This window comes from Streptomyces daghestanicus, assembly GCF_020521275.1.
Taxonomy (GTDB): domain Bacteria; phylum Actinomycetota; class Actinomycetes; order Streptomycetales; family Streptomycetaceae; genus Streptomyces; species Streptomyces griseoviridis.
On the sequence record NZ_BNDX01000018.1, the window covers coordinates 576,717 to 632,912 of the forward strand.

Annotated in this window: 51 protein-coding genes (2 of these 51 running past the window's edge); 26 read left to right on the forward strand and 25 right to left on the reverse strand. The window is 74.6% G+C overall.

From position 1 onward, the window contains the following. The 3 genes in view from Sdagh_RS35115 to Sdagh_RS35125 are tightly spaced (each overlapping or abutting the next) and all read left to right on the forward strand, a layout consistent with a single transcriptional unit that may run on beyond the window. Positions 1 to 827, forward strand: the 3' portion of a protein-coding gene (locus Sdagh_RS35115) for an ABC transporter substrate-binding protein (RefSeq protein WP_494485922.1). 220 nt of this gene lie to the left of the window's left edge; 827 of the gene's 1,047 nt are visible here — the last part of the coding sequence; its start codon lies beyond the left edge, outside the window; the stop codon is at positions 825 to 827. Continuing rightward, positions 824 to 1,840, forward strand: coding sequence for a FecCD family ABC transporter permease (locus Sdagh_RS35120; protein ID WP_190076512.1), 1,017 nt, complete (start codon positions 824 to 826; stop codon positions 1,838 to 1,840). The genes Sdagh_RS35115 and Sdagh_RS35120 overlap by 4 nt, the downstream gene beginning before the upstream one ends. After that, complete coding sequence (locus Sdagh_RS35125; protein ID WP_189414261.1) at positions 1,837 to 2,649, forward strand: ABC transporter ATP-binding protein; 813 nt, start codon at positions 1,837 to 1,839, stop codon at positions 2,647 to 2,649. Before Sdagh_RS35120 ends, Sdagh_RS35125 begins: the two co-directional genes overlap by 4 nt. 3 nt (positions 2,650 to 2,652) lie before the next feature. On the opposite strand, the gene Sdagh_RS35130 is transcribed toward Sdagh_RS35125, so the two are convergent. Beyond that, positions 2,653 to 3,276: a TetR/AcrR family transcriptional regulator gene (locus Sdagh_RS35130; RefSeq protein ID WP_190076513.1), complete on the reverse strand. Its 624-nt coding sequence runs from the start codon at positions 3,274 to 3,276 to the stop codon at positions 2,653 to 2,655. 127 nt (positions 3,277 to 3,403) lie between these two features. Between Sdagh_RS35130 and Sdagh_RS35135 the strand changes: the two genes are divergently transcribed. After that, the gene (locus Sdagh_RS35135; RefSeq protein ID WP_189414263.1) at positions 3,404 to 4,033 is read left to right on the forward strand and encodes an MSMEG_1061 family FMN-dependent PPOX-type flavoprotein; all 630 of its coding nucleotides are present in this window, start codon (positions 3,404 to 3,406) and stop codon (positions 4,031 to 4,033) included. A 37-nt stretch (positions 4,034 to 4,070) separates the two neighbouring features. Beyond that, positions 4,071 to 4,994: a PDR/VanB family oxidoreductase gene (locus Sdagh_RS35140; protein WP_189414264.1), complete on the forward strand. Its 924-nt coding sequence runs from the start codon at positions 4,071 to 4,073 to the stop codon at positions 4,992 to 4,994. Positions 4,995 to 5,088: 94 nt separating this feature from the next. Here the strand turns inward: Sdagh_RS35140 and Sdagh_RS35145 are convergent, their stop codons facing one another. Further along, positions 5,089 to 6,600, reverse strand: coding sequence for a glycoside hydrolase family 3 protein (locus tag Sdagh_RS35145; RefSeq protein WP_189414265.1), 1,512 nt, complete (start codon positions 6,598 to 6,600; stop codon positions 5,089 to 5,091). A gap of 359 nt (positions 6,601 to 6,959) precedes the next feature. Here Sdagh_RS35145 and Sdagh_RS35150 point away from each other — a divergent pair, with 359 nt between their 5' ends. Genes Sdagh_RS35150 through Sdagh_RS35170 form a run of 5 tightly spaced genes read left to right on the forward strand, consistent with a single transcriptional unit; the run spans position 6,960 to position 12,264 of the window. Then, the gene (locus Sdagh_RS35150; RefSeq protein ID WP_190076514.1) at positions 6,960 to 8,027 is read left to right on the forward strand and encodes a phytanoyl-CoA dioxygenase family protein; all 1,068 of its coding nucleotides are present in this window, start codon (positions 6,960 to 6,962) and stop codon (positions 8,025 to 8,027) included. Then, a complete protein-coding gene (locus tag Sdagh_RS35155; protein WP_190076515.1) occupies positions 8,009 to 9,328 on the forward strand; it encodes a DUF6271 family protein in 1,320 nt (439 codons plus the stop codon). The genes Sdagh_RS35150 and Sdagh_RS35155 overlap by 19 nt, the downstream gene beginning before the upstream one ends. After that, complete coding sequence (locus tag Sdagh_RS35160) at positions 9,325 to 10,530, forward strand: type III PLP-dependent enzyme domain-containing protein (RefSeq protein ID WP_226536187.1); 1,206 nt, start codon at positions 9,325 to 9,327, stop codon at positions 10,528 to 10,530. Before Sdagh_RS35155 ends, Sdagh_RS35160 begins: the two co-directional genes overlap by 4 nt. Next, entirely contained in the window at positions 10,523 to 11,053 is a 531-nt protein-coding gene (locus Sdagh_RS35165) for a GNAT family N-acetyltransferase (RefSeq protein WP_189414268.1), read from the forward strand. Before Sdagh_RS35160 ends, Sdagh_RS35165 begins: the two co-directional genes overlap by 8 nt. Before the next feature lie 5 nt (positions 11,054 to 11,058). Next, a complete protein-coding gene (locus tag Sdagh_RS35170) occupies positions 11,059 to 12,264 on the forward strand; it encodes an MFS transporter (protein WP_190076516.1) in 1,206 nt (401 codons plus the stop codon). On the opposite strand, the gene Sdagh_RS35175 is transcribed toward Sdagh_RS35170, so the two are convergent. After that, positions 12,233 to 12,967 (reverse strand): L,D-transpeptidase family protein, encoded by a 735-nt coding sequence (locus tag Sdagh_RS35175; protein ID WP_190076517.1) that lies wholly within the window; start codon positions 12,965 to 12,967, stop codon positions 12,233 to 12,235. The genes Sdagh_RS35170 and Sdagh_RS35175 overlap by 32 nt on opposite strands. A gap of 257 nt (positions 12,968 to 13,224) precedes the next feature. Here Sdagh_RS35175 and Sdagh_RS35180 point away from each other — a divergent pair, with 257 nt between their 5' ends. Further along, complete coding sequence (locus tag Sdagh_RS35180) at positions 13,225 to 14,511, forward strand: flavin-containing monooxygenase (RefSeq protein ID WP_504967641.1); 1,287 nt, start codon at positions 13,225 to 13,227, stop codon at positions 14,509 to 14,511. 66 nt (positions 14,512 to 14,577) lie between these two features. On the opposite strand, the gene Sdagh_RS35185 is transcribed toward Sdagh_RS35180, so the two are convergent. The 12 genes from Sdagh_RS35185 to Sdagh_RS35240 all read right to left on the reverse strand — a co-directional run bounded on the left by Sdagh_RS35185 (position 14,578) and on the right by Sdagh_RS35240 (position 27,342). After that, positions 14,578 to 15,705: a tryptophan dimethylallyltransferase family protein gene (locus Sdagh_RS35185; protein ID WP_190076518.1), complete on the reverse strand. Its 1,128-nt coding sequence runs from the start codon at positions 15,703 to 15,705 to the stop codon at positions 14,578 to 14,580. A 220-nt stretch (positions 15,706 to 15,925) separates the two neighbouring features. Next, the gene (locus Sdagh_RS35190) at positions 15,926 to 17,314 is read right to left on the reverse strand and encodes a cytochrome P450 (RefSeq protein WP_189414272.1); all 1,389 of its coding nucleotides are present in this window, start codon (positions 17,312 to 17,314) and stop codon (positions 15,926 to 15,928) included. Between the two features lie 225 nt (positions 17,315 to 17,539). After that, positions 17,540 to 18,097, reverse strand: coding sequence for an NADPH-dependent FMN reductase (gene ssuE / locus Sdagh_RS35195; protein ID WP_189414273.1), 558 nt, complete (start codon positions 18,095 to 18,097; stop codon positions 17,540 to 17,542). Between the two features lie 48 nt (positions 18,098 to 18,145). Further along, entirely contained in the window at positions 18,146 to 18,919 is a 774-nt protein-coding gene (locus Sdagh_RS35200) for an alpha/beta hydrolase (RefSeq protein WP_189414274.1), read from the reverse strand. A gap of 36 nt (positions 18,920 to 18,955) precedes the next feature. Next, complete coding sequence (locus Sdagh_RS35205; protein ID WP_189414275.1) at positions 18,956 to 20,296, reverse strand: NtaA/DmoA family FMN-dependent monooxygenase; 1,341 nt, start codon at positions 20,294 to 20,296, stop codon at positions 18,956 to 18,958. Positions 20,297 to 20,372: 76 nt separating this feature from the next. Further along, positions 20,373 to 21,215 (reverse strand): ABC transporter ATP-binding protein, encoded by an 843-nt coding sequence (locus Sdagh_RS35210; RefSeq protein ID WP_190010843.1) that lies wholly within the window; start codon positions 21,213 to 21,215, stop codon positions 20,373 to 20,375. Beyond that, positions 21,212 to 22,147: an ABC transporter ATP-binding protein gene (locus Sdagh_RS35215; protein ID WP_190076519.1), complete on the reverse strand. Its 936-nt coding sequence runs from the start codon at positions 22,145 to 22,147 to the stop codon at positions 21,212 to 21,214. Before Sdagh_RS35215 ends, Sdagh_RS35210 begins: the two co-directional genes overlap by 4 nt. Then, positions 22,144 to 23,043: an ABC transporter permease gene (locus tag Sdagh_RS35220; protein ID WP_189414278.1), complete on the reverse strand. Its 900-nt coding sequence runs from the start codon at positions 23,041 to 23,043 to the stop codon at positions 22,144 to 22,146. Before Sdagh_RS35220 ends, Sdagh_RS35215 begins: the two co-directional genes overlap by 4 nt. A 1-nt stretch (position 23,044) precedes the next feature. Continuing rightward, positions 23,045 to 24,016: an ABC transporter permease gene (locus Sdagh_RS35225; protein ID WP_226536189.1), complete on the reverse strand. Its 972-nt coding sequence runs from the start codon at positions 24,014 to 24,016 to the stop codon at positions 23,045 to 23,047. Further along, entirely contained in the window at positions 24,013 to 25,551 is a 1,539-nt protein-coding gene (locus Sdagh_RS35230; RefSeq protein ID WP_190076520.1) for an ABC transporter substrate-binding protein, read from the reverse strand. The genes Sdagh_RS35225 and Sdagh_RS35230 overlap by 4 nt, the downstream gene beginning before the upstream one ends. Positions 25,552 to 25,999: 448 nt before the next feature. After that, a complete protein-coding gene (locus Sdagh_RS35235; protein ID WP_190076521.1) occupies positions 26,000 to 26,911 on the reverse strand; it encodes a DsbA family oxidoreductase in 912 nt (303 codons plus the stop codon). Next, entirely contained in the window at positions 26,908 to 27,342 is a 435-nt protein-coding gene (locus tag Sdagh_RS35240) for an RrF2 family transcriptional regulator (RefSeq protein ID WP_189414281.1), read from the reverse strand. Before Sdagh_RS35240 ends, Sdagh_RS35235 begins: the two co-directional genes overlap by 4 nt. Positions 27,343 to 27,481: 139 nt before the next feature. Here Sdagh_RS35240 and Sdagh_RS35245 point away from each other — a divergent pair, with 139 nt between their 5' ends. Then, positions 27,482 to 27,988, forward strand: a complete 507-nt coding sequence (locus Sdagh_RS35245; protein ID WP_189414282.1) for a cupin domain-containing protein — start codon at positions 27,482 to 27,484, stop codon at positions 27,986 to 27,988. 7 nt (positions 27,989 to 27,995) lie between these two features. On the opposite strand, the gene Sdagh_RS35250 is transcribed toward Sdagh_RS35245, so the two are convergent. After that, a complete protein-coding gene (locus tag Sdagh_RS35250) occupies positions 27,996 to 28,784 on the reverse strand; it encodes an SDR family NAD(P)-dependent oxidoreductase (RefSeq protein WP_190076522.1) in 789 nt (262 codons plus the stop codon). 133 nt (positions 28,785 to 28,917) lie between these two features. Continuing rightward, positions 28,918 to 30,264 carry a phenylacetate--CoA ligase PaaK gene (paaK, locus tag Sdagh_RS35255; protein ID WP_189414284.1) on the reverse strand — a complete coding sequence of 449 codons (1,347 nt, stop codon included), beginning with the start codon at positions 30,262 to 30,264 and terminating at the stop codon, positions 28,918 to 28,920. 287 nt (positions 30,265 to 30,551) lie between these two features. Here paaK and paaA point away from each other — a divergent pair, with 287 nt between their 5' ends. From paaA to paaE, 5 genes are read left to right on the forward strand one after another with little or no spacing between them, the layout of a single operon-like run. Then, complete coding sequence (gene paaA, locus Sdagh_RS35260; protein WP_190076523.1) at positions 30,552 to 31,535, forward strand: 1,2-phenylacetyl-CoA epoxidase subunit PaaA; 984 nt, start codon at positions 30,552 to 30,554, stop codon at positions 31,533 to 31,535. Next, on the forward strand, positions 31,532 to 31,828 hold the full coding sequence (gene paaB, locus Sdagh_RS35265; protein ID WP_189414286.1) for a 1,2-phenylacetyl-CoA epoxidase subunit PaaB: 297 nt from the start codon (positions 31,532 to 31,534) through the stop codon (positions 31,826 to 31,828). The genes paaA and paaB overlap by 4 nt, the downstream gene beginning before the upstream one ends. A 9-nt stretch (positions 31,829 to 31,837) precedes the next feature. Beyond that, positions 31,838 to 32,665 carry a 1,2-phenylacetyl-CoA epoxidase subunit PaaC gene (gene paaC / locus Sdagh_RS35270; RefSeq protein WP_189414287.1) on the forward strand — a complete coding sequence of 276 codons (828 nt, stop codon included), beginning with the start codon at positions 31,838 to 31,840 and terminating at the stop codon, positions 32,663 to 32,665. Further along, positions 32,659 to 33,174, forward strand: a complete 516-nt coding sequence (gene paaD, locus Sdagh_RS35275) for a 1,2-phenylacetyl-CoA epoxidase subunit PaaD (protein ID WP_189414288.1) — start codon at positions 32,659 to 32,661, stop codon at positions 33,172 to 33,174. The genes paaC and paaD overlap by 7 nt, the downstream gene beginning before the upstream one ends. Beyond that, positions 33,174 to 34,274: a 1,2-phenylacetyl-CoA epoxidase subunit PaaE gene (paaE, locus tag Sdagh_RS35280; protein ID WP_189414289.1), complete on the forward strand. Its 1,101-nt coding sequence runs from the start codon at positions 33,174 to 33,176 to the stop codon at positions 34,272 to 34,274. The genes paaD and paaE overlap by 1 nt, the downstream gene beginning before the upstream one ends. 13 nt (positions 34,275 to 34,287) lie before the next feature. Here paaE and Sdagh_RS35285 read toward each other — a convergent pair whose 3' ends face one another. Next, positions 34,288 to 34,893 carry a flavodoxin family protein gene (locus Sdagh_RS35285; RefSeq protein WP_189414290.1) on the reverse strand — a complete coding sequence of 202 codons (606 nt, stop codon included), beginning with the start codon at positions 34,891 to 34,893 and terminating at the stop codon, positions 34,288 to 34,290. 144 nt (positions 34,894 to 35,037) lie between these two features. Here Sdagh_RS35285 and Sdagh_RS35290 point away from each other — a divergent pair, with 144 nt between their 5' ends. Then, complete coding sequence (locus Sdagh_RS35290) at positions 35,038 to 38,412, forward strand: pyruvate carboxylase (RefSeq protein ID WP_190076524.1); 3,375 nt, start codon at positions 35,038 to 35,040, stop codon at positions 38,410 to 38,412. Positions 38,413 to 39,322: 910 nt separating this feature from the next. Here the strand turns inward: Sdagh_RS35290 and Sdagh_RS36610 are convergent. Beyond that, positions 39,323 to 39,457: a hypothetical protein gene (locus Sdagh_RS36610; RefSeq protein WP_264201209.1), complete on the reverse strand. Its 135-nt coding sequence runs from the start codon at positions 39,455 to 39,457 to the stop codon at positions 39,323 to 39,325. A gap of 1,340 nt (positions 39,458 to 40,797) precedes the next feature. On the opposite strand from Sdagh_RS36610, the gene Sdagh_RS35295 reads away from it, so the two are divergent. From Sdagh_RS35295 to Sdagh_RS35315, 5 genes are all read left to right on the forward strand, one after another. Beyond that, complete coding sequence (locus Sdagh_RS35295) at positions 40,798 to 42,540, forward strand: sensor histidine kinase (protein ID WP_190076525.1); 1,743 nt, start codon at positions 40,798 to 40,800, stop codon at positions 42,538 to 42,540. Between the two features lie 116 nt (positions 42,541 to 42,656). Further along, complete coding sequence (locus tag Sdagh_RS35300; RefSeq protein WP_189414294.1) at positions 42,657 to 43,076, forward strand: roadblock/LC7 domain-containing protein; 420 nt, start codon at positions 42,657 to 42,659, stop codon at positions 43,074 to 43,076. Further along, complete coding sequence (locus Sdagh_RS35305; protein ID WP_189414295.1) at positions 43,073 to 43,432, forward strand: DUF742 domain-containing protein; 360 nt, start codon at positions 43,073 to 43,075, stop codon at positions 43,430 to 43,432. The genes Sdagh_RS35300 and Sdagh_RS35305 overlap by 4 nt, the downstream gene beginning before the upstream one ends. After that, entirely contained in the window at positions 43,413 to 44,030 is a 618-nt protein-coding gene (locus Sdagh_RS35310) for a GTP-binding protein (protein ID WP_189414296.1), read from the forward strand. Before Sdagh_RS35305 ends, Sdagh_RS35310 begins: the two co-directional genes overlap by 20 nt. Beyond that, positions 44,027 to 45,292 carry a cytochrome P450 gene (locus Sdagh_RS35315; RefSeq protein ID WP_189414297.1) on the forward strand — a complete coding sequence of 422 codons (1,266 nt, stop codon included), beginning with the start codon at positions 44,027 to 44,029 and terminating at the stop codon, positions 45,290 to 45,292. Before Sdagh_RS35310 ends, Sdagh_RS35315 begins: the two co-directional genes overlap by 4 nt. A gap of 114 nt (positions 45,293 to 45,406) precedes the next feature. Here the strand turns inward: Sdagh_RS35315 and Sdagh_RS35320 are convergent, their stop codons facing one another. The 3 genes from Sdagh_RS35320 to Sdagh_RS35330 all read right to left on the reverse strand — a co-directional run bounded on the left by Sdagh_RS35320 (position 45,407) and on the right by Sdagh_RS35330 (position 48,432). Beyond that, positions 45,407 to 46,633, reverse strand: a complete 1,227-nt coding sequence (locus tag Sdagh_RS35320; RefSeq protein WP_190010837.1) for a cytochrome P450 — start codon at positions 46,631 to 46,633, stop codon at positions 45,407 to 45,409. A gap of 260 nt (positions 46,634 to 46,893) precedes the next feature. Beyond that, on the reverse strand, positions 46,894 to 47,733 hold the full coding sequence (locus Sdagh_RS35325) for a lysozyme (protein WP_189414299.1): 840 nt from the start codon (positions 47,731 to 47,733) through the stop codon (positions 46,894 to 46,896). Between the two features lie 66 nt (positions 47,734 to 47,799). Beyond that, positions 47,800 to 48,432, reverse strand: a complete 633-nt coding sequence (locus Sdagh_RS35330) for a CBS domain-containing protein (protein ID WP_189414300.1) — start codon at positions 48,430 to 48,432, stop codon at positions 47,800 to 47,802. 199 nt (positions 48,433 to 48,631) lie between these two features. Between Sdagh_RS35330 and Sdagh_RS35335 the strand changes: the two genes are divergently transcribed. Further along, entirely contained in the window at positions 48,632 to 48,835 is a 204-nt protein-coding gene (locus Sdagh_RS35335; RefSeq protein ID WP_190076526.1) for a hypothetical protein, read from the forward strand. A gap of 26 nt (positions 48,836 to 48,861) precedes the next feature. On the opposite strand, the gene Sdagh_RS35340 is transcribed toward Sdagh_RS35335, so the two are convergent. Then, on the reverse strand, positions 48,862 to 49,299 hold the full coding sequence (locus Sdagh_RS35340; RefSeq protein WP_226536191.1) for a hypothetical protein: 438 nt from the start codon (positions 49,297 to 49,299) through the stop codon (positions 48,862 to 48,864). Between the two features lie 1,006 nt (positions 49,300 to 50,305). Between Sdagh_RS35340 and Sdagh_RS35345 the strand changes: the two genes are divergently transcribed. Further along, positions 50,306 to 50,623 (forward strand): hypothetical protein, encoded by a 318-nt coding sequence (locus tag Sdagh_RS35345; protein WP_189414302.1) that lies wholly within the window; start codon positions 50,306 to 50,308, stop codon positions 50,621 to 50,623. Between the two features lie 65 nt (positions 50,624 to 50,688). Next, positions 50,689 to 51,597, forward strand: a complete 909-nt coding sequence (locus tag Sdagh_RS35350; protein WP_189414303.1) for an SDR family oxidoreductase — start codon at positions 50,689 to 50,691, stop codon at positions 51,595 to 51,597. 21 nt (positions 51,598 to 51,618) lie between these two features. On the opposite strand, the gene Sdagh_RS35355 is transcribed toward Sdagh_RS35350, so the two are convergent. Both Sdagh_RS35355 and Sdagh_RS35360 read right to left on the reverse strand, forming a co-directional pair. Next, positions 51,619 to 53,121: an amidohydrolase gene (locus Sdagh_RS35355; protein WP_190076527.1), complete on the reverse strand. Its 1,503-nt coding sequence runs from the start codon at positions 53,119 to 53,121 to the stop codon at positions 51,619 to 51,621. A gap of 151 nt (positions 53,122 to 53,272) precedes the next feature. Then, on the reverse strand, positions 53,273 to 56,196 hold the 3' portion of the coding sequence (locus tag Sdagh_RS35360; RefSeq protein WP_190076528.1) for a CARDB domain-containing protein. Its footprint extends 484 nt past the window's final position; only the last 2,924 of its 3,408 coding nucleotides appear in the window; its start codon lies beyond the right edge, outside the window — the gene reads right to left on this strand; the stop codon is at positions 53,273 to 53,275.

The window sequence follows — 56,196 nt, forward strand, 5'->3', positions numbered from 1 at the left end:
TCTCCCTCGGCCTCGCCGGCCGGCTCGCCGGCACCGCCACCTGGACCGACCCCGTCATGAAGGGCCTGGAGAAGGCCAACGCCCAGGTGCCCCGCCTCGCCGACAACAACCCGTCCTTCGAGAAGGTCCTGGACGCCGGCCCCGACTTCGTCACCGCCTCGTTCGTCTCCACCCTCGGCACCGGAGGGGTCGCCACCCGCGAGCAGTTCGAGAAGCTCGGCGTGCCCACGTACGTCTCCCCGTCGGACTGCTCCGCCGGGAAGGACAACGACAGCGGCGGCGACGGCTCCCGCAGCACCCCGCTCACCCTGGACACCGTCTACCGGGAGATACGCGACCTGGCGCACGCCTTCGGCGTCGACGAACGCGGCGACGCGCTGGTCGCCCGGCTGCGGGAACGGGTGCGCACCGCCACCGAGGGACTGGACGCCTCGGGTGTCTCCCTCATGTACTGGTTCGCCAACTCCCAGTCGCCCTACCTCGCCGGCTGCTGCGGCGCACCCGGCGCCATCACCCGCGCGGTGGGCGCGCGGAACGTCTTCTCCGGCACCCATGACGAATGGCCCCAGATCAACTGGGAGACCGTCGCCGACCGCGACCCCGACGCCATCGTCCTCGGCGACCTCTCCCGCAAGTCCCAGACCGCCGAGACCGCCGCGGCCAAGATCAGGTTCCTGGAGACCAACCCGGCCACCCGCCATCTGACGGCGGTGCGCGAGAAGCGGTACATCCTGCTCAGCGGGCAGGCGATGAACCCCTCCGTCCGCACCGTCGAGGGCGTCGAGCGGGTGGCCGCGGGCCTGCGGGACCTCGGGCTCGCCAAGTGACCGGTATACGCACCCCGTTGCTCACGGCGGCCGGACTGGCCGCGCTGGCGGTGTCGGTCGCCGTGGCCGTGACCATCGGGCCCGCCGACATCTCCACGGCCGACGTCTGGTCCTCCGTCGCCGCCCACCTCGGACTGGGCGAGAGCGGCCTCGCCCCGCTGCGCGACGGCATCGTCTGGGACCTGCGCATGCCGCGCACCCTGCTGGCCGCGGTGTGCGGCGCCGGCCTCGCGCTGTGCGGGGCGGTGATGCAGTCCCTGCTCCGCAACCCGCTGGCCGACCCGTTCGTCCTCGGGGTGTCCTCGGGCGCCTCCACCGGGGCGGTCGCGGTGATCGTGCTCGGCGTGGGCGGGGGAGCGGTGTCGCTGTCGGCCGGGGCGTTCCTCGGCGCCCTGCTCTCGTTCGGACTCGTCCTGCTGCTCAGCCACACCCTCGGCGGCAGCGTCGACCGGGTCGTGCTGTCCGGGGTCGCCGCCATGCAGCTCTTCTCCGCACTCACCTCGCTCACCGTGCTGACCTCGGCGGACGCGGAGACCACCCGGGGCGTGATGTTCTGGCTGCTGGGCTCGCTCACCGGCGCCGGCTGGACCGACGTCCTGCTGTGCGCCGGGATACTCGTGGCCGTACTGGTCGTCTGCCTCGCCCACTCCGCCACCCTGGACGCCTTCACCTTCGGCGAGGAGGCCGCCGCGAGCCTCGGGGTCCGGGTGGCCCGCGCCCGGCTGGTGCTGCTGTGCGCCACCGCGCTGCTCACCGCCGCCCTGGTCAGCTGCGCCGGCGCCATCGGCTTCGTCGGCCTGGTCCTGCCGCACGCCACCCGCGCCCTCACCGGCGCCGCGCACGCCCGGCTGCTGCCGGTGACCGTGCTGACCGGAGCCGTCTTCCTGGTGTGGGTGGACACCCTCGCCCGTACCGTCCTCGACCCGCAGGAGATCCCGGTGGGAGTGGTGACGTCCCTCATCGGTGTGCCCGCGTTCGTGGTCGTGCTCTACCGGGGCCGGAGGCCCGCGTGACCGTTCCCGAACCGCCGGACGCGTCCGGGCTGCGCGCCGACCGGGTGAGCCGGCGGGCCGGCGGCCGGCTCGTCGTCGACGGTGTCACCCTCGCCCCCCGCCCGGCCGAGACGGTCGGCCTGCTCGGCCCCAACGGCTCGGGCAAGTCCACCCTGCTGAGACTGCTCGCGGGTGTGCTCCGGCCCTCCGCCGGCGTGGTCACCCTCGACGGCTCGCCCCTGACCGGCCTCGGCCGCCGTACCGCCGCCCGGCGCGTCGCCACCGTCGAACAGCACGCCCACACCCAGACCGAACTGACCGTCCGTGACGTCGTCGCCCTCGGCCGCGTCCCGCACCGCCGCCCCTGGTCGCCGGTCTCGCCCGAGGACGCGCGTGCCGTCGCCGCCGCCCTGGACCGCACCGGCCTCACCGACCGGGCGGGCCAGTCCTGGCACACCCTGTCCGGCGGGGAACGCCAGCGGGCGCAGATCGCCCGCGCCCTCGCCCAGGAGCCCCGCGAACTGCTGCTGGACGAACCCACCAACCACCTCGACGTCCAGCACCAGCTCGACCTGCTGGAACTGGTGGTGAGCCTGCCGGTCACCACGGTCGTCGCCCTGCACGACCTCAACCTCGCGGCGATGTACTGCGACCGCGTCCTGGTGCTCCGCGAGGGCCGCGCCGTCGCCGGGGGCGCCCCCGGCGACGTCCTCACCCCGGACCTGATCGAGACGGTCTACGGGGTGCGCGCCGAGGTCACCGACGGCCCCGGTCACCCGGTCATCCGCTTCCTGCGGCGGTCCCCGCGCCCCGTGACGCCGTCCGGCTGATCCTCACGCCGGACCGGTGAGGTACCGGTGCAGCATGGCGACGAGTTCGTCCTCCAGCCGCCGGGTGCCGATCGGGTCGGGCGCCGCGCAGACCTTGTGGACCACCAGCTCCACCGTGGTCACGGTGAGCCGGGCGGCGGCCTCCACATCGGCCACCCGCACCTCGGGGTGGTTCTCGAACAGCTCCTGGGTGTGCCGGAAGCGCTCCTCCTCGTACGCGTTCACCCTGGCGATCAGCTCGGCCGACCGCGGGGTCTCCTCGGCCATGACGCGCAGCAGCCGCGGGTCGTCGACGTGGTTCTCGATCGCGGCCCGGACGAACTCCCGGAGGATCTCCTCCAGCGACTCGGGCAGGCCCTCCGCGAGGCGGCGGCCGACGCTCGCCTCGCCGGCCTCCAGGTGCCGGGTCACCAGCTCCACCAGGATCGCGTCCTTGTTCGGGTAGTACTGGTACAGCGAACCGATCGAGACCCGCGCCCGTTCCGCGATGCGGTTCGTGGTGCCCGCGGCGTAGCCGTACTCCTCGAAAACGTGAGCAGCCGCCTCCAGGATGCGCTGCCGGGTCAGCTCCGCCCGGAGCTGACGGGGCTGTTTACGTGGGGCGAGTCCGCGTCGGCCGGATGTCATGGCACCTCCTGGCGGGGCGTGCGAAAGCGAGTAGCGAACGACCTGAGTAATTGCTCACAATACTGGCATGACCTGCGGCGGAACCGTCAAGGACGGCTTCTGTCCCGCCTGCTGCGGAAGGACTCCCATGACGCGTGCCGCCACCCGCCCCCGACCCCTGGGCCCGGCCGGGGTCCGCGCCCGGCTCGGTGAGCCCGACGCCATGGTCGCGGCGAAGAAGACCGACCGCCTCGACGCGTACCACCGCCGGTTCATCGCCCACTCGCCGTTCCTGACCATGGCCACGGCCGACGCCAGGGGGCGCGCCGACTGCTCGCCCCGGGGCGACTACCCCGGCTTCGTGAAGGTCCTCGACGACCGCACCCTGGCCATTCCCGACCGGCCCGGTAACAAGATCGCCGACTCCTTCTCCAACCTGGCCGAGAACGACGGCGTCGGTCTGCTCTTCCTCGTCCCCGGCGCGCGGGAGACGCTCCGCGTCAACGGCCGGGGCAGGCCCACCGACGAACCCGACGTCCTGGCCCGGATGGAGACGGAGGCCAAACGGCCCGCACTCGCCGTCGTGGTGGAGGTGGAGGAGGTGTACTTCCACTGCGGACGCGCGCTCATCCGGTCCCGGCTGTGGGACCCCGCCACCCAGGCCCTCGCCGGCGAACTGCCCCCGGTGGGTGAGGTCTTCGCCGCGCAGACGGGCGTCGGCATCCCCCCGGAGGTCCTGGAGAGCCACCTGGAGGCCGGCTACCGCGAACTCTACTGACCGCCCCGGACCCCGACGGACCGAAGGACGCCTCCCCATGACACCAGCACCGACGCAGCGGACCGTCGTCGACCGCATCGCCCCCCTCGCGGACGACGTCGTCTCCCTCACCCTGCGGACCACCGGCGGCCCGCTCGCCCCCTGGGAACCGGGCGCCCACGTGGACGTGACGCTGCCCAACTGGCTGACCCGGCCGTACTCGCTGTGCGGCGACCCCGCCGACCGCGAGCGCTACCGCGTCGCCGTCCGGCACGACCGTCTCAGCCGGGGCGGATCGGAGTACATCCACCGCTTCCTGCGCCCCGGCCGCCCGCTGGAGGTGTCCGCCCCGCGCAACCACTTCCCGCTCCTGCCCGCGCCGCGCTACCTGTTCCTGGCCGGCGGCATCGGCATCACCCCCGTCCTGCCGATGCTGCGGGCGGCGACGGCGGCGGGCGTCCCCGCCGAACTGCTCTACCTCGGGCCGTCGACGCGGGCCATGCCCTTCGCGGACAGCCTGCGCGCGGAGTACGGGAACCGGGTGCGGATCGTGGCCACCCGCGAGCGGGGCAGGCCCGACCTGCGCGCGGTCGCCGCGGGCCTGGGCGACGGCACCCTCGTCTACTGCTGCGGCCCCGCGCCCCTGCTGGCCGCGGCCGAGGAGGCGTTCCCCGCCGGCCGGCTGCGCATGGAGCGGTTCCGTCCGCTGCGCCGGGAGTCCGGGCCCGCGACCGCGTTCGAGGCCGTGTGCGCCGGCTCCGGCCGGACGGTCCCGGTGGCGGCCGGGGAGTCGATGCTCGATGCCCTGGTCCACGCCGGGCTCCGGGTGCCCGCGGGCTGCCGTGAGGGTGTCTGCGGGAGCTGCGAACTCACCGTCCTGGACGGCGTCCCCGACCACCGCGACGACATCGGTGCCCCGGCGGGGCGCATGTACCCGTGTGTGTCCCGCGCCCGGTCCGCGCGGCTCGTCGTGGACCTGTGAGCCGTACCGGTGGACCCCACGGCGGCAACCGGAGCCGGGCACCGGGGATGTGCCGGCGGCCGGGCCGCTGCCGCCGGGGCATGGCCCGGCGGGCTCAGACGCCCCCGGTCAGCACCTCCGCCGCCGCCACCCCGGAGGCCGTGCTCGCGCCGTGCGTGAACACCTGCGCCGCCCCCGCCGTCAGGGGGTGCGGCAGCCCCATCTCCACCAGGACGGCGTCCGGGCGGGCCCGGGTCAGCTCGGCCACCGCCCGGCTCATCCAGGCGTGCCGGGCGGCGTCGCGGACCACGACGACCAGCGGCCGGCCCGCCGCCGGACGCAGGGCGCGCTCCTCCCACCCGGCCGCGCCGTCCGCCGGCTCCGGTGCGTGCACCCGGACCGACGTGGTGCCCGGCAGCCGCTCCCGCAGCGGGGCGGCGACACCCCAGGGCGTCTCCTTGGCGATCGCCAGATGGGTGACCGGCGCCAGCTCCACCACATGGGGCGCGGACCCCAGCGGCAGCGCGCCGGCGTCACCGGTGACCCGTACGGCACGGCGGGCGGCGACGGCGCCGATGCCCGCGGCGGACCCGGCGGGCACGGCGGCGGACTCGCGCAGCTTCACCGACCACTCGGCGAACTCCCCGACCCGGCGCGCCGCGTCCGCCAGCCGTTCCGCCGGCAGCTCCCCGCCCGCCACCGCGCCGGCCAGCGCGTCAGCGAGCAGCTCGGTGACGGACTCCTCGGCGCTCTCCCCGCCGACGCACACGGCGTCCACGCCCGCGGCGACGGCCCGTACCGCCGCCCCGCCGATGCCGTACGCCCGGGTGACCGCCGCCATCTCGATGGCGTCGGAGACGACCAGGCCGTCGAAGCCCAGTTCCTCGCGGAGCAGCCCGTGCAGGACCCGGCGGCTGAGGGTGGCGGGCAGGCCGGCGTCGTACGCGGGCACCAGCAGGTGGGCGCTCATCACCGCCCGCGCCCCCGCCTCGACGGCGGCCCGGAACGGCGGCAGCGCCCGCGCCTCGATCTCCTCCCGCCCGGCCCGGTAGGCGGGCAGGTCGTGGTGGGAGTCGACGGCGACGTCCCCGTGACCCGGGAAGTGCTTGGCACAGGCCGCCACGCCCGCCGACTGCAGCCCCCGCACCCAGGCGGCGGTGTGCCGGGACACCACGTCGGTCCCGGTGCCGAACGACCGTACGCCGATCACCGGGTTGTCGGGGTTGGAATTGACGTCCGCGCTCGGCGCGTAGTCGAGGCTGACACCCGCGGCGCGCAGCTCCCGGCCGAGGTCGGCCGCGACCGCCTCGGTCAGCGCCGGGTCGTCCACCGTGCCCAGGGCGAAGTTGCCGGGCCGGCTGGAGCCGGTCGCCGACTCGATCCGGGTGACGTCCCCCGCCTCCTCGTCGATGGCGACGATCAGCGCCGGGTTCTCGGCGCGCAGCCGCTCGGTCAGCCGCGCCACCTGCTCCGGCGTGACGATGTTCCGGGTGAAGAGCACCACCGAGGAGAGCCCGTCGGCGACGGCCCGCAGCACCCAGTCGGGGGCCTCGGTGCCCACGAACCCCGGCTGAAGGACGGAGAGCGCGAGCCGCCGCAACTCGCTGCTGTGCTTGCTGGAGGACATCGGCCGTGCCTTTCGGACGGGGCGGATACGACACCGGTGCCGACCCTGCTTCTTGGTACGGACCAAGCACACGATGCGCCCAGGCTAACCAGGTGTGTCAAGGGTCGAGCCGGGATCGAGGATCTTGAATTCGTGTCAACAGCGCAGCCTGTGACGGGTGTTGACACCGTCACTTGGTCTAGTCCATTGTGAGGCCACGTTCGGCGAGTGGCACAGCAGACCGGTGACCGCCGCCCCCTCCGCTCCGCCACCCGGCCCGAGCGGAATCCCGCAGCCCCCTCCCGCGTGCGCACCGCGGCACGCCCTCCGCACAGACCGCCGTCCACGGCAGGCGCGACGGCGACGACTTGGAGCACCCCATGGCGACACCCGACCCCTACCTGCACCGAGCCGCCTCGGACGTCCCCTACTTCAGCGCCGACGCGGACACGTACCTCGCCCGCACCCCGCTGCGCGACCTGACCAAGACCCGGCCCCTGCGGGTGCTGACCGAGGAGCAGTTCGCGCACTGGCAGACGTACGGCTACACCGTCGTCGAGCAGGCGATACCCGCCGAGTCGGCCCGGCGGCTGCTGGACTTCGCCTGGGAGTTCCAGGGCCTCGACCCGGACCGCCCGGAGACCTGGTACGAGGAGCGCGAGTACCGCAGCGACCTCGACCGCGAACTGCACGTCTACGGCTTCGTCGAGGCCTACCACCACCAGCTCATCTGGGACAGCCGCCAGGCCCGGCGGGTCTACGACGCCTTCGTCGACGTGTGGGACTGCGAGGAGCTGTGGGTCACCCTCGACCGGCTCAACCTCAACCCGCCCAACGTCAAGAACCGCGACCGGGCCCTCATCGAGCAGCGCGAGCGCGGCTTCGACATCGAACTCCACTGGGACGTCGACACCACTCTCGGGGTCCTGCCACAGCGTGTGCAGGGCATCATCGCCCTCAACGACACCGAGAACGACCACGGCGGCTTCCAGTGCTGCCCGGAACTCTTCCGCCGCTTCGACCGCTGGAAGGTCACCCAGCCCGACGACCGCGACCCCATCCGGCCCGTGATCGACCGCACCGAGATGCCCGTCGTACGGCCCGGCCTCAAGGCCGGCGACCTGCTCATCTGGAACGGGCTGCTCGCCCACGGAGTCGCCCCCAACACCTCGGGCGGCGGGGTGCGCGCCGTGCAGTACCTGTCGATGATGCCCGCCCTGGAGGAGCACACGGAACTGCGCCGCTCCCGCGTCGAGTCCTGGCGCACCCTCGCCACCCCCGACTGGAACGCCACCCTCCTCGGCGACGCCGTCCGGCCCGAGTCCGAGCGCTACCCGACCGCCGGACTGACCGGCCTGGGCGCCCGGTTGCTCGGCCTGAGGTCCTGGCACGAGGACGGCGACACCGACGAGGCCACCGGGGACGCATCATGCGCCGCATCTGCCTGACCCTGCCGACCGACCGGGCCTGCCCGGACACCGTCGCCGCCCTCGGCGCCGAGGCCGGGTACGCCGCCGACCACGCCGGCGTCGAGGTGGCGGTGCTGATCCTCGACTCCTGCCCGCCCGCCGTGCGCGCCGCCCACGCCGCCGTGGTACGGCGTCTGCCCGCCCACCCGCGCGTCACCGTCCACCACCTCGACGAGGCCGCCCAGCGCGACTTCCTCACCCGCGCCCTCACCCGCTCCGGCGCCGCCAAGCCCGACCTGCTGCTCGACCTCCTCCTGCCCGACGGCCTCTCCTACGGCGCCTGCACCGACCGCGCCTTCCTGATCGCCGCCGCCCTCGGCTGCGCCTCCGTGCACCGTCGCGACTCCGACAGCCGCTACCAGGTACTGGACGGCCGTACCGTCTTCCCCGTCCACCACGAACTGGCCTCCCTCGGCCGCCGCGCCGCCGACGCCGCGGCCGGCGTCACCGCCACCGACCTGCCGGCGGACTGCCGCGACCGGCGCGTGGCGATGACGGGCGCCTCCTTCATCGGCGAACTCTCCGTGGACATCGCCGAGATGCGCGCCGCCGACCCGGACGCCTACCGCGACGTGGTCGGCCTGTGGGCCCCCGCCCACTGGTCCGCCGCCGCCAAGCGGGACCTGGCCGACGAGTCCTTCCGCGGCGCGGGCACCACGCCCTTCACCGCCGACCACTCCCTGCTGACCCTGGTCGACCCGATGCGCGTCGACATGTGCAACATCGCCTTCCACGGCGTGCACGAACGCGTCCCGCTGCCACCCGCCCGGGACACCATCGGCAGCGACTACTTCCTCATCCACCTGGTCCACGACGCCCGCCTGCCCGGAGTCCTGCACAACCGGCACATCGTCAACTACCACACCGGCGAACGCCGTACCGGCACCGGCTTCCGCGCCTACCAGCTCCGCTTCGTCAAGTTCCTCCTCTCCATGCTCTACTTCCACGCCGTCTACGACGGGATGGCCGCCGCCGGCGACACCCTGCTGGACGCGGACGGCCGGGTCCGCCCGGACGCCGTCGCGGCCCTGGCCCGGGAGAGCACCGGACTGGACCGGACGGAGAACACCGAGCGCCTGGCCGCGGTCGACACCGCCTACCGGCGCCTCGGCGGCCGGTACGCCGACGTCGCCGACCTGCTCGCCGGCCGCCGCGACCGCCTGCTGGACGAGGCCCGCGACGACATGGCCGACTTCGCGCTGCTGACCGAGGCCTGGGAACCGCTGATCGCGGCAGCCCGGACCACCCCGCTCACCGCACCGCCCGGACAGCCCCGGTGAGCACCACGACCCGCACGGCCCCCGGGCCCGGCGCCCGCCTGGCCGGCGCGCTCGCCGCCGCCACCACGGACCGGCTCGTCCTCGACCTCACCGGCATCGAGCACGGCCTCGCCGCGCTCCGCCGCGAACTGCCCGGCGTCCACGTCCGGTTCGCCCTCAAGGCGTGCCCGGCGGACGAGGTCGTCACCACCCTCGCCCGGGCGGGCGCCGGCGCCGACGCGGCCGGCCCCGCCGAGATCGAACAGGCCCTGCGGTGCGGCGTACCGGCCGACCGCGTCCACTACGGCAACACCGTCAAGTCCGACCGGCACATCGCCGCCGCCCACCGGCTCGGCGTACGCCTCTTCGCCACCGACAGCCGGGAGGACGTCGCCGCCCTCGCCGCGCACGCCCCCGGCGCCCGCGTCTTCTGCCGGGTCGCGACCGGGGGAGAGGGCGCGCTGTGGGGCCTCAGCCACAAGTTCGGCTGCCCGCCCGCGCAGGCGGCCGGCGTCCTCGAACTCGCCCGCGACCTGGGCCTGGTGCCCTCCGGGCTCTCCGTGCACGTCGGCTCCCAGCAGATGACGGCCGGGGCGTGGCGCACGGCCGTGGCCGACCTCGGCGAGGTGCTGCGCGCCCTGCGCCACCGCGGGATCACCCTCGACCACGTGAACCTCGGCGGCGGCCTCCCCGCCCGCGGCTACCTCGACCGGCACGGCCGGCGGCTCGACCCGCCGCTGGACAAGATCTTCGCCGTGCTCCGGGAGGGCATGGACGCGCTGCGCCGGGCGCACGGCGGCCCACTGGAGTTCGTCGTCGAACCCGGCCGGTACCTCGTCGCCGACCACGGCGCCGTCCGCGCCCACGTCGCCCGGCTCGCCCGCCGCAGCGGACCCGACGGCACGGACCGGTACTGGCTCTACCTGAGCTGCGGAAAGTTCAACGGGCTCTACGAGATGGACGCCCTCCAGTACCGGCTGGTGTTCCCCGGCCACCCCGGCGGCGACACCGTCCCGGCCGTCGTCGCCGGACCCACCTGCGACAGCGACGACGCCTACTCCCACGAGGCCGGCAGCCTGGTCCGGGTGCCCCGCGCCCTGGCCTCCGGCGACCCCGTCTGGGTGCTGTCCGCCGGTGCCTACGCCCTCAGCTACACCACCCGCGGCTTCAACGGCTTCCCCCCGCTGCCCTGCCACACGGTCACCGGAGGCACCGATGACTGAGCCGCCCCGCGAGCCGGTACGGATCCGCCCGCTCACCGGCGCCGACTGGGACGCCGTCGTCTCCCTGGAGCACGCCGCCTACGCGCCGCTGGGCCTCTCCGAGGGACGCGCCGCCCTCCAGTCCCGGGCCGCCGCCTCACCGGGGACCTGCTTCGTGGCCGACGTCGGCGGCCGGCCCGCCGGCTACCTGCTCGCCCTGCCCTACCCGGCCCTCGCCTGCCCCGACCTCGGCCGTGCCGGGGAACCGCCCGGCCCCCCGGCGGGCAACCTGCACCTGCACGACCTCGTCGTCGCGCCCGGCCTGCGCCGCCGGGGACTGGGCCGCCACCTGCTGCGCCGGCTCACCGGCACCGCGCGAACCCGCGGCGACCGGCGGATCTCCCTCGTCGCCGTCGGCGGCAGCGAACGGTACTGGTCCGCCCGGGGCTTCACACCCCACCCGGATGTCACCCCCTCCGGCGGCTACGGCGCCGGCGCCGTCTACATGTCCCGGCCGGTGCCGGACCCGCACGAAGCGAGCTGATCCACGTGACCCGACTCCACGACCCCTTCCGGCGCGGACAGCTGGCCGCCGCCGCGCTGTTCTGCTCCCTCGGCTTCCAGTACGCCACCTGGGCCGCGCGCATCCCCGCCGTCAAGACGGACCTCGGTCTGAGCCCGTCCGAGGTGGGCGTGCTGCTGATGGCCGCCGGCGTCGGCGCCGCGGTCTCCTTCCCGCTGGTGGCCTGGCTGATGCGGCGCCTCGGATCGCGCCGCCTCGCCCTGCTCTCCCAGCTCTGCCTCGCCCTGCTCCTGCTCGCCCTGGCGGCGGCCCCGGACTACCGGACGGCCCTGCTGGTGATGGGTGTCGACGGTGTGCTCGTGGGCTGTCTGAACGTCGCCATGAACGCCCAGGGTGCCGCCCTGGAGGCCCGGTTCGAGCGGACCACCATGGCCCGGCTGCACGCCACGTTCAGCGCCGGGTCGCTGCTCGCCGCCCTGGTCGCCTCCGGCATGACCGCGTTCACCGAGTCCGTCGCGGCGCACTTCGGCGTCGCGGTCGCCCTGCTGCTGGCCCTGGGCGCCGTCGCGCGCACCGGACTGCTCACCGAGGAGACCGCCGCGCCGGCGCCCGCGCCCGGACGGAAGAAGCGCAGGAGCCGGTCCCTGCCGAGCGCGCTCACCCTGTGGATGTGCTGCGCCATGGTCTTCGGCACCGTCGCCGAGGGCGCCATGAACGACTGGTCCGCCCTGTACCTGAAGGACGTCGCCGGGGCGTCGGCCCGGCTCGCGCCGCTCGGGATCGCCGTGGTGTCCGGCGCGATGCTGCTCGCCCGGCTCTTCGCCGACGGCCGGCGCGAACGCTGGGGCGACCGGCGGGTCGTCCTCCTCGGCAGCGCGCTCGCCGCGACGGCGCTGGCCTGCGCGCTGCTGGCCAGCGGGGTGCTGCCCGCCCTGATCGGCTTCGCCTTCGTCGGCCTCGGCGTCGCCGCCGTGACACCCTGCGTCTACGCGGCGGCGGCCCGGCAGGGCTCCGACGCCCTCACCCTCGTCGCCGCCATGGGCACCACCGGTCTGCTGGCCGGGCCGCCGTTCATCGGCTTCCTCGCGGACGCCGGCGGCCTGGCCTGGGGGATGGCCGCCGTCGCCGGATCGGCAGCGGTGGTGACCCTGTGCGCCACCCGGATCCGCTGGGAGCCGGCGCCCGCCCCGGCCGCCCCGGTCACTCTGCCAGAGCCGCCTCGGGTCCCATGACGACCACCGGCTTCTTCGCCGGGTCCAGCTCCCGCAGCAGGACGCGCATGTGCTCCTCGCTCAGCGAGACGCAGGCGTTGGTCGGCCCGTCGTGGTCGACGTGGAGCCACACCCCGCCGCCCTTCTCCTCACCCAGCGGACGGGTGTTGTCCAGCGGGGTGGTGCCGGGCACCCGGTTGTAGTCGATGGCGACGACGTAGTCGAAGGAGCCCTCCAGCGACTCCCCGAAGTGCCCGGTGCCCTCGGCGTGGAAGTCCGGGTCCTCGTCGTAGGGGAGCTTCGCCCACGGTGCGGGCAGCCGCCCTCCGGCGTCGGTGAGGGTGAACACGCCGATGGGGGTGCGCAGGTCGCCCGCCTCGTGGTCGCGGGTCCAGCCGCGCAGCCCGTTGTGCGCCGGCCAGGGACCGGCGACCGCCCGCCAGCCGTGGTCGGCGCCCCGCTCGTAGAGCACGACCCGGGCGCGGTTGCCGTCCTCCGTGGTGCCCCGCACCACCACGGCCTGCCGGGCGGCGGCCGGGACCCGGGCGCGCAGGGCGGGCCCCACCCCGGGCAGGGGCCGGGCGGCCGTCCGCGCCGGGGCGGCACCGGGCGCGGGCGTCCCTTGCGAAGAGGTGCCGCGTGGCTCCGGGGTACAGCCGGTTCCCAGCAGGCCGGCGCAGACCGCGGCGCCGAGCGCACAGGCCAGGGCTTTCCTCAGGGTCATACCGTTCTCCGACTCCGTACGTGTCCCAGACATGCTTGACCGCTTCCGGCGCCGGTTTCCCGCAGGCCGCCCCGCCTCCCCCGTTCGGCGCAGACGGCGGGTCCGCGGGGCGGGCCGGTCCGCCGCCGGGGGTGTGAGCGGTGACACGCCCGCTCTTCCGCCGGTCCGGTGTGTGAGGAGTTGTGAAGGGGAAGTGAAGGTGCGTTCGGTGTGCGCGGGACGGGGCGGCTGCCGTGGGGGCGAAGGTGCGGGTGTGCGTGATCGGCGCGGGACTGTCGGGGCTGGCGGTGGGCCGTGCCCTCAAGGAGAGCGGTGTCGACTTCACGGGCTTCGACCGGGCGCCCGACGCCGGCGGCATCTGGCGGCAGCCGGGCGCCGGTGAGCGCGGCCCGGGGTACCGGACGCTGCACCTGAACACGGCCAAGGACCTGACCGGTTACGCCGGCTGTCCGATGCCTTCCTCCTACCCGCTCTACCCCCGGCACACCGAGGTCGCCGCCTACCTGCGGGACTTCGCCGAGCGGGCCGGGCTCCTCGACCACTTCGCCTTCCGCACCGAGGTGACATCGGTGCGGCCGGCCGGCGACGGCGCCTGGACCGTCGCCGGCCGGGACGCCGACGGCACGGAGGCGTCCCGCCGGTTCACCCATGTGGTCGTCGCCTCCGGCCACCACACCGAGCCGGCCCTGCCCGACCCCCTGCCGCCGGGCGCGGACACCTTCACCGGGCGGACGCTGCACGCCCTCGACTACCAGGACGGCGCCGCCTTCACCGGCCGGCGGGTGGTCGTCGTCGGCCTCGGCGCGTCGGCGGTGGACATCGCCGCCGACCTGTCCCGGCACACCGCGCGGACCCTGCTCTCGGTCCGCCGGGGCCTGCACATCGTCCCCAAGCAGCTCTACGGCATGTCCGTCGACCAGATCGCCGAGGCGCCCTGGTTCCAGGAGATGTCCCTGGCCGGGCAGCGGGAGTTCTGCGAGGAGGCGCTGCGCGTCGCCCGGGGCCGCCTCGCCGACTACGGCCTGCCCGAGCCCGACCACCCCGTCTTCTCCTCGGCCGTGACCATCTCCGACGAGATCCTCAGCCGCATCCGGCACGGCGCCGTGCACCCCCGGCCCGCGATCACCTCGTTCGACGGCGACCGGGTCGTCTTCGCCGACGGCACCGCGGAGCCGGCCGACGCGGTGGTCTACTGCACCGGCTACCGCATGGACTTCCCGTTCCTGCCCGCCGGCTGCCCGCTCGCCCCGGACGGCGCGGTCGAGCTGTACCGGAGGGTGGCCGCGCCCGGCCTGCCCGGCCTGTACTTCGCCGGCCTGGTGCGGCCCGTGGGCGCCATCACCCGGCTGGTCGAGGCCCAGGCACGCTGGATCACCCGGCTCGTCACCGGCACCGCCGTCCTGCCGGCCGAGGACGTGATGCGCGAGGAGATCGCCGGATACCTCGACGCCGTCGCCGAGCGGTACGGCAGGACCCAGGGCTCCTCCATCCAGGTCGACGTGGGCCCCTACCTGACGGAACTGCGCGACGCCCTGGACGAGTGACGTGCGAAACCGTGCCTGGCACGGAGGCTCCCGGCACGCACCCGCCGGGAGCCTTCCCGCGGTCCGCTAGGGGACGGCCGCCGCGCGAGCCGCTCGGCCGGTCCGGGCCGGAGGCCGGACCGCGTACGCCTCCGAGGACAGGTACGCCGTCACCCGGGGCGGCGCGCCCGCCTGGTGGGCCAGCGCCAGATAGGCGACCAGCCCCACGCCGTCCTCGGGGCGGCGCCCGGTCAGCGCCGGCCAGGCGCGGGCGAGCGGGGCGGGGTCCATGCCGTGCCGGCGCAGCACCCGCTCCGCGCGGGCCAGCGCCTCCCGGTCGTCCCCGGCGTAGTCCCGTACCGGGACGTGCAGGGTGAAGCCGCCGGGGACCGGGCCGTCCGGGCCGGTGAAGGCGAGGCAGGTCAGCCCCGGCCGGCCGGTGAGGACCGGCTGCCCGCCGGGGGCGGGGCAGGGTCCGGCGGCCGTGCGGAAGAACTCCGCGACCACCTCCGGACGGGGCCCGTACGCCGCCCGGGACAGCTGCCCGGCCCGCTCGGCCGTGAGGCCGTCGTGGCGGCAGTACACCTTGACCCGGGGCCGCTCCCAGTCCCCGAGGTCGAGGGCGAAGAACGGGTGCCCGTCCGCCTCCGGCAGCGCGGCGGCGGCCGAGCGGTGACCGAGTCGGCACAGCGCACGCAGGACCGTTTCCGCGGACCGCTCGGGCCCGGACGCGCCGGGATTGAGGTAGACCTTGACCCCGGGTACGCCGCCGGGCCGCAGCTCCAGCGCGACCCACAGGGCGAGCGGGCCGTGCGCGTCCGGCGGCAGGAACAGGTCCGCGACCGTGTCGAGCGGCCCGGTGGAGAAGCCCCAGCGCCGCGCCATGGCCCGGACCGCCGCGAGGCCCCGGCGGCCGTTGCGGGCCGGACCGCCCGCCCCCCACCCCGGCTCGACGAGCACCCGGAGCGCGGGGTCCGCGCCCGCCCGGAAGGACAGCGAGAACTCCACCGGGGTGTGGTCGTCGGACAGGAAGGTGGGGTCCGCCGGCGGCAGGTCCAGGGGCCGCCGGGAGAGCGGGCCCAGCGCCTCGGCCAGGACGCCGGCATAAATGCGGGCGTCCGTCCCGGAGAGCCCCGCGACCGCGCACAGACCGCGCAGCTGGGCACCGGTGAACGCCCCCAGGGCCGGTCTGCCGGCGGGCCCGGAGCCGGTCACCGGGCCGTCCCGGCGAGGCGGGGGCCGACAAGGAGATACCCGCCCGGTGGGGCGGGTATCGGGGGGTGTGCCGGGGCCGCCGGCAGGGGATCGGACACCATGGAACGGCCGCCCATGGCACCTCCTTTACGAAATGAGCACATGGTGAAGGCCGCGTGCTCACTACCCCCGCGGTGACACGTTCATGCGGCAGGGACGGGCCGGACGGCGGTTGCCTCCGTCACTTGGTGAGCCAGGTGAGGAACGAACTCCACAGGCCGCCGCGTTCGGGCCGCTGCTCCGGCGCGTCGGCCGGCCGGGGCGGCGCCGCCGGGCGCCGGGACTCCGGAGCCGCCTGGGCCGGCGTGTCCGGTGCCGCCGCGGCGGTCCGCTCCGGCCGGACCGGGGTGAACCGGGCCGGCAGCGTGGCCAGAGCCCGGTTGAAGGGACCCGGCCGCCAGGTCAGGCTGTCCTCGGGGACGGCGAGTCCGATGTCCGGCAACTGGTTGAACAGGTGGTCGATGGCCGCGACGGTGATGTGCCGGGCCGGGTCCTTCGACGGGCAGGCGTGCGGACCCGCGCTCCACGCCAGGTGCGCCCGGTGGCCGCCGGCCCGCCGCGAATGCCCCTGGCCGGCACCCCCGTTGGCCGCCGCGAAGCTCACCATCACCAGGTCGCCCGCCCGGAGGTCCCGGCCGGCGAACTCCATGTCCCTTACCGGGTAGTGCGGCGCGTAGTTGGACATGGGCGGGTTCTCCCACAGCGTGTCGTCCAGCGCCTCCTCGACGAGGCCGCCCTCGCGGGCGTACCGCTCGTGGGTGAGGAGCCGGTGCAGCGTGTTGCCGAGCAGGTTGCGCAGCGGCTCCGCGCCCGCGCCGAGCAGCAGGGCGAGCTGGTGGACCATCTCCTCGTCGCTGAGCCCCGCGTCGTGCCGCATCAGGTGGGAGGTGACGTCATCACCGGGCTGGGCGCGCTTGAGGGCGACGAGTTCGCCGACGGCGCCGAACAGGACCTCGGTGGCCTTCTCGGCGTTGACCCCGTCGAACATGCCGGAGATGCCGAACAGCACCCGGTCGCCGATGCCGGCCGGGCAGCCGAACAGCTCGTTGAAGACGAACAGCGGCAGCTGCTTGGCGTAGTCACCGACCAGGTCGGCCGAACCCCGCGCGGCGAACTGGGAGATGAGGTAGCCGGATATCTGCTCGGTGCTCCGGCTCAGCCGGCGGACGTCCACCCGCGCCATGCTGTCGGTGACCGCCTGACGCAGCCGCACATGGTCGGCGCCGTCCGCGAACATGCAGTTCGGCCGGTACGCCAGCAGCGGCACGACCGGGCTGTCCGGGCCGACCTCGCCCTCGTTGAAGGCACGCCAGCGACGCGCGTCCTTGCGGAAGGAGACCGAGTCGTTCAGCAGCTGGAGGGCGGCCGTGTAGTCGGTGACCAGCGTCGCCTCCACCCCCGGCGCCAGCTCGACCGGCGCGGCGGGGCCGTAGTGCCGCAGGTACGCGTAGTACGCCTCCGGATCGGCGGCGAACTCCGGCCCGTACAGCGGCACCCGGGCACCGGAGCCGTGGGCCGGACAGCCGGGCGGGGGGACCGGGACGGGGGCAGGGGTGGGGCGAGGGTCCATGCGTGCTCTCGATTCCTTGGGACGCGGTGCGGCGGGGCGGACCGGCGCGCTCGGGGTGACGGTGAGGTGCGGTCCTGGTGCCCCGCACTGCCGCGTCCCTGAAGTCGGAGATGTCGTCATCGATCCATGTGCCCGCCCCGCGAACGCGGTGATCGTATCACCGGGCGAACTGATGACATGGGGTCAGGAAACGTGCGTAAACGACTGCCCGTCGTCGGAAGTTGATCACCCGGCCGGTACCGGCGCGGCCGTCCGGCCGCCGAGCGCCGCCGAGAAGCGGTCCGTCACCTCCGCCAGGGCGCGGGCCGTGTCGGGCGCGACGGTCAGGCTCCCGTCCTCGCCGACGGCGAGGCTCCGGTCGAGGGTGAACCAGCCCGGCACGATGTGCGCCGCCCCCATCGAACTGAGCACCGGCCGCAGGGCGTAGTCGATGGCCAGCACATGGGCGGTGCTGCCGCCGGTGGCCAGCGGCAGCACCGTCTTGTCCGCCAGCGCGTACTGGGGGAGCAGGTCGAGCAGCGACTTGAGCAGCCCCGAGTAGGCGGCCTTGTAGACGGGGGTGCCGATCACGACACCGTCCGCCCGCTCGAACCGCGCCGTCGCCTCCACGATCGCCGGGTGGCGGAAGTCGGCGCCGAGCAGTGCCTCGGCCGGGAGGGTGCGCACGTCCAGCGGGACCACCTCGTGGCCCTGCGCGCGGAGCCGGTCGTCGAGGTGGCGCAGGAGCCGCGCCGTACGGGAGGTGGGGGAGGGGCTGCCGGAGACGGAGAGGACGAGAGCCATCGGGGACCTTCCGGGGTAGGAGCCGGGGGCGGGAGCCCCCGGCGGGGTTCACCAGCTGCTGGACTCCACCGTGATGAGTGGCCGCAGTTCGTTGCGCAGGGTCTCCAGGAACGTGACGATCTCCGCCGCCACCGAGCGGTGCTGGAGGTCGTTCAGGACATCGTGGTGGGCGCCGCGGACCACCGAGAGACGGGCCCGGGGGAGCGCGCCGGCGGTACGCCGCAGGGCCGCGTGGTCGGCGAGCGGATCGGAGTCCCCGGCGAGGAGCAGGGCCGGTACGGTGAGGCGGGCACCGGCGGCGGCGTCGAGCAGGGCCTCGGGCAGCGCCTCGTCGAGGGCACCGCGGCGCACCCCAGGGTCCCCGCTGAGCACGGCCCGGTGGGTCGGGCAGGAGGTCCGGACGTCGAGTTCGTGCTCCCAGGTGTCCGCCGGGGCCTGCGCCGCCGGCCGGCCCGGCAGTCCGGCGAGGACCACCGCGTCCGGCGCCACGGCGGCCGGGGTGTCCGCCCGTCCGAGCAGCGCGGCGAGGGCGGCGGCGCCGGAGTCGGCGCCCACCAGGACGAGCGGGCGGGCCACCCCGTCCGCGCCGGCCGTGTCCTCGGCCGCGGCGGCCAGCCGGGCGCCGAAGCGGGCCAGCGAGCCGAGCGGGTCATCGGCGTCGAGGCCGGGGGCGCCGGTCACCCGCACCCGGTAGGCGTCGGCGGCGAGCCGCCTGCCGAGCCGGTCATAGGTCGCCGGGGACTCCCCGCGCCCCGGCACCACGAGCACCGTGCCGCGGGTGAGCAGCCCCTCGGGGGCGTGGTGGTCGGTGTGGTCGGTCATGTCGGACGCTCCTGCGGATACGAGGGGGGACGGTGTTCAGGCGCCGGCGAGGCGGCGCGCCTCGGTGTGGCGGTTGGCCGGGACGGGCAGGCCGAGGTGACCGCGCAGCGTGTCGGCGGTGTACCGGGTGCGGAACAGGCCGCGCTTCTGGAGCAGGGGCACCACCCCGTCGACGAACGGCTCCAGCTCGTCGTCGGTGCGGAAGGCCAGGTTGATGCCGTCGAAGGCGCCGGCGGCGAACCACTCCTCGATGGTGTCCGCGACCGTCTCCGGCGCCCCGACGAAGGGCGAACGCCGGAACTCGTTCACCGACTCCGCCACCTGACGCAGCGTCAGGCCCTGCTCACGGGCGCGTTCGATGATCTGCGCGGCCCCGGTGCGGCCCCCCTTCTCCGCGAGGTGCGCGACGTCCGGGAAGGGCGCGTCGAGGTCGTGGACGGCGAAGTCGTACGCGCCGAAGGACCGGCCGAGCAGGGCGAGGTTGCGGTCGAAGTCGTTGTCCTCCTCGAAGATCTCCCGCTCCCGGCGCCGGGCGGCCTCGTCGGTGGCGGCCACCACCGGACCGCCGTGGACGAAGATCTTGATGTGGTCGGGGTCGCGCCCGTGGGCGGCGGTGCGCCGCTTGACGTCGGCGTAGTACTCCCGGGCCTGCTCCAGCGAGCCGCCCGGCGCGTAGACGCCCTCGGCGACCCGTGCGGCCAGGTCCCGGCCCTCCTCCGAGACCCCCGCCTGGAAGATGACCGGCTGGCCCTGCGGCGAGCGGGAGATGTTGAGCGGGCCGGCCACCTTGAAGTGCTCGCCGACGTGGTCGAGGGCGTGCAGCCTGGCCGGGTCCAGGAAGACGTTCCGCTCGACATCGGCCGGGAAGGCGTCGTCCTCGTAGGAGTCCCACAGGCCGCGGGCGACCTCCACGGACTCCAGGGCGCGTCCGTAGCGGGTGGCGTAGTCGAGGTGCTCGTCCAGCCCGTAGTTGCGGGAGGTTCCGGTGTCGAAGCTGGTGACGACGTTCCACCCGGCCCGTCCGCCGCTGATGTGGTCCAGCGAGGCGAACCGCCGGGCCAGGTTGAAGGGGGAGTTGTACGTCGAGCTGGCCGTGCCGACCAGCCCGATGCGCGAGGTGTGGGTGGCGACCGCGGAGAGCAGGGTGAGCGGTTCGAGCCGGTTGAGGTAGTGGGACGGGTAGGTGGCGTTGATGAACTGGCTGTCCACGATGAACAGCGCGTCGAACAGGGCGTGTTCGGCGGCCTGGGCCTGCCGGATGTAGTAACCGATGTCGATGCTGGCGTTCTTCGCGACGCGCGGGTCCTTCCACAGGCCGTGCTGGCCGGGGCCGCCGACGCCGTAGGGGTGCAGGGCGAGGTGGAGCGTGCGGGACATGGGGGTCCTGTCTGTGCGAGGGGCGGAAGGGACTCGGTGGGGAGGCTCGGTGGCGCAGGCCCGGTGTGAGGGGGGCTCAGGCGTGCAGGAGGGCTCGGAGGCGGTCGCGTTCGGCCCGGTCGGCGGGCGCGCCGCGCAGGGTGGGCGCCGAGCCGACGAGCAGCCGGGTGTAGACGTGGCCGGGACGGTTGACGACGGCGTGGGCGGTGCCGGTCTCCACCAGTTCACCCCGGTACAGGACGCCGACCCGGTCGGCGGTCCCGGCGACCGAGCCGAGGTCGTGGGAGATGAAGACCAGGGCCACCCCGTCCGCGCGCAGTTCCCCGAGGATGTCGAGGACGCGGACGCGGTTGGCGGAGTCCAGGGCGCTCACCGGCTCGTCCAGGATGACCAGGCGCGGCTCGGTGACCAGGGCGCGGGCCACGGCGACGCGCTGGCGCTGCCCGCCGGACAGCTCGCCGGGCAGCCGGCCGAGGAGTGCCGTGGTCAGGTGCACGCGGTCCAGGAACCGCCGGGCGCGGGCCGCCGCCTCCGTCCGCGGGACGCCGCGCACCAGCAGCGGCTCGGTGAGGGACTCCTCGACGGTGAGGTCCGGGTCGAGACTGCGCAGCGGGTCCTGGAAGACGTACTGGACCACTCCCCGGCGGCGCAGCGCGCGCCACCGGCGCTCGTCGTGGCCGGTGACGTCCTCGCCGTCGACGACGACCGTCCCGGCGGAGACCGGCACCAGGCCGAGCACGGCGCGGGCGAGGGTGGACTTGCCCGAGCCGGTCTCCCCGATGAGCCCGAGCGTCTCGCCGGGCGCGACGCTCAGCGAGACGCCGTCCAGGACGGTACGGCGCCGGCGGCGCGGGCCGTGGCGCACGGTGAGGCCGGTGACCTCCAGCACGGGACGCGGCGGGTGCGGGGCGCTGGTCACGGGGTCTCCTTCGACGGCTCGGGGGTGAGGACCTTCTCCAGGCCGTACCGCTCGTGCTCGGTGACGAGCAGCCGGGTGTACTCGTGCCGCGGGTCCCGCAGCACCGCGTCGGCCGGCCCCTGCTCGACCACCTCACCGTGCCGCATGACGAGCACCTCGTCGCAGAGCTGGGCGACGACGGCGAGGTCGTGGGAGACGACGACCAGCGCGAGCCCGGTCCGTTCCCGCAGGTCGGCGAGGAGGTCGAGGATCTCCGCCTGGACGGTGACGTCCAGCGCGGTGGTGGCCTCGTCGGCGATGAGCACCCGGGGCCCGGCGGCGATCGCCGCGGCGATCAGCACGCGTTGCAGCATGCCGCCGGACAGCTCGTACGGGTACTGCCCGCCGACCAGTTCGGGGTCGCGCAGCCGCACCGCGTCCAGCAGTTCCACCGCGCGCCGGCGCGCCGCGCGCCGCTTCAGGCCCAGTTTGACGCGGACCACCTCCGCGATCTGCGCGCCCACGGTGACCGAGGGGTCGAGATAGGACGCCGGGTCCTGGAAGACGGCGCTGATCACGGCACCCCGCAGCACGGTCCACCGGGCGGGCGTCAGCGTCGCGATGTCGGTGCCCTCGATCTCGATCGTGCCGCCGCCGACCTCGAAGCCCTCGGGGAGGATGCCGAGCACGGCACGGCAGGTGAGGGTCTTGCCGCTGCCGGACTCGCCGACGATACCGACCGTCCGGCCGGGGGCCAGCGCGAAGGTGACGCCGTGCACGACGTCCCGGCCGCCGGTCCGGTCGGTGACGCGGACGCCGCGCAGCGACAGCACGGGCGGGGCGGGGGCGTCCCCGGCCGGGCGCCGGTCCGCGCGGTCTCCCGGCAGGGACTCGGGCGGGGCGGGTACGGGAGGGACGGCCCCGGGACGGGCCGTCCTGGACGGAGCGGTCATCGCACGCCTCCGGAGGGAGCGGGAGCAGGGTCGGGACCGGTGGTCCCCGGACGCCGGCGGGCACCGCGGGACCGCAGCAGGGCGCGGCCGGCCTCACCGGAGACGTCGCGGATCGCGTCGGCGAGCAGGTTGCCCGCCCAGACGGTCACCATGATCAGCAGGGCCGGGGCCACCGGCGCCCACGGCTTCTGGCCGAGGTAGCCGAGGTCGGAGGCGAGCAGACCGCCCCAGGTCGGTTCCGGCGGCTGCACGCCGATGCCGAGGAAGGTCAGGCTGGAGACGATGACGAACCCGGTGCCGACGGTCTGCGCGAACGCCACCGCGACCGGCGGCAGCACCTTGGACCGCACATGGCGCCGGACGATCCAGCCGACCGGGGCACCCGCGATCACCGCCGCCTCCACGTACGGCGAGCGGGCCACGGTCAGCGTCGCGGCCCGCGCCACCCGGTAGAACAGGGGGGCCACCAGGACCCCGGTGACCAGCATCGCCTGGGTCAGGCCGTTGCCCAGCAGCGCGATCACGGCGACCGCGAACAGCAGGAACGGCAGCGCGACCAGTGTGTCAGCGAGCCGCAGCGTCACCCATTCGAAGGCCCGGCCCAGATAGACGGAGAGGATGCCGGGGACCGCGCCGACGACCAGCGCCGTCAGCGCGACCTCCAGGGCGCCGAGGACACTGACCCGGGAACCGGCCAGCAGCCGGCTCAGCTCGTCCCGGCCCAGGTTGTCGGTGCCGAGCCAGTGCCCCCCGGAGATCCCGGCCAGCACGTCGTCGCTGGTGGCGAGGGGGTCCTGCGGGGCGAGCAGCGGTCCGAGGGCCGCGAGCAGGGCGACCAGCAGCAGGACGGTCATGGCGACCCGGCCGGAGGTGAGGGAGAGAACGCGGCGCACCATGTCACACCCCTCGCTGTGCGGCCGGCGTGACCCGGGCCAGCACCAGGTTGACGATCAGGTTGAAGGAGACGACCAGGGCGACCGACACCACCAGCACCCCCTGCACCGCCGGTACGTCACCGGCCTGCGCGGAGTCGTTGGCGAACCGCCCGAAGCCCTGGAGGCCGAAGATCCACTCGGTGACGACGGAGGCGCCGACCAGGGCGGGGAACTTCAGGCCGAGGGTGGCCAGGGTCGGCCCCAGGCCGTTGCGCAGCACATGGGCGAAGAAGATCCGGCGCGGACTCAGCCCCCGGACCACCGCCCCCGTCACGTAGTTCTCGCGGTAGGCCGCCACCAGGCTGCCCCGCAACTGCCGGGCCACATCGGCGACGACGTCCAGGCTGAGGGCGAGCGCGGGCAGCGTGATGTGCGCGAGCCACGGCCCGACGCCCTGCGCGGCGGGCACGTACCCGCCCGAGGGGAACAGGCCCGACCCGACCGCGAACACGGAGACCAGCACGATGCCCACGACGAACGCGGGCATCACCGACACCACGGTGACCAGACCGGTGACCGCCCGGTCCACCCATGTGGTGCGGCGCAGCGCCGCCAGGGTGCCGAGCGCGAAGCCCAGCGTCACCCCGATGACCAGCGCGAGAGCCGCGACGGAGAGGCTGACGCCGAGGCCGAGCCCGATGAGGGTGGAGATGTCGGCGCCGTTGGTCCAGCTCGTACCGAGCTGACCGTGCAGGACGCCGGTGAACCAGTCCCAGTACTGCGCGAGGAAGGGCCGGTCCAGTCCCCACTGGGCCTCCACCCGGGCGATGGCCTCCGGCGTCGCCTCCTCGCCGAGCTGGATGCGGGCCGGGCTGAGCCCGCTGAGCGAGCGCAGCGCGAACGTGACGAAGGTGGCGACGACGAAGACCGGTACGAAGACCGCCACCGACCGGCCGGCGACGGCCAGGACCCGCGAGAGGGTGTGCCGCCTCACCGGGTGCCCCCGATCGTCACGCCGGTCCAGTTGAGGTGGGCGGGGTTCTTCGGCAGGCCGGAGACCGAGGGGCTCTTGGCGAAGAGGTTGGGGGAGGAGTACGTGAAGACCAGCGCCTTGCTGCGCAGGCCGGCCCGGGTGGCGGCCTGGAGGGTCTCCGCGTAGTGCGGGTCGTCCAGCGGGGTCCGGCGGACCTCGGCCACCGCCGCCTCGAAACCGGCGGGCTCGTACGGGGAGCTGAGGTTCAGCGGGCCGTCGGGTCCGAAGTGCGCGGTGAGGGTCTGCACCGCCGAGTCCCGGCCCGTGGTGCTGTACAGCGAGAAGGTCAGGTCCTTGGCGAAGAACGGGGTGGCCCAGTTCTTGTCGATCTTTATGTTCACGGTGATGCCGACCGCCGCCAGCTGCGACTGGACGATCTCGGCCGCCGGGTCCTCGGCGGGGATGACCAGATCGAGCTCGATGTCACCGGCCCGGTGCCCGGCCTCGGCCAGCAGCTTCCGGGCCTTCGCCGGGTCATGGGGGTAGGCGTTCTCCGACTCGGGGTCGTAGGCCACGTACCCCTTGGGGAAGGGCTGGTCGGTGGTCTCGCCGTAGCCGAAGGTCAGCTTGTCCACGAACTCCTGGCGGTTCACCGCGTACCGCACGGCATCGGCCACCCGGTCGTCGTCGAACGGCGCCTTGTTGACGTTGAGGCTGATGTTGGAGGCGTTGTAGCCCGGCTGGACGAAGACGTCGAGGCCGGCCTTCTTGGCGCTCCCGGCCTGGCTGGGGTCGAGGTCGGCGAAGTTGTAGACGCCGGTCCGCAGGCCGGAGACGACCGTGGAGGTGTCGGGCGCGGAGGTCAGTTCCACGTTCTCGATGTGGATGTGCTCCGCGTCCCAGTAGTCCGGGTTCTTCTCCAGGACGGCCTTGGTGCCGGGGATGAGCTGGGTGATGACGAACGGGCCCGCGCCGACCGGGTTCTGGTCCAGTTCCGCGGGGGACTTCGCCGCCTTCGGGCTGGCGATCTGCAGGACGCGTTCGCCGAGGAGCTGCGGGATCTGGTAGTCGACCTGGGTGAGGTGGAAGACGGCGTCCAGGCCGTCGGCCTCGACGGACTCGATGGACGTCAGGTCGCCGTGGAGCGCCGAGTTCTGCTGCCGCTGCGCCCGTTCGACGGCCGCCTTCACCGCGGCGGCGTCCACCGGCTCGCCGTCGCTGAACTTCAGCCCGGGGCGCAGGTGGAAGGTGATCTCGTCGCCCTCGTCGTCGTACTCCCAGCTCTCCGCCAGGTCGGGCACGGCCTCGCCCTTTTCGTCGACCCGGGTCAACGACGCGTAGACCAGGGCGAGTTCGCGGAACTGGGCGCCGCTGCCGCTGACCACCGGGTCCCAGTGGGCCGGGAAATAGGTCGAGGTCCACTTCAGGGTGGCCGCGCCGCCCGCCGCGGCGCCGGTGCCGCCGCAGGCGGCGAGGACGGGGACGAGGAGGAGGGCGAGCACGGCGCTCAGGGCGGCGGTGCGCGGGCGGCCGGGGGAGCGGGGGCGTCGGGGCATGGCTGACTTCCTGGTGAGGACGGCCGTGGTGAGCGGCCGGGGAGGAAAGGAGGGGCACGTACCGCCGCGACCGGCCCGCGCGGTCCCGCGGCGGGCATGCCGAGGGGGCGGGGAAGGGCAGGTGGGACCCGCCCCGCGCACGGCGGGGCATCACGGGACACGCGGAACGGCCTGAGGAGGAAGGGGAGATGGGCCGCGGGCCGCGAGGGAAAGGACCCCGCGTTCCGGTGCGGCGGGGAAGCCGGCCGGAACGGCGGAACGGGCTCGTGGGCGGCGTCGGTCAGCGACAGAGAGCGCTGCAGGTGCGCCGCAGATCCACGTAGCGGCACACCACACCGGGGTGCGTCGTCAGCATGCGGCCATCCTCGGGGGCGCGGTCGGCGACTGTCAATGGACACCGATCGATGTCTCATTGCGCGGACGGACATGACGGCTGATCAGAGGCAGGTCAGGGGTGCCGGGGCCGGGTCGCCGGATGGGTCGCGGCCTCCTCCGGGTGCAGCCACAGCGGACCGCCCGCGGTGTCCACCCGCACGGCACCGGTCGGGGGCCAGGCGCCCGGCGCGAGCAGCGCCCGCTCCGGCTCGGTCAGGCTCCGGCGGCGCTCCAGGGCCTCGGCGGGGGACAGCGTCTCCGGCGCCGGGCGCAGCCCGGGGCACACGGCGTCCAGGGCGGCGGTGTACGCCGTGAGCGGCCGCCAGCCGGGCACCGCCCGCCGTCCCCGGGGGCCGTGCACCAGCACCGTCGGCAGCGCGTACCGGTACCCGCCGTCGTCCGTCTCCTTGGCCGCGCCGGGGTGCGGCGACCCGGCGGCCGGCACGGACCGCACCTCGGGCACCGGGCGGCGCGCCTCCGCCCGGTCGGCCCGCACTTCCTCCCGCACCGCGTCCCCGGCGGCGTCGGCCCCCAGCCGCGCCGGGTCCAGGCCCGGCACACCCCGTACGGCGGCCAGCGCCAGGCCGGGGGTGTCGGCCGGCTCGCCCAGCACGAACACCGTCTCCCGCAGCCGGCGCAGCACCCGGTCGGCCACCTCGGCGCCCTGGCGTTCCGCCGCCCTGGCGACCAGCGAGGCGGGCCACGAGGACGCCGCCACCCGGCTCAGCCGCGCCGCCCGCGGGGCCCCGGTGTGGGCCCCGATCTCCGCCACGTACCGCGCGTACCAGGCGGTCTCCGCCGCCGGGTCCGGCGCCGGATCGTCGTCGTGGTCGAACAGCAGGCAGTACACCCGCCGCCAGCGCACCCGCCCGGCCAGCCCCGCGCGCAGCCGCCGGAACACCGGCTCGGAGCCCCAGGCCCAGGGACAGAGCGGGTCGGTGTACTCGACGACCTCGACCGGGAGGCGCTCCTCGGGCGGGGTCACGCGGCTCCCCCGGCGGCCGGTCCGCGCCGCGCCCCGGCGGCCAGCAGCGCGGCGACGGTCGTCCCGCCCAGCACCGCCGCCGCGTCCGCCTCGATCCGGCGCCACACCCCGGGCAGTCCGGCCGCGGCGCCGGGATAGTCCAGGCCGCCCAGGTCCTCCCCGCGCAGCGTGAGCACCTCGCCGTCGACGGCGCGGGTGACGTCGAGCAGGGTGATGGCGTCGGCGGGCCGGCCCAGCCAGTACCCGCCCTCGCAGCCGCGCTGACTGCGCACCAGGCCGGCCCGGCGCAGCTCGCCCACCACCGACTTCAGGAACCGGAACGGAATCTGCTGGGCCGAGGCGATCGCCTCGCAGGTCAAGGGGCGCGCGGGTTCGCGGGCGAGCTCCAGCAGGGCGCGCGCGGCGTAGTCCGCCTTCGCGGAGATATGCATGCCGCCATCATGCCCGAGCCACCGCCGGGCGCGGCCGGGAACCGGTGGCCCGCGGCTCCCGTTGCGGCAACATTGCCGCAGGTGAACAGCATTGGACACCTCTTGACATCCTTTTCGGGGCGGCCCTAGCGTCCCGGCCATGAGCAAGCCGCCCACGACCGCCGGTGAGGGCTTCCACCCGCACCTGTCCGACACCCCCGCTCCGGTGACGCCGCTGCGCGCGCGGCTGCACCACATCCGCGCCGGTTCCCTGGACGGCGGCACCGCGCAGACCGGCGGCATGCGACGCTTCGCCGCCGTCAGCGGCCGGGCCGTCGGCTCGGAGAAGCTCTGGATGGGCCAGACCCACGTCGCCCCGTCCACCTCCTCCTCCGACCACCACCACGGGGAGTCGGAGACGGCCATCTACGTGGTCAGCGGGCACCCCGAGTTCGTCTTCCTCGACGACTCGGGCGACGGGGAGCCGGAGGAGGTCCGGCTGCGCACCGCGCCCGGCGACTACGTCTTCGTCCCGCCGTTCGTGCCGCACCGCGAGGAGAACCCCGATCCCGCCGAGGAGGCCGTGGTGGTCATCGCCCGCAGCACCCAGGAGGCGATCGTCGTCAACCTCCCGGGGCTCCACGCGCTCCCGGCGCAGGGTGACTGACGGCCCGTCAGGCTTCCGCGGGTGCCCGGTACCGCCCCGCAAGCTCGGCGCCCTGCCCGCCGAACGCCGCGAGGTCCGCCTCGAAGACCCGCCGGAGCAGACTCCCGTCCTCCACACCCGGGGCGCAGACCGTCTCGCCCAGCTCCAGCCCGCGCAGCCCCGCGGTGACCACGTCCTCGGCGGACATCCGGGGCACCGCGCTCAGGTCGAGGCCCTGGCGCTCGTGGAACTCCGTCGCCACCACGCCGGGGCAGAGCACCTGCGCCCGCACCCCGCTACCGGACAGTTCCACGGCCAGGGCCTGGGTCATCGCGACGAGATGGGCCAGCGTGCCGGCGTAGACCGCCCGGTGCGGCAGCCCCGCCGCCGGTGCGGGACCGCTGAAGGCGATCATGCCCGCCACGTTGACGACCGCGCCGGCGCCGCGGGCCAGCATGCCCGGCACCGCGGCCCGCGCCAGCAGGGTCGGGGCGACCACCTTGACGTGGACGAGTTCCCGCGCCCGGTCGGCGGGCAGTTCGGCGAACGGCATGTAGTGGGCCACGCCCGCGTTGTTGACGAGCGTCGTCAACGGCTCGGCGGCGCAGACGGCGGCGACCGCGTCCACCCCCTCGTCGGTCGCCAGATCGGCGACCAGGGGGCGGATCGTGCCGCCGGGGAACTCGGCGGCCAGCTCCGCCAGCCGGCCGGCGCGACGGCCGACGGCCACCACCTCGTGACCCTGGCCGGCCAGCCGCCGGGCGAAGGCCCGGCCGATGCCGGAGGAGGCGCCGGTGACGAGTGCGAGCTTGCTCATGGGACTGCTCCTGCGGTGCGGGAAGGGAGATCCCGCCGGCCGGGGCGGCCGGCGGCGCTTCCCACGATGGGCCGCCCGCCGCCCGTCAGCCACCGCCCTCCCCGTCCTGGTACCGCCGGTACCGGCCGGGACCTCAGGGCGTCCGCAGGTCCCGCACCCGGCGCAGCTTGCCGACCGAGCGCTCCAGGGTGTCCGGGCCGACGACCTCCGCCTCGACCGTGACGCCGACCCCCTCCTTGACCGCCTTCACGAGCGTCCGCGCCGCCTCCTCGCGCAGCGCGGCAGGGGTGTCCGGCCGGGACTCCACCCGTACCGTCATGTGGTCCATCCGGCCCCGTCTGGTCAGCTCGATCAGGAAGTGGGGCGACAGGCCCGGCGTGCGCAGCACGATCTCCTCGACCTGGCTCGGGAAGACGTTCACCCCGCGCAGGATCACCAGGTCGTCGCAGCGGCCGGTGATCTTCTCGATCCGCCGGAACGCGGGCCGTGCCGTGCCCGGCAGCAGCCGGGTCAGGTCCCGGGTGCGGTAACGGACGACCGGCATCGCCTCCTTGGTGAGCGAGGTGAGGACCAGCTCGCCCTCCGCGCCGTCGGGCAGCACCTCGTCCGTGAGCGGGTCGACGATCTCGGGCCGGACGTGGTCCTCCCACACGTGCGGCCCGTCCTTGGTCTCCACGCACTCCTGCGCGACCCCGGGGCCCATCACCTCCGACAGTCCGTAGATGTCGACGGCGTGCAGGTCCGCCCGCTCCTCGATCTCCCGCCGCATCTCCTCCGTCCAGGGCTCCGCCCCGAAGATCCCGATCCGCAGCGACGTGGACCGCGGGTCCACGCCCTGCCGCTCGAACTCGTCCAGCAGCGTCAGCATGTACGACGGCGTCACCATGATGATCTCGGGCCGGAAGTCCTGGATGAGCCGCACCTGGCGCGCGGTCATCCCGCCCGACGCGGGGATCACCGTGCACCCGGCCCGCTCGGCGCCGTAGTGCGCGCCGAGCCCGCCGGTGAACAGCCCGTAGCCGTAACTCACGTGCACCTTGTGGCCGGGCCGGCCGCCCGCCGCCCGGATGGAACGGGCGACGAGGTCCGCCCAGGCCGAGAGGTCGCCGTCCGTGTACCCGACGACGGTGGGCCGGCCGGTGGTGCCGCTGGAGGCGTGCAGGCGCCGTACGTCCCGCATCGGTACGGCGAACATGCCGAACGGGTAGGAGTCCCGCAGATCCGCCTTGGTGGTGAACGGGAACCGGGCCAGGTCGGCAGGCGACCGGCAGTCGTCGGGCGTCACCCCGGCCGCGTCGAACTTCGCGCGGTACAGCTCGACATGGTCGTAGGCGTGCCGCAGGGTCCGCCGCAGCCGGCGGAGCTGGAGGTCCTCCAGCTCCGCGCGCGGCATCCGCTCCGCGTCGTCCAGGAGTTCCGCCGGGAGGGGGTCGCCGCGCCGGGGGCGGCCGGTGTCGGTGACGTGCGGTTCACGGGTCATCGCGGCTCCTCGCTCTGCGTGCTGCGGACGCGCCGGGTCCCGCCAGAGCATCCCCCTCGGGGCGCGGGGGCGGCACCGCCGCGCCACCCCGTGCGCCGACCGACCATTCGGTTCCGGTGCGGCCGGACCCAGTAATTCAAGCCTCGCCGCCGCCTGTCAAGAGATCCGCCGCGCACCGCCCGGCAAGCGGGTGCGGCCGGACGGTTGCCGGGACCCGGGGGTCTCTGCCTACCATGAACCGAACGATCGGTCGGTGGCGAGAGGGCGGCTGGGGTCAGGTGACAGGGATGACGGCAGGGCAGGCGAAACCGGCGGAACCGGCGGTGGCGGACGGCCTCCAGGAGCGCTTCGACGCGACGATCGCGCGCGACCAGCGCATCGAGCCGCGCGACTGGATGCCGAAGGGCTACCGCGCGACGCTGATCCGGCAGATCGCCCAGCACGCGCACTCGGAGATCATCGGCATGCAGCCGGAGGGCGAGTGGATCACCCGGGCGCCGTCACTGCGCCGCAAAGCGATCCTCTTCGCCAAGGTCCAGGACGAGGCCGGCCACGGCCTGTACCTCTACTCGGCCGCCGAGACCCTCGGCGCCGACCGCGCCGACCTGACCGAGCGGCTGATCGAGGGCCGCCAGAAATACTCGTCGATCTTCAACTACCCGACCCTGAGCTTCGCCGACGTCGGCGTGATCGGCTGGTTCGTGGACGGCGCCGCGATCTGCAACCAGGTACCGCTGTGCCGCAGCTCCTACGGCCCCTACGCCCGCGCCATGGTCCGCATCTGCAAGGAGGAGTCCTTCCACCAGCGGCAGGGCTACGAACTGCTGATGACGATGATGCGCGGCACCGACGCCCAGCGGGAGATGGTCCAGGACGCCGTGAACCGCTGGTGGTGGCCGTCCCTGATGATGTTCGGCCCGCCCGACGACAACTCCCCCAACTCCGCCCGGTCGATGGCCTGGAAGATCAAGCGGCACAGCAACGACGAACTGCGCCGCCGCTTCGTCGACATGACCGTCCCGCAGGCCGAGAAGCTCGGCGTCACCCTCCCCGACCCCGAGCTGCGCTGGAACGAGGAACGGGGACACCACGACTTCGGCACCCCCGACTGGGACGAGCTGACGCGCGTCATCCAGGGCGACGGACCGTGCAACGCGCGCCGCGTGGAGCGCCGGCGCACCGCCCACGAGGAGGGCGCCTGGGTCCGCGAGGCGGCCCTCGCCCACGCCGCCAAGCAGGCGGCCCGCACGGCGAGGGGAGCGGCGGCATGAGCACCGGGGAGCAGCGCGGCTGGCCACTGTACGAGGTGTTCGTACGCGGCAAGCGCGGCCTCAACCACGTCCACGTCGGCTCCCTGCACGCCGCCGACGACCGGATGGCCCTCACCCACGCCCGGGACCTGTACACCCGGCGCAACGAGGGCGTGAGCATCTGGGTGGTGCGCAGCGAGCACATCACCGCCTCCACCCGCGACGAGAAGGATCCCTTCTTCGACCCCAGCGCCGACAAGGTCTACCGGCACCCCACCTTCTACGACATCCCCGACGACGTCCCCCACATCTAGGAGCGGGGCATGAGCGACGACCACGTCTACCTGTCCCTGGCCGAGGAGCACGAGGACGACACCCGCTGGGCCTACGGCACCGGCTTCGAGGACCCCCTGCACGGCGTCGACACCACCGTCCCGGACGGCGTCGACCGGGCGGAACTGGCCGCCCTGTGCCTGGCACTCGGCGACGACGCGCTGGTCAGCGCCCAGCGGCTGGCCGAGTGGACCACCCGCGCCCCGGAGCTGGAGGAGGAGGTGGCCCTCGCCAACATCGGCCTCGACCTGCTCGGCCAGGCCCGCCTGCTCTACGCCCGCACCGGCCAGGTGGACGGCACCGGCCGCACCGAGGACGCCTACGCCTACCTCCGCGACCCCGCCGACTTCCGCAACGTCACCCTGGCCGAACTGCCGGGCGGCGACTTCGCGTTCAGCATCGCCCGGCTGCTCGTGCTCGCCAGCTGGCGGCTGGCCCACTTCGAGCGGCTCACCGCCTCGCCCGACCCGGTGCTCGCCGCCGTCGCCGCCAAGGGCGCCAAGGAACTGACGTACCACCGCCAGTACGCGGCCGAGTGGACCGTCCGGCTCGGCGACGGCACCGACGAGTCCCACCGGCGGATGCGGGCCGGGCTCCAGCAGGTCGTCCCCTACCTGGGCGAGCTGTTCTCCGCCTGCGACGTACGGGACGAGGTGGTCGCGGTCCTGCGCCAGGTCACCGACGCGGCGGGGCTGCCGCTGCCCGCCTGGCAGCCGCTGCCGCGCGCCGGCCGCACCGGCGCCCACACCGAGCACCTCGCCCCGCTGCTCGCCGAACTCCAGTCGGTGGCCCGCGCCCATCCGGGGGCGTCGTGGTGACCGCCCCGGCCGACGTCCGGCGCGCCCGGCGCCTCGCGGAGACGGTCCCCGACCCGGAGCTGCCCATGCTGACCCTCGCCGACCTCGGCGTCCTGCGCGCCGTAGAGGTCACCGGCGAGGGCACGGTCCGCGCCTCGCTCACCCCCACCTACTCCGGCTGTCCCGCCCTGGCCGAGATGCGGGCCATGGTGGCCGCGCGGCTGCGGGCGGCCGGGTTCGCCCGGGTGGAGGTGCGGACCGTCCTCGATCCGCCGTGGACCACCGACTGGATCACCCCCGAGGGTCGCCGCAAGCTCGCCGAGCACGGCATCGCGCCGCCCGGTCCCGCCCCGCGCCCTGCCCCCGGCCCGGTGCCGCTGGTGCTGTCCGGCACCCGGCGCGCGGTGCCCTGTCCCCGCTGCGGCGCCGCCGACACCGAGGAGACCTCCCGGTTCGGCGCCACCTCCTGCAAGGCGCTGTGGCGCTGCCGGGTCTGCCGCGAGCCCTTCGAGCACGTCAAGGAGATCTGATGGCGGACCCGACCGGCCCCGCCCCGGCGAAGCCCCGCCGCCGGCCCGCCTTCCACACCCTCGCGGTGGCCTCGGTGGAGCGGCTGTGCGAGGACGCCGCCGCCGTGCGGTTCGCCGTACCGGACGAGCTGGCCGAGGAGTTCGCGTTCGCGCCCGGCCAGTGCCTCACGCTGCGCCGCCGGGTCGGCGGACGCGACGAGCGGCGCTCGTACTCCCTGTGCTCCCCGGCCGGCGCCCCGCCCCGGATCGCCGTGCGGGAGGTGCCCGGCGGCCTGTTCTCCTCCTGGCTGGTACGGGAGCTGAAACCCGGCGACACCGTCGAGGTGATGACCCCCACCGGCGCCTTCACCCCCGACCTGACCGTCCCCGCCCACCACGTGCTCGTCGCCGCCGGCTCGGGCATCACCCCGATGCTCTCCATCGCCGAGTCCGTCCTCGCCGCCGACGACCGCTCCCGCGTCACCCTCTTCTACGGCAACCGCCGCACCGGCTCGGTGATGTTCGCCGACGAACTGGCCGACCTCAAGGACCTGCACCCTGCCCGCTTCCAGATCGCCCACGTCCTCTCCCGCGAGCCCCGCGAGGCCGAGCTGCTCACCGGACGCCTGGACGCCGGGCGGCTCGCCGCGCTCGTCGACGGCCTGGTCGACGTCACCACCGCCGGCCACTGGTGGCTGTGCGGCCCGCCCGGCATGGTCCAGGACGCCCGCAAGGTCCTGGCCGGCCTCGGCGTCCCCGCCGACCGCGTCCACCAGGAACTCTTCTACGCCGGTGAGGAACCGCCCGCCGCCGCCCGCCGCCCCGAGCCCCGCCCCGGCGGACCGGTCAGCCGGGTCACCGTCGTCCTGGACGGCCGCTCCACCACCACCGGGCTGCCCCGCGACAGCACCCTGCTCGACTCGGCCGCCCGGGTCCGCCCCGACCTGCCCTTCGCCTGCAAGGGCGGCGTCTGCGGCACCTGCCGGGCCCGGATCACCGACGGCGAGGCCGACATGCGCCGCAACTACGCCCTGGAACCGGCCGAGGTCACCGCGGGATACGTCCTGACCTGCCAGTCGTACCCCGTCTCCGAGACCCTGACCGTCGACTACGACAGCTGAGCCGGCCCGGCGTTCAGGACGGCGGCGCGGGCAGCGGCGACGCGGCCAGGGCGCGGGCCGCGTGCACCAGGTTGGACGCCATGGCCTTCCCCGTGGACACCGACCAGTCGTGGCCGCGGGCGTCGTCCAGGAAGTCGGGGCCGGGCCCGGGCCCGAGGTGCCAGTACGTCCACGACTGGCCCGGGACCGTGTAGCCGATGTCGACGAGGGCGCCGTTGATCTCGCTGATGACGTGGTGGGCACCGTCCTCGTTGCCGGTGACCACCACCCCGGCCACCCGGTTGTAGGCGACCGGCCGCCCCGCGTCGTCGGTCTCGCCCAGCATGGCGTCCATCCGCTCCAGCACCCGCTGGGCGACGGAGGAGGGCCGGCCCAGCCAGGTGGGGGAGGCGAGGACGAGGATCTCCGCCGCGAGGAGCTTCTCGTGCACCGCGGGCCAGTCGTCCCCGTCGCCCATGTCGGTCTCGACCCCCGGCCGCAGGTCCAGGTCGACGGCCCGCACCAGGTCCACGCTCACCCCGTGCCCCTGGAGCGAGGAGATGACGGTGGCGGCGAGGGCCTCGGTGTTCGACGGCTCGGGCGAGGGCTTCAGAGTGCAGTTGACGACGAGTGCGCGCATGCCCGGGAGCCTTCCCCCGGCGGCGCGTCGCAGGCGGGGGCGTAACCCGCCGTCACCCGTCCGCCCAGTGGCCTGCCTCACATGGTGTAACCGGGGTGCCGCCGCCACGATGGTCTCGTCACCGGCAGGCCGAAGGGATCGCTGATGTTCCGCAAGGTGCTGGTCGCCAACCGCGGTGAGATCGCCATCCGCGCGTTCCGCGCGAGCTACGAACTGGGTGCGCGGACCGTGGCCGTCTTCCCGCACGAGGACCGCAACTCCCTCCACCGTCTGAAGGCCGACGAGGCCTATCAGATCGGCGAGCCGGGCCACCCGGTGCGGGCCTACCTCTCCGTCGAGGAGATCGTGCGCGCGGCCCGCGACGCCGGCGCCGACGCCGTCTACCCGGGCTACGGCTTCCTCTCCGAGAACCCCGACCTGGCCCGCGCCTGCGAGGAGGCGGGCATCACCTTCGTCGGCCCGGACGCGGACATCCTGGAACTGACCGGCAACAAGGCCCGCGCCGTGGCCGCCGCCCGGGAGGCCGGCGTCCCCGTCCTCGGCTCCTCGGAGCCCTCCACCGACACCGACACCCTGGTCCGCGCCGCCGAGAGCATCGGCTTCCCCGTCTTCGTCAAGGCGGTCGCGGGCGGCGGCGGGCGCGGCATGCGCCGCGTCGAGGACCCCGCCCGGCTGCGCGAGGCGATCGAGGCGGCGTCCCGGGAGGCGGCCTCCGCGTTCGGTGACGCCACGGTCTTCCTGGAGAAGGCGGTGGCCGAACCCCGCCACATCGAGGTGCAGATCCTCGCCGACGGCCACGGCGACGTCATCCACCTCTACGAGCGGGACTGCTCGCTCCAGCGCCGCCACCAGAAGGTCGTCGAACTGGCCCCGGCACCCGGCCTCGACCCGGAGCTGCGCGACCGGATCTGCGCCGACGCGGTCCGCTTCGCCCGCCGCATCGGCTACCGCAACGCCGGCACCGTGGAGTTCCTCCTCGACCGCGACGGCAACCACGTCTTCATCGAGATGAACCCGCGCATCCAGGTCGAGCACACGGTCACCGAGGAGGTCACCGACGTCGACCTGGTCCAGGCCCAGCTGCGCATCGCCGCCGGCGAGAGCCTCGCCGGCCTGGGCCTGTCCCAGGACACCGTCACCCTGCGCGGCGCCGCCCTCCAGTGCCGCATCACCACCGAGGACCCGGCCAACGGCTTCCGCCCGGACACCGGCCGGATCAGCGCCTACCGCTCACCGGGCGGCTCCGGCATCCGCCTGGACGGCGGCACCACCCACGCCGGTACGGAGATCAGCGCCCACTTCGACTCCATGCTGGTCAAACTCACCTGCCGGGGACGGGACTTCGCCACCGCGGTGGGCCGGGCCCGGCGCGCGGTGGCCGAGTTCCGCATCCGCGGCGTCGCCACGAACATCCCCTTCCTGCAAGCCGTCCTGGACGACCCCGACTTCCGGGCGGGCCGGATCACCACCTCGTTCATCGAGCAGCGCCCCCACCTGCTGACCTCCCGGCACTCCGCCGACCGCGGCACCAAGCTGCTCACCTACCTCGCCGACGTCACCGTCAACAAGCCGCACGGCGAACGTCCCGACCTGACCGACCCGCTCACCAGACTCCCGCCGCTGCCCGCCGGCGAACCCCCGGCCGGCTCCCGCGGGCTGCTGGCCGCACTGGGCCCCGAGGGCTTCGCCCGCCGGCTGCGCGAGTCACGCACCCTCGGCGTCACCGACACCACCTTCCGCGACGCCCACCAGTCCCTGCTGGCCACCCGGGTGCGGACCAAGGACATGCTCGCCGTCGCCCCGGTCGTCGCCCGCACCCTGCCCGGCCTCCTCTCCCTGGAGTGCTGGGGCGGCGCCACCTACGACGTCGCCCTGCGCTTCCTCGCCGAGGACCCCTGGGAGCGGCTCGCCGCCCTGCGCGAGGCCGTGCCCAACATCTGCCTCCAGATGCTGCTGCGCGGCCGCAACACCGTCGGCTACACCCCGTACCCCACCGAGGTCACCGACGCCTTCGTCGAGGAGGCCGCCGCCACCGGCATCGACATCTTCCGCGTCTTCGACGCCCTCAACGACGTCGACCGGATGCGCCCGGCCATCGAGGCCGTCCGCGCCACCGGCACCGCCGTCGCCGAGGTCGCCCTCTGCTACACCGCCGACCTCTGCGACCCCGGCGAGAAGCTCTACACCCTCGACTACTACCTGCGCCTCGCCGAGCGGATCGTCACCGCCGGCGCCCATGTCCTGGCCGTGAAGGACATGGCGGGCCTGCTCCGCGCCCCCGCCGCCGAGAAGCTGGTCGCCGCGCTGCGCCGGGAGTTCGACCTGCCGGTGCACCTGCACACCCACGACACCGCGGGCGGCCAGCTCGCCACCTACCTCGCCGCCGTACGGGCCGGCGCGGACGCGGTGGACGGGGCCGTGGCGTCCATGGCGGGCACCACCTCCCAGCCGTCGCTGTCCGCGATCGTCGCCGCCACCGACCACTCCGAGCGGCCCACCGGCCTGGACCTGAAGGCCGTCGGGGACCTGGAGCCGTACTGGGAGAGCGTCCGCAAGGTCTACGCCCCCTTCGAGGCGGGCCTGGCCGCCCCCACCGGCCGCGTCTACCACCACGAGATCCCCGGCGGCCAGCTCTCCAACCTCCGCACCCAGGCCGTCGCCCTCGGCCTCGGCGACCGCTTCGAGGACATCGAGGCCATGTACGCCGCCGCCGACCGGATGCTCGGCCGCCTGGTCAAGGTCACCCCCTCGTCCAAGGTGGTCGGCGACCTCGCCCTGCACCTGGTCGGCGCGGGTGTCGCCCCGGCCGACTTCGAGGCGGAACCGGACCGGTACGACATCCCGGACTCCGTCATCGGCTTCCTCCGCGGTGAGCTGGGCACCCCGCCCGGCGGCTGGCCCGAGCCCTTCCGCAGCAAGGCGCTGCGGGGCCGCGCCGAGCCCCGGCCGGTCCCGGAGCTGTCCGCCGAGGACCGTGACGGCCTCGCCGGGGACCGGCGGGCCACCCTCAACCGGCTCCTCTTCCCCGGCCCGGCCCGCGAGTTCACCGCCCACCGGCAGGCCTACGGCGACACCGGCGTCCTCGACAGCCTGGACTTCTTCTACGGGCTGCGCCCCGGTACCGAGTACACCGTCGATCTCGAACCCGGGGTCCGGCTGCTCATCGAACTCCAGGCCGTCGGCGAGGCCGACGAGCGCGGCCTGCGGACCGTGATGGCCGGCCTCAACGGCCAGTTGCGGCCGGTCCGGGTCCGCGACCGGGCCGCCGCCTCCGACGTCCCGGTGACCGAGAAGGCCGATCGCGCCGATCCCGGTCATGTCGCGGCACCCTTCGCGGGCGTGGTGACCCTCGCGGTCGCGGAGGGCGACCGGGTCGAGGCCGGCGCCACGGTGGCCACCATCGAGGCGATGAAGATGGAGGCCGCGATCACCGCCGCCCGGGCGGGCACGGTGATCCGGCTGGCCGTCCACCGGGTCCAGCAGGTCGAGGGCGGGGACCTGCTGGTGCAACTGGGCTGACCGGCCCCGGTGCCTGCGGGCGGCGGGCGGTACGGACTCCGGCGGGTCGAGCGCCCCGCGCGGCACCCGGCCCCTGAGACCCGTGGTGTCCCCGCGCGTGTCGGCCTCGCTCAGCGTCAGCGCCACCCGGCCCAGCGGCACGGCGCGTCGGCACGCTCGCGGGCCCGCGCGACGGCCCCCGCGAACACGTTCCACGCACGTCCGTGCCCGCCGGTGAGCTGGAGCGCGAGCCCGAGGTCGGGGGGCGAGCGGCACCCCGTGGCGCGACCGGCCCCCCCGCCACCCGGTCCGGGGCGCGCTCGGAGTGGCCGGCGGCCCCGTCGTGGGCCAGCCGGTTCGCGGCGTCGCGGGCGGCGGGTTTCACCAGCAGCCCCGCCGCATCCTCGGCGCCGAGCGCGTCCCGCGCCCGGTGGGCGTGGTGCGCCAGGTCGGCCGGGAGCACCGGGCCGGTCCCCGGCCCGCCGGCGGTGGGGGCGGGTACCGCCGCCGCGTGCAGCCGGTGCCGGCGCGGGGTGTCCAGCGCCGAGCGGGGTGCCTCCCGGACCGGGTCGTGGACGAAGCGCCGGGCCCTGTCGCCGGGGTCCTCGACCGGGTGGGCGCGGGCCGCCTCCGCGAGCAGCCGCCCGGTGTCCGCGCGGGGTACCCGCCGTCCGGGTGGGGACCGCGGGCCGGAAGCGCCGCCCCAGGACCGACGCCGCGCCGAGCAGGGCCGCGGCCGGCCCGCTCGGCAGCGACAGCCGGCGGCGCACGACCGCCCGGACCCCGGGCGACAGCGCGTGGAGCGGCCGCCCGGCCGACCACACCGGGCGGTCTCCTCGACGACGAAGGGGGTGCCACCGGTCCGCCGGCGCATCTCCTCGGCGAGCCCCGCGTCCGGCGCGCGTCCCCCGTCCGGCCGGTCGGCTCCCGGTCACGTGCCGGTGTCCAGCGCGGTCAGCCGCAGCGTCTCTGTCTCGCCGGACAGCACGCCGCCCGGCCCGCCGGCGGTCTCCCCGTCGAGGTAGGCGCCGAGCAGCGGCCGTTCGAACCAGCAGTGCCCGGCCATGAACTCCAGCAGTTCCAGCGAGACCGGGTCCGACCAGCGCAGGTCCTCCAGGACGACCGAGACCGGGTGGACGCGCGAGGCGTCGGCCAGCGGGGTGGTGACCAGGTCGCAGAGCTGAACCGGTCGGCGCCCTCGGCCGCCCCGCCGCCCGACAGCAGGGCCAGGACCCGGCCCGTGTCCGCCGTGATTCCCCCGTCCGCCGCGCCGGCCGCCCGGCGCCGCAGTCCGCGCACTGTCTGCGTCCAGGGTCAGTGGTCGGGGGGCCGGCGCCGCCGTCCAGGCAACTGCCGTACAGGACCCGCAGTCCCTGCCGGGCCGCCTCGTGCGCGGTGTGCCGGGCGTGGGACGTCTTGCCGATGCCGGGGCGGCCGGTGAGGAGGATCAGCCCGCCGTGGCTCGGCCGGGTCCGGGCCAGCCGGCCAGGACGCGCAGGGCGGGTGCCCGGCCGATGAGCGTGGCCCTGTGCTCGCGTCCGCCCCCCGCGTTGTCCCCCCACGGGGCCGCCCGAGTCCCTCGGGAGGCCCCGCCCGCCGCCGAGTGTAGGGAGAAGAGCGGGCGGGGTGGGGGCCGTCGGGGGCAGAGCACCCGAACGGGTGGCGTACGCCCGGCGCGTGCCCGGGCACCGGTTCCAGCCGGGTCGTGAAGTGCCGCAGTACGGGCGGCTGTTCGACGACGCGGTACGCGGGGACCCGGTCGGCCCGCGCGGTCACGCGGGCGAGGGGGCCGGGCCGCCCGTCGGGCGACGGTTCCGGTCACGCGCGGCGCCGGACGCGATCACGCACCGCGCGGAATCCCACCGATCGGGTGAACGGAGACCGAAACCCCGCCGCGCCCGGTCACCGCCGTGCAGCATCGACCCCTCGGAACCCGGCACCGGGAGGGAGGCAACCGATGGGCCGCACACCGCCACCGCCCACGCCCCCGGATCGCATGAATGTGCGAGTGTGGTGTGGAGGTCCTGAGGTGATCGGACAGAAAAGACACCGGCAGTTGGCCGGAAAGTGTGCATCGTCCGGTGCTTTTTCCGGTCCGAAGAAACGGTCATCCTTGTCCGGCCCGCCGCACGACCGGCTTCCGATGCCGCTGAACTGCCCTGTCGGGCAAGGGACATGGGATCTTTCCCTCTATCACGGAAGTACCCGCCGACCGCTCCTTCGGGCCGAAATCGGATGCCGGGCGGAGTGTGCGGATAGTCAGAACTCCTCACCCGGCCGGGTGACTAGCATGAGCCCGTACCCGGTCCGGAAGATCGACGTCCCGTTGACGTCGGCTTCCGACCCGTGACCGTCGCGTGTGTCGGTCGACCGTTTCTCCTGCTCTCCATCCCGAGGGACCGCGGAATGTCAGTGCCTGCACCATCCAGCCAGCGCCGGTCGGCGAACGCCCCCCGAGCCGTCCCGGTCCTGCCCGCCGCCGTCCTGGTGGCCGCCGCCGCGGCCGCCGGCGCGGCCGTCGCCGTGGCACCGGACGGGGCCCGCACCTGGTCGCTGGCCGCGATGCTCGGTGCCTGGCTCTGCCTCGCCGTCGCCGTCGTCACCGGCACGCTGGCCGTCCGGCGCGCCCGCCGGGCGGGCGCGCGCCAGGGCGACGACGTCGCCCAGGCCAGGTCCCAGGCGGCCCAGCTCGCGGCCGAGTGCGCGCACCTGGTCAGCGTCACCCTCCCGGCCGTCGCCAAGCGGCTGCGGGACGGGACGAGCGCCGAGGACGCCCTGGCGCACATCACCCACCCCTCCGACCCGCAGCTGCGCCGGCTCGCCCACACCTTCGCCACCGAGATCGAGGAGTCCGTACGGCTGGCCGTCGCCTACGACACCGAACGGCGGCAGGCGGCCGACGAGCTGGAGCGCACCTCCGCCGAACTGAAGCGGCTCGGCGACGAACTGCTCCCCGCGGCCGTGTCCCGGCTCCGCGAGGGGCAGTCCGCCGACACCGTCCTCGGCGAGCTGGACTGGCCGCGCACCCCGGCGCTGGGCGCCCCCGCCGAATCGTTCGTCCGTGAACTCGCCCGGAGCGAGCGCCGGGCCGCCGCCGCGCAGGCCGCCTCGGCCAAGGCGCTCAGCCGGGTCCAGGCCAAGGCGGTCAGCATGCTCGCCGACCTCCGCGAGATGCAGGACCGGCACGGCGAGGAGGTCTTCGGCGACCTGCTGAAGCTCGACCACAGCACCTCCCAGCTCGGCCTGCTCACCGACCGGCTGGCGCTGCTCATGGGCGGCCGGTCCAGCCGCGCCTGGAACAAGCCCATCGTGATGGAGTCCATCCTGCGCGGCGCCGTCGGCCGGATCGCCGCCTACCAGCGGGTCCGCCTGCACTGCTCGACCGGCGCCGCCGTCACCGGCTTCGCCGCCGAGGGCGTGATGCACCTGCTCGCCGAACTCATGGACAACGCAGCCAACTTCTCCCCGCCGATCGACGAGGTCAACGTCTACGTCGAGGAGCGCAGCGCCGGCATCGTCGTCACCATCGAGGACAGCGGCCTGAAGATGCCGGCCGCGGCCATGCGCCGCGCCGAGGAGTCGGTGGCCGGACGGATGACCGACCTCGCCTCCCTCCAGGGCACCCGGCTCGGCCTCGCCGTCGTGGGGCGGCTGGCCGTCAAGTACGGCATCAGCGTCAACTACCGGCCCTCCTCGCGCGGTGGCACCGGCGTCGTCGTCCTGCTGCCCCGGCAGCTCCTCGCCCAGCAGCGCGAGCCCGCGCCGGCCGGCACCGCCCGCCGCCCGGCCGCCGTCCCCGCCCAGGCACCGGCCGCCGCCCCCGCGCCCCCGGCCCCCGCGCCGCCCGCACCCGCCGAGCCCGTCGCGCCCCGCGCCCTGCCCGCCCGGGCCGAGGCCCCGGCCGCCCACCCGCCGGCCGACAGCACGCCCGGCGGACTGCCGGTGCGCAACCCCGGCCGCACCATGGCGCAGGCCGAACGCGAACGCGAGCAGCGCCGCGGCCAGGACGGCACCGGGGACGGCACGGCCCGCCCGGAGCGTCCCGCCGTACGCGACGCCGGCTCCCGGTTCGGCGCCTTCCACCGCGCCCGCCGGTCCGGCACCACGGCCCCGGACGGCGGCCCCGAGCCGGGCCCGGCCGCACCGTAGCGCCCGCCCCTCGCCCCGCCCGGGGCTCGGCGCCCCATACCCCCCGCTTGAGCACGTGAGATTGGAGGCACGGGCCGGTGACCGGTCAGCCGGGCACCCACCGTCCCATCACCACCATGCAGACCACCGACAACAGCCTCACCTGGCTTCTGCAGAACCTTCTGGAGCGCACCCCGGGCACCCGGCACGCCCTCGTCCTCTCCCGGGACGGGCTGAAGCTGTGCTGGTCCGACCACCTCACCCTGGACCGCGCGGACCAGCTGGCGGCGATCTGCTCCGGCATCCAGGCCCTCGCCCAGGGTGCCTCCGTCGAGTTCGGCGACGGGACCGGCGGAGTGCGCCACTCCATGACCGAGTTCCACGGCGGGCTGCTCTTCATCGTCGAGGCGGGCGAGGGCGCCCATCTCGCGGTCGTCGCCGAGGAGAACGCCGACCCCGGCGTGGTGGGCCACCAGATGACCGAACTGGTCGAGCAGATCGGCGAGCACCTGCGGGCCGAACCCCGCAATCCCCTCCCCGGGGGTGCCGCCTCGTGACGCCGCGCAGGCCCGTGGACACCGGTGACCCCGACCGGCTCTACACGGTCACCGGCGGACGCAGCCGCGCCGACGACGCCTTCGACCTGGTCACCCTGGTGGTCCGGGAGAGCGAACCGTCGGCCGGCATGCAGTCGGAGCACGTCCGGATCCTGGAGATGTGCCGGCACCCGACCGCCGTGGTCGAGATCGCCGCGGAACTGAGGCTGCCGATCACGGTGGTGCGCATCCTGCTCGGCGACCTCCTCGCCATGGGCCGGATCACCGCCCGGCACCCGCGCGCGGCCGAGTCCGTCGCCTCGCTCCCCGACTCCGCCCTTCTCAAGGAGGTGCTCCATGGGCTCCGTAACCTCTGAACTGCCCGCCGGCCGTACGCCCCTGGCCGACGCCGCCGAAACCGGCCTGAAGATAGTGATCGTCGGCGGGTTCGGGGTCGGCAAGACCACCCTGGTCCGCTCGGTCAGCGAGATCCGCCCCCTCAACACCGAGGAGGTGATGACCCAGGCGGGCGTCGGCGTCGACGAGACCAGCGGCGTGGCCGGCAAGACCACCACCACGGTCGCCTTCGACTTCGGCCGGATCAGCCTCAACGAGCGCATGGTGCTCTACTTGTTCGGCGCGCCCGGCCAGGAGCGCTTCTGGTTCCTGTGGGACCGGCTGTTCTCCGGCACGCTCGGCGCGGTCGTCCTGGTCGACACCCGCCGCATGGACGACTCCTGGTACGCCATCGACCGGCTGGAACACCACGGCACGCCGTTCGTGGTGGCCGTCAACCGGTTCGACGACGACTCCGCCGGACACTCCCTGGACGAGATCCGCCAGGCGCTCGCCCTGCCCCCGCACGTTCCGCTGATCGAATGCGACGCCCGGGTGAGACGCTCCGGGAAGGACGTGCTGATCACCCTCGTGGACCACCTCTACGACCTCGCCATGGCCCGGGAGACGACACCGTGACCGAGACCGGATCGCCCACGCCCGACGGTCCGCCGCCGGGCTGCCCGGCCCACGGAGGCGGCGCGCTGCGCCTGGCCGGGCTGGAGTACCAGCAGACACCGTCGCAGCTCTACCGGTCCCTGCGCCGGGAGCACGGCCCGGTGGCACCCGTCCTGCTGGACGGGGACATCCCCGCCTGGCTGGTCCTCGGCTACTCCGAGCTGACCTACGTCACCAACCACGACGAGCTGTTCGCGCGGGACAGCCGCCGCTGGAACCAGTGGGCGAACATCCCCGCCGACTGGCCGCTGCTGCCGTTCGTCGGCTACCAGCCCTCCGTGCTGTTCACCGAGGGTGAGGAGCACCAGCGCCGGGCCGGGGTGATCACCGAAGCCCTGGAGGGCGTCGACCAGTTCGAACTGGCCCGGGACTGCCGGGAGATCGCCGACGGACTCATCGCCGCCTTCGCGGGCAGCGGCGAGGCCGAGCTGATGAGTTCCTACGTGCACGCCCTGCCGATGACCGCCGTCGTGCAGATGTGCGGGATGCCGCAGGCCGGCAGCGACACCGAGCGGCTCGTGGACGACCTGCGGATCTCCCTGGACGCGGCGGAGGGCGACGACCCGGTGGCCGCGTACCAGCGGGTGGGCGAGCGGATCGCCCAGCTGGTGAAGGAGAAGCGGGAGCGGCCCGGCCCGGACATCACCTCGCGGATGCTGCTGCACCCGGCCGGGCTGACCGACGAGGAGATCGTGCAGGACCTGATCTCGGTCATCGCGGCGGCCCAGCAGCCCACCGCCAACTGGATCTGCAACACGCTCAGGCTGCTGCTCACCGACGAGCGGTTCGCGATCAACGTCTCCGGCGGGCGGCTCAGCGTCGGCGAGGCGCTCAACGAGGTGCTGTGGCTGGACACCCCGACGCAGAACTTCATCGGCCGCTGGGCGGTGCGCGACACCCAGCTCGGCGGCCGGCTGATCCGCGCCGGCGACTGCGTGGTGCTGGGCATCGCCGCGGCCAACACCGACCCGCAGATCTGGCCCGAGTCGCACGTCGGCGCCGAGAACTCCGCCCATCTGTCGTTCAGCAACGGCGAGCACCGCTGCCCCTACCCGGCGCCGCTGCTCGCGGACGTCATGGCGCGCACGGCGGTGGAGACCCTGCTGGAGCGGCTGCCGGACCTGGTGCTGGCGGTCGAACCGGAGGAGCTGACCTGGCGCGACTCGATCTGGATGCGCGGACTGACCGCGCTGCCGGTGCAGTTCACGCCGGTCGTGCAGTAGCCGCCGTTTTCGGCAGTGGCCGTCGCGGCGGTGGCCGCCGTAACGGCCGGGGATGTCGTACGCGGCCCGGCGGGGCCCCTCGCGGGGCCCCGTGTCCGCGCGGTGGCCGGCGGCTCAGGCGCCGGCGGGGGTGAAGCGCACCGGGACGGACTGCGGGCCGCGGGTGAACACGCCCTGCTCCACCGGGTCGTAGCCCTCGGCGAGCCGCAGGTCGGGCATGGCGTCCAGCAGCTGATTGACGCCGATCTCCACCTCGGCTTTGGCCAGCAGGGCGCCCACGCAGAAGTGCCGGCCCAGCGCGAAGGCGAGGTGGTCGGCGGCGGCGGAGAACGCGGTCGTCGTGGTCAGGTCGTCGCGGAAGAGGTCGAAGCGGTCCGGGTCCCGGTAGCGGTCGCCGTCCCGGTTGGCCGCGCCGATCAGGCAGGTCACGGTGGCCCCGGCCGGTACGGTGCCGCCGGACAGCTCGACCTCGGTCGCGGACTGCCGCATGATCATCTGGACCGGCGGGGTGTAGCGCAGCGTCTCGGCGAAGGCGCGCGGGATCAGGGAGCGGTCCGCGCGGACGGCCGCCAACTGCTCCGGATGCATCAGCAGGTTGACGAAGATACTGGCTATCGCCTTGTCGGTGGTCTCCCCGCCGGCGGCGAGCAGCAGGCTGCAGAACGCCTTGATGTCCTCGTCGCTCATCCTCACACCGTCGACCTCGGCGGCACACAGCGTGGAGAGCAGGTCGTCGCCGAGGTTCTCGCGCCGCTCACGGATGATCGGCAGCATGTACGCGGCGAACTCGGCCCGGGTCCGCTCCCCGGCCGCCGTGACCTCCGGGTCGCCGGAGAGATTGCCGAGGAAGGCGATGACGGCCGTGTACCAGCGGTGGAACCGGTCGTGGTCGGCCTTGTCGAGGCCGAGCATGTCGGCGATGACGTTGACCGGGAAACGCGTGGCGTAGTCGGTGACCAGGTCGGCGGAGCCGGTGTGGCGGAAGGCGTCGATCAGTTCGCGGGAGTTGCGCTCGATCACCGGCAGGAACTTGTCCTGAAGGTCGGCGCCGCGGAAGGCCGGCGCGACCAGCGCCCGGCGCACGGCGTGCTCCCGGCCGCTGAGCTGGAGGATGGTCTTGCCGTGCACCGGTTCGAGCTGCCAGTCGTAGTTGTCGGTGGTGAACTGGCCGGCCTTGTCCTTGAAGACGCGCTCGACGTCCTCGTAGCGGGAGACGATGTAGCTCTGCGTGGCCTCGTGCCAGATGAGGGGCGCGCTCTCGCGCATCACCCGGTAGGCCGGGTAGGGGTCCGCCGCGAACTCCGGCGAGAGGATGTCGGGGACCTGCTGAGCCGTGGACATGGGGCTCCCTGGAGTCAGTAACAGGTGTACGCCCCAAGGTTATTGATCATCCGTCGCACAGGACAGGGGGTCGTGGACGCCTGTTCGGCCCCGCGTCCTCCTTGGCCGAAAACCACCGGTTCGGTCAGGTCCGGGTGAGCGTCCGGGAGGAGCCGCCGGCCCGGACGCCCTCGGCCCCCCGGCACCGGCCGGGCACCCGTGCGGGGAGGCGCGGCGCCCACTGGACCGAGGGCACCCGCGGGGCCGCTCCCGAACCCCCGTCACCCGGACGCGAATCGGGCCAGCTGGTCCAGGGTTCCGTCGAACCGGTCATGGTCGCCGACGATCGGCCCGGTCGAGGTGTACTGCCACATCGTGTACCGCGACCAGCCCGCCGGGAGCGTCCCGGGGGTGGCGGCGTAGCGGGCGATCCAGAGCGGGTTGGCGGAACCGAAGGCGTCGCTGTCGCCGGTGCACTGCTTCCACCAGCTGGTGGAAGTGTAGATCACCGCGGCCCGGCCCGTACGGGTTTCGTACCGGCCGACGAACTCCCGGATCCAGGACACCATCTGGGCCGGTGTCTTGCCGTAGCAGGACGCCCCGTACGGGTTCCACTCGATGTCGAGCACACCCGGCAGCGTCCGGCCGTCCCCGGTCCAGGCGCCGCCGTGGTCGACGAAGTAGTCGGCCTGCGCGGCACCGCCGGAGCTGTCCGGCGTCGCGAAGTGGTACGCGCCGCGGATCATGCCGACGTCGTACGAGCCGTTGTACTGCTGGCCGTACTTGGGGTTGACGTAGGAGGTGCCCTCGGTGGCCTTCACATAGGCCCACTTGACCCCGCTGGCCCACAGGTCCGGCCAGGCGACGTCCCCCTGGTGGCTGGAGACGTCCACCCCCTCGGTCTGGGTGGCCCGGGTGCCGACGGGGCGGTCCTGCTCGCCCTCGTGGGCCAGGACGCCCATGCCCATGTAGGCCGAGCCGCGCACCGGTGCGTCACCACCGGCCGCGGACGGGGAGGTGTGGAGCGGGGTCAGGATCGACAGTGCGGCGAGCAAAGTGCCCGACGCGAGCAGGCGGAAGCGGCCGTCCGCCACGGCTATGGGTCTGCGCACGTCTCCCATCCGACCCGTCGCGCCGCGCGCCCGCATCCCGCGCGCGTCCGGACGGCTTGCCGCCGGCCGCCGGGGTCAGCGCGCAGTCTCCGCGTCGCCCGCCGCCCGGAACTCCACGGCGACCACGCCGTCCACATGGCGGCACAGGTCCTCCAGCACGGGCACCGCGATGTGGTCGGGGAGGCGGCCGGTGAGGACGACATGGCCGTGCGTCACATCGACCTGCACGGCGGACGGGGCCAGGCCGAGCGTCCGCACCAGGGCCTCCTCGATGATCTCGGTGCGGATCTCCCGGTCCTTGCGCAGGAAGACCCGCAGCAGATCGCTGCGGCTGACCACCCCGACCAGCCGCTCGTCCGCGTCGACCACCAGCAGCCGCTTGATGCCGTGCCGGGCCAGCACCCGGGCGGCCTCGACGACGCTCCAGTCCTCCCGGGCGCAGACCGCCGGTGACGTCATCAGCCCCGCCGCGTCCGTCGCCGACGCCTTCGCCCCGCCGGGTGGCTCGGCGTCCGGCTCGCCGCCCCAGATCTTCTGCAGGAGGTCCGCCTCCGACACCACCCCCACCGGCCGGTCGTCCGCGTCCACGACGGGCACGGCGGTGATGTCGTACTCCTGCAGCAGGTGGGCGATCTCCTTGAACGGCGTGCCGCGCTGGACGCGGACGACGGCCTCGCTCATCAGCTCGCACACCTTCTGGTGGTTCATCTAACGATCTTCCTCTCCACTGCCGGCCGCCTGTGGCCGGCCTCCGACCTTCCGCAGGTGAGAACGGACGGCAGCCCCCAGGGGTGCCCCGTGTCACGCGGAAGGGCCACGCTGTGCGAAACCCGCGGCAGTCCGGCGGTCGGCGGAGCGGCGCACCCTCACCCTCACCCTCGCCGTCACCGGGGCCGGCGGTACTCGCATGGTCCGTCGTGCGCCGGCCGCGCTGGAGCGTGACGACCGCGTCGCCCACGCCGGCCTGCTGGTCTCACCCGACGGACGCGAGCTGATCGCCCACGAGTTCGGCACCGCGGGACGGATCGCGCAGGAGAAGCTCACCGCCCGGCTGCCGCTGGAGGCCCTGCGCGGGTCCGCGGGACATGTCCACCCGCGCGCGGTTCCGTGAGTCGACGCGAGGCCGTGGTACCCCGGCTACCGGGAATGAACCGGCGCGCCCACGTGCCGCAGGCCCCGGTCGAAGAGGGGCAGCAGCGGGAACAGCGCGCCCGCGCCGAGCATGAACCAGGCCGGCCGGTGCAGGCCGCCGGTGCTCGTGTGCGCGCCGGACGCGGCGCCGGTGGCGGTGGGGGCCGAGGCGACCATCGAGCCCAGGTACATGAAGGTGCCCATCAGCCCGGCGGAGGAGCCCATCCGCCCGGGGTCGGCCTGGTGGGAGACCGGATTCTGCAGCGCCAGGCTGTTCGGTCCCTGCGGCACACCGCAGATCGGCGTGACGACGAGCAGTATCCACACCGGGCTGCCGGCGCCGAGCGTGAGGACGAGCGCGCGGGCCGCGAGCCGGCCGACGGCCCCGACGAAGCAACTCGCCGCGCACCCCGCGCGGCGGCCGGTGGGTGCGGAGACGGCCACCAGGGTGCGGGCGTACGCCGTCGGCAGCGGCCGGTTGCCCCGAGCCCCGCGGGCCGGTGAAGGGCACGTCGGCCCGTAGCCTCCGCGCCGCGAACGCGCCGCCCGCGGCCACCACGATCACCGGCGGGTACCAGGTGCCCGGGTGCGGGTTCATCAGGAGGAGCGGCAGCGCCACCAGTGCCGCCGCGAAGAGCGCCGTGCCGGGCAGGTCCAGTTCGCGGGTCACCCGCCCGCTCCTGGCCCGGTGGTCCGCGCCGCCCTGCCGGGGCAGCCGCACCGCCGAGCGGGACCGCGGCCGCCGAGAGCGGGATGGTGACGGCGAGGGCGGCCCGCCGGCCGCCCCCTGAGATCAGCGGAGCCGAGCGACCGGCCGATCACCGCCACCCTCTGGCCGGCCACCGCCGGCACGGTCAGCGGCCCGGCCGGACCGTCCGTCCCGGTGTGAACGGCCTCGCTGCGCAGCGGGGCCATGGCGGCCGGGTAGCCGGCACACGCGCGAACCGAGCAGCACCCGCGCGCCGGTCCAGCACGCCCAGGCTCGGGGCGAGGGTGCCGGCCGGCGGGTGGAGGCGAGGAACAGCCGCCGGGGGCCGAACGGGTCGATGGGCCGGCCGGCCCAGCGCGGTGGCCGGGTACAGGGCGGACACCAGCCAGGCCGTCCGGGATGGCGGGGCACCCGAGGGCCGCGCCGATGGGGACCAGGGCGAAGGCAATGATCGTGGAGGTGACGGGGTCGAGCACCCAGCCGGGGGCACCGGGGGGTATCAGCCCCGGTCGAACCGCCCGGCCGGCGCGGTACCGGGCCCCGCCGTCCCGCGGTGCGACGGGCGTCTCGTCTGTCGGCCGGGTCCTCGGACCGTCGCTCATGACGCCACCGTGAATCCAGGCAGCCTTACCTGTGCAGTTCAGCCTGCACAGTTTTCCGGGTTGACCCTCGTACCCGGACCGGCGTACGTGGACCGGGACAGTGCGGGTACGCGGAGGGGAACGCCGAGGGAGGAGTGTCATGACGACGTACGTCATCTCGGTCCCGGGAACGTTCACCGGAACCGCCGGCGAGGAGGTCCGCGCCCGGGTGGCCCGGTCCCTGCGCCCGGCCGACCCGCACCGCACCCAGATGGGGGACGAGGAGGACCTGGACGTCCTCTCCGTCAACGACGACGGAACCTTCACCGTCCGGCTCACCGTCGACGCGGCCACCGGCCCGGAGGCGGAACGGCAGGCGCGGCGGCTCGCCGAGGACGCGCTGGCCGACGCGGGCCTGGACGAGCGCGCCGCCCCGCTGGGACCGGCCGTGATCACCGGCATCGACTCGGGCGTCTGACCCGGCCCGGACGCGGTACCCGGTCAGCCCGCCGCACCCCGGAGCGGGGCACGAGGAGTGGTCGTATGCCGGTGAAGAACAATCCGCTCGACGGCAGGACGGCCGTCGTGACCGGCGCGGCGCGCGGACTGGGCGCCGCCCTGGCCCACGACCTGTCCAGGCGGGGCATGCGGCTGGCCCTGCTCGGCCGGGAACAGGCGGCCCTGGCCCGGGTCCGGGACGAGCTGCCCGGCGAGGCGGGATGCTGGGAGGCCGATGTCACCGACGACGCCGCCATGGCCCGGGCCGCCGCCGGCATCCGGCAGCGGTTCGGGCCGCCGTCGGTGGTGGTCGCCAACGCGGGCGTCGCCGAGGGCGGTCCGTTCGCCGAGTCCGACCCGGAGACCTGGCGGCGCGTCATCGAGGTCAACCTCGTGGGCAGCGCCGTCACCGCCCGCACCTTCCTGCCCGACCTGTTCCGCACCCGCGGTTACCACCTCCAGGTCGCCTCGCTCGCCTCCATCGGAGCGGCGCCCCTGATGAGCGCCTACTGCGCGTCCAAGGCGGGCGTGGAGTCCTTCGCCCACGCGCTGCGGGCCGAGGTGGCCCACCGGCGGGTCGGCGTCGGCATCGCCTACATCAACTGGACCGACACCGACATGATCCAGGACGCCGACCGGTACCCCGTGCTGCGCGAGCTGCGGGGCCACATGCCGCCGCCCGCCCGGAAGGTCTACCCGGTCGCCCTCGTGGCCGGACGGCTGGCCGACGCGGTCGAACGGCGCCGGCCCAGCGTGTACGTACCGCGCTGGCTGCGCGCGGCCCAGCTGGTGCGGGCCGCGATGCCGCCCGTCGTCACCGCGGTGTCCCGGCGGGAACTGCCCCGCCTCGCCGCCGCCCAGCCGTTCGAGGCGACCGGCCTGCTCGGCGCGGGCGGCCGGGCCGCGCTGGCCCCGCCCCGCCCGCTGGGCCGGCTCGGCGGCGCGGGCGACTGACGCCCCGGGCCGGCCCGGGTGTCAGGACGGGGAGCGGTGGGTCCAGCCGCCGGCCAGCATCGTCGCGTGCACCGGCATGGCGCGCAGGGTGCCCGGGTCCGCGCGCAGCGGGTCGGCGTCGGTCACCACCAGGTCCGCCGGGTCCCCGACCCGGATCAGCCGCCTGCCCCGGGTGGAGCAGGCGAGCGCCTCGGCCACCGTGATCCGCTGCTCCGGGTGCCACGGCGGCCGGCTGCCGTCCGTCCGCTCGACCGCCGAGGCGATGGTCAGCCACGGGTCCAGCGGCGCCACGGGCGCGTCGGACCCCAGCTCCAGCCGGGCGCCGGCGCGCAGCAGGCCGGCGAAGGCGTAGGCACGGTGGGTGCGGCCGCTCCAGTGCCGGTCGGCCACGTCCCGGTCGTCCACGGCATGGGTCGGCTGCACCCCGAGGGTGATGTCCAGCTCGGCGAAGCGCGGGACGTCCTCTGCGGCCAGCAGCTGGCCGTGCTCGATCCGGCCGGGGCAGCGCACCGCCTCGAACGCGTCCAGCGCCGTCCGGTTGGCGCGGTCCCCGATGGCGTGCACGGCCGGGGTGATGCCGTGTGCGGACGCGTGGCGCAGCAGCGCGACGAGTTCGTCCGGCCCCACCTCGGCGAGCCCGTGGGAACCGGGCGCGCCGGGCTCCAGACCGGGGTAGGGGTCGTGGCAGAGGGCGGTACGGGTGTTGAGGGAGCCGTCGCCGAGCACCTTGAGCGGCCCCACCTCGACGCGGCCGGCGGGCGTGTCCAGGAGCTGACCGGTGCGCAGCCCGCGCCGGACCGCCGCGTCCAGGTACGGCGGCCACACCGAGGCGGCCACCCGCAGCGGCGGCGGCGTGGCCCGCGCCCGCCGGGTCCAGTCGGTGATGTTGTCCGCGTACTCGAAGTCGATGAGGCCGGTCACCCCGCGGGCCGCCGCCGCGGCGCACGCCTCGCGCACCCACCGGTCGGTCACCTCGGCGGACACCGCCGTGAGGGCCGCGACGGCACGCATGCAGGTCTCGTCCCGCAGCACTCCCGTCGGATGGCCGCCGTGTCCGGCGGCGGCGAGGGCGGCGGAGTCGAGCCAGGCGCAGTGCAGGTCGGCGCCGATCAGCAGCACCGGCCGGTCCCCGGCGACCGCGTCCAGCAGGTCCTTGCCGGGGGTGTCGGGCCACAGTCCGTCGCGGAAGCCGTAGCCGACGAGGATCTCCCCGGCCGGCAGCGTGGCGGCCCGGGCGCCGACCGCGTCGGCGGCGGCCCGCGCCGACCGGGCGCCGGACAGGTCGAGCCGGCGGCGCACCCCCGCCCACTGGACCAGGTGCACATGGCAGTCCCAGAGGCCGGGCAGCAGGGTACGGCCGTCCAGGTCGACGCGCTCACCCGCGGCGCGGGGCGCCTCGCCCGCCGGGTGCACGGCCGTGACCAGGCCGTCCTCGATCCGTACGTCGCTCAGCGGCCCGTCGGCTCCGAGGCGGGCCCGGATCAGGGTGACCGGTGGCGCGGTGGTCGTGCGGGTCGTCGTCACGGGGTCCTCCAGGCGGGGAAACGGCGCGTGCGGTGGTCCACCGGCGCGGACCGTACCCCGCGGGGGCGGGTCCCGGCGAGAAGGCCGCCGGACACCGTGGCGACGACGGACCGGGCCGGCCGTGTACGGCCGGCCCGGTCACGGGGGACCGTCACGTCCTGGGCGTACCGGTGACGGTGAACTGCGAACCGGGTTCGATCCGCACGTCGCCCTCGGCGGAGTTCCTGATGGTGACGTCCGTGAGCGTGGCGCTGCCCCGGGCGCCGCCCATCGCCAGGATGCCGGAGCCGTGGATCGACCCGTCGATCAGGACACCGGTGATCCGGACGTCCGGCGTCGCGCCGCCTCCCGTCTTGAACTGGATGCCGTCGTACGTCGAGTCATGGATCTCGGTGTCCCGGATGGTCACCCCCGGGATGTCCTGCCCCTGCGCGAACAGCGTGATGGCGCCGAACTCCTGCGCCTCGCCCCAGAACGCGCCGCCCGTGCGGTACAGGGCGTTGCCCGCGATCAGGGTCTGCCCGGAGAAGGGCAGCGGGTCGTGATCGGTGGCCAGCATGATGCCCGGGTAGTTCATGGTGTCCGAGACGACGTTGTTCTCGACGGTGTTGCCGTAACCCCCGTAGACCGCGATGCCGTTGGCCCGCCACGGCAGCTGGATGGTGTTGTTGCGGAAGTGGTTGTCGTGGCCGATGTCGACGGCGGGGTCCTTCACGTACTTGCTGGCCCACACGGCGAGCGAGTCGTCGCCGGTGTTGCGGAAGGACGAGTTGTGGACGGTCGAGTTGCGGGTGCCGTTGGCGAAGTTGATGCCGTCGGCGTAGGTGTTGCGGATGCGGACGCCGGTGAACTCCAGCCCGTCGCCGGGCCCCCACAGCTCCGGGATGTTCGAGTAGTCGCGGCCGGCCCAGACACCGACGTTGGCGTGCTCGATCCACACATCGGAGATCTTCGTGTTCTTGCCGAAGCGGCCGTTGAGACCGACCCCTCCTTCCTGGCCGCCGTCCCCGCCCCGGATGGTGCCGGAGCCGAAGATGGCGATGCCGGATATCCGGGTGTTGTCGTCGATGTCGAAGCCGAAGTTGCCCTCGTGCGGGTGGTTGATGCCGCCGGCCTCGTGCGGCGGGGTCAGCGTGGAGAACTGCGCGTGCCACATGCCGGCGCCGCGGAGGGTGACGTCCCGGATGCCGACCTGGTTGTACTGGCCGCGGTTCTGGGGGTCGTCGGTGAGGATCTTCTGCTCCTGGCGCCACTGCCCGGCCGGCACCCACACGCAGGGGATCCGGCCGTCCTGGTCGGCGGTGACCGCCCGCTGGAGGGCGTCGCTGTCGTCGAGCCCGTCGTTGGGGACGGCCCCGTACTCGGTGATCGACACGCAGTCCGCCGGTTTGCCGGCCGGGGGAGCGACCTGCTCCAGGTCGATCAGGTCGATGATCTGGAAGGCGGCGGTGTCGCCCGCGTCGCGCTGGAGCCGGAACGTGGTGCCCGGCGGGTAGGTGTCCGCCAGCAGCGCGTGGGACTCGTCGAACAGGCGCCGAGCGTCACCGCCGGGCCGGTTGGTGAGCCCCTCCGGGTCGTCGGTGGACCCGTACAGCCAGCTGTGCTTGGACGACAGGGGCAGCTTCTGCACGAACCGGCCGTCGGCGTACAGGCTGATAGTGGTGTCCGCGCCGCCGCCGCCGGGCGCGTCGGGGACGGAGTTGCGCACCACGACGGAGTTGGCCGAGGCGGTGGAGGTGAACTCGACGTACTCGCCGGTGGCGTCCAGCCGGACCGACTTCCGTCCCGAGGACTCGGTGCCGAAGTTCGTGTGCCCGAAGGTGCGCTCGGCGTCGGCCTCCAGCAGGGTCCCCCGGTAGCGGCCGTCCTCGGCCTCGTACTCGGTGTACGGCACGGCGGCGCCCCGGCCGACGACGAGGGGCTTGGTGAACACGTTGTCGGTCTCGTCGGTCTCGGTCACCACGCCGGTGGCGTCGGCGGTCGCGGTGAGTGTGGTACCGCCCGCGGCCGCCGTCCAGGCGCCGGTGACCGGCACGTCCACCGTGGCGCCCGCGGCGACCTGGCCGGTGGTGCCGTCGAGGGTGGTGGTGCCGGCCTGGAGGCGGGTCACCGATCCGGCCGGGGCGGCGGTGGTCCCGGCGTTGTGGACGGCGACGGTGAAGGAGACGGCGGCGCCCACGGCCGGGTTCGCCGGGGCCGGTGTGATGGCGCGGACCTCCAGGTCGGGTCCGGGCGCGCGGGCGACGACCAGCCGGTCGGCGGCGTTGCGGCTGTTGTTGGTGTCGTCCAGCTCGACGACCGTGCCGCGCGGGTCCACCACCGCGGAGACGCCGTAGCTGCCGGCCGGGCGGGTCCCGGCGCCGACCTCGACCTGGGCGGAGGCGCCGGGTTCCAGGGCGGGGACCTGGGCACCGCCCGCGACCGTGCCCTCGACGCTGGCCTCGACCGTCGTCGCGGCCGAGCGGGCGGTCCCGGCGTTGCGGACGGTGGCGCGCACGGTCACCGGGTCGCGCTCGGTGGGCTGGGCCGGTGACCAGTCCAGGCCGGTCACGGTCAGGTCGGGCGCGGGTGCCGCGGTGCCGACCACCTGGAACTCGGCGACCTGGCCGCCGGGGGCCCCGGTGTTCGCGGAGAACCTCAGCCGTACGTCGGCCCAGCGGCCGTTGACCGGGATCGTCACGGTGTTGCCGGTGGCCGGGGTGAAGGCGTAGTCGGCGCGGTCGCGGACCGAGGTGAAGGTGCCCGCGGACGCGGCACGGCCCAGCACCTGGATGCCCTGGGTGCGGGCCGCCCACACCGGGTCCGGGTTCAGCTTGACCACCACGGCGCTGACGTCCGCGTCCGCGCCCAGTTTCACGGTGAGGTCGGCCGGTTGTCCCGCGGCCTCCCAGTAGGTGGAAAGGGAGTCGTCGGTGGCGTTGGCGGCGACGTAGGACTGCGTCGAGGAGGTGGCCTCGGCGGGTTTGCCGCGCGCCAGGTTGGTATCGGTGGGCGGCGGCTCGGTGGTCGCGTCCTCGCCGTACACCTCCAGCTCGGCGAGCTGGGCCGCGTTCCAGCCGGTGTTGCCGCTGATCG

Coding starts and splice junctions, on each gene's coding strand:
- Sdagh_RS35130 (WP_190076513.1), bottom strand. CDS start 3,276: ATGACATCCGGCCGACGCGGACTCGCCCCACGTAAACAGCCCCGTCAG.
- Sdagh_RS35135 (WP_189414263.1), top strand. CDS start 3,404: ATGACGCGTGCCGCCACCCGCCCCCGACCCCTGGGCCCGGCCGGGGTC.
- Sdagh_RS35140 (WP_189414264.1), top strand. CDS start 4,071: ATGACACCAGCACCGACGCAGCGGACCGTCGTCGACCGCATCGCCCCC.
- Sdagh_RS35145 (WP_189414265.1), bottom strand. CDS start 6,600: ATGTCCTCCAGCAAGCACAGCAGCGAGTTGCGGCGGCTCGCGCTCTCC.
- Sdagh_RS35150 (WP_190076514.1), top strand. CDS start 6,960: ATGGCGACACCCGACCCCTACCTGCACCGAGCCGCCTCGGACGTCCCC.
- Sdagh_RS35155 (WP_190076515.1), top strand. CDS start 8,009: ATGCGCCGCATCTGCCTGACCCTGCCGACCGACCGGGCCTGCCCGGAC.
- Sdagh_RS35165 (WP_189414268.1), top strand. CDS start 10,523: ATGACTGAGCCGCCCCGCGAGCCGGTACGGATCCGCCCGCTCACCGGC.
- Sdagh_RS35175 (WP_190076517.1), bottom strand. CDS start 12,967: ATGACCCTGAGGAAAGCCCTGGCCTGTGCGCTCGGCGCCGCGGTCTGC.
- Sdagh_RS35190 (WP_189414272.1), bottom strand. CDS start 17,314: ATGGACCCTCGCCCCACCCCTGCCCCCGTCCCGGTCCCCCCGCCCGGC.
- ssuE (WP_189414273.1), bottom strand. CDS start 18,097: ATGGCTCTCGTCCTCTCCGTCTCCGGCAGCCCCTCCCCCACCTCCCGT.
- Sdagh_RS35200 (WP_189414274.1), bottom strand. CDS start 18,919: ATGACCGACCACACCGACCACCACGCCCCCGAGGGGCTGCTCACCCGC.
- Sdagh_RS35205 (WP_189414275.1), bottom strand. CDS start 20,296: ATGTCCCGCACGCTCCACCTCGCCCTGCACCCCTACGGCGTCGGCGGC.
- Sdagh_RS35215 (WP_190076519.1), bottom strand. CDS start 22,147: ATGACCGCTCCGTCCAGGACGGCCCGTCCCGGGGCCGTCCCTCCCGTA.
- Sdagh_RS35220 (WP_189414278.1), bottom strand. CDS start 23,043: ATGGTGCGCCGCGTTCTCTCCCTCACCTCCGGCCGGGTCGCCATGACC.
- Sdagh_RS35230 (WP_190076520.1), bottom strand. CDS start 25,551: ATGCCCCGACGCCCCCGCTCCCCCGGCCGCCCGCGCACCGCCGCCCTG.
- Sdagh_RS35240 (WP_189414281.1), bottom strand. CDS start 27,342: ATGCATATCTCCGCGAAGGCGGACTACGCCGCGCGCGCCCTGCTGGAG.
- Sdagh_RS35245 (WP_189414282.1), top strand. CDS start 27,482: ATGAGCAAGCCGCCCACGACCGCCGGTGAGGGCTTCCACCCGCACCTG.
- Sdagh_RS35250 (WP_190076522.1), bottom strand. CDS start 28,784: ATGAGCAAGCTCGCACTCGTCACCGGCGCCTCCTCCGGCATCGGCCGG.
- paaK (WP_189414284.1), bottom strand. CDS start 30,264: ATGACCCGTGAACCGCACGTCACCGACACCGGCCGCCCCCGGCGCGGC.
- paaA (WP_190076523.1), top strand. CDS start 30,552: ATGACGGCAGGGCAGGCGAAACCGGCGGAACCGGCGGTGGCGGACGGC.
- paaB (WP_189414286.1), top strand. CDS start 31,532: ATGAGCACCGGGGAGCAGCGCGGCTGGCCACTGTACGAGGTGTTCGTA.
- paaC (WP_189414287.1), top strand. CDS start 31,838: ATGAGCGACGACCACGTCTACCTGTCCCTGGCCGAGGAGCACGAGGAC.
- paaE (WP_189414289.1), top strand. CDS start 33,174: ATGGCGGACCCGACCGGCCCCGCCCCGGCGAAGCCCCGCCGCCGGCCC.
- Sdagh_RS35285 (WP_189414290.1), bottom strand. CDS start 34,893: ATGCGCGCACTCGTCGTCAACTGCACTCTGAAGCCCTCGCCCGAGCCG.
- Sdagh_RS35290 (WP_190076524.1), top strand. CDS start 35,038: ATGTTCCGCAAGGTGCTGGTCGCCAACCGCGGTGAGATCGCCATCCGC.
- Sdagh_RS36610 (WP_264201209.1), bottom strand. CDS start 39,457: ATGGCCGGGCACTGCTGGTTCGAACGGCCGCTGCTCGGCGCCTACCTC.
- Sdagh_RS35295 (WP_190076525.1), top strand. CDS start 40,798: ATGTCAGTGCCTGCACCATCCAGCCAGCGCCGGTCGGCGAACGCCCCC.
- Sdagh_RS35300 (WP_189414294.1), top strand. CDS start 42,657: ATGCAGACCACCGACAACAGCCTCACCTGGCTTCTGCAGAACCTTCTG.
- Sdagh_RS35310 (WP_189414296.1), top strand. CDS start 43,413: ATGGGCTCCGTAACCTCTGAACTGCCCGCCGGCCGTACGCCCCTGGCC.
- Sdagh_RS35320 (WP_190010837.1), bottom strand. CDS start 46,633: ATGTCCACGGCTCAGCAGGTCCCCGACATCCTCTCGCCGGAGTTCGCG.
- Sdagh_RS35325 (WP_189414299.1), bottom strand. CDS start 47,733: ATGGGAGACGTGCGCAGACCCATAGCCGTGGCGGACGGCCGCTTCCGC.
- Sdagh_RS35330 (WP_189414300.1), bottom strand. CDS start 48,432: ATGAACCACCAGAAGGTGTGCGAGCTGATGAGCGAGGCCGTCGTCCGC.
- Sdagh_RS35335 (WP_190076526.1), top strand. CDS start 48,632: ATGGTCCGTCGTGCGCCGGCCGCGCTGGAGCGTGACGACCGCGTCGCC.
- Sdagh_RS35345 (WP_189414302.1), top strand. CDS start 50,306: ATGACGACGTACGTCATCTCGGTCCCGGGAACGTTCACCGGAACCGCC.
- Sdagh_RS35350 (WP_189414303.1), top strand. CDS start 50,689: ATGCCGGTGAAGAACAATCCGCTCGACGGCAGGACGGCCGTCGTGACC.